57 protein-coding genes, 1 tRNA gene and 1 pseudogene (1 of these 59 running past the window's edge) are annotated in these 57671 nt (G+C 49.9%); 46 read left to right on the top strand and 13 right to left on the bottom strand.

The window, feature by feature from the left end; all coding sequences use genetic code 11:
* The 8 genes in view from OGV69_RS15905 to OGV69_RS15870 are tightly spaced (at most 47 nt apart) and all read left to right on the top strand, a layout consistent with a single transcriptional unit that may run on beyond the window.
* On the top strand, positions 1 to 944 hold the 3' portion of the coding sequence (locus OGV69_RS15905; RefSeq protein WP_038637572.1) for a sigma-54 interaction domain-containing protein. 43 nt of this gene lie to the left of the window's left edge; 944 of the gene's 987 nt are visible here — the last part of the coding sequence; the start codon falls outside the window, past its left edge; the stop codon is at positions 942 to 944.
* Between the two features lie 47 nt (positions 945 to 991).
* Complete coding sequence (gene fliE / locus OGV69_RS15900; protein WP_069323852.1) at positions 992 to 1345, top strand: flagellar hook-basal body complex protein FliE; 354 nt, start codon at positions 992 to 994, stop codon at positions 1343 to 1345.
* 4 nt (positions 1346 to 1349) lie between these two features.
* Positions 1350 to 3029 (top strand): flagellar basal-body MS-ring/collar protein FliF, encoded by a 1680-nt coding sequence (gene fliF / locus OGV69_RS15895; RefSeq protein WP_069323853.1) that lies wholly within the window; start codon positions 1350 to 1352, stop codon positions 3027 to 3029.
* A complete protein-coding gene (locus tag OGV69_RS15890) occupies positions 3007 to 4023 on the top strand; it encodes a flagellar motor switch protein FliG (protein ID WP_038637583.1) in 1017 nt (338 codons plus the stop codon). The genes fliF and OGV69_RS15890 overlap by 23 nt, the downstream gene beginning before the upstream one ends.
* Before the next feature lie 3 nt (positions 4024 to 4026).
* The gene (gene fliH / locus OGV69_RS15885) at positions 4027 to 4737 is read left to right on the top strand and encodes a flagellar assembly protein FliH (protein WP_038637585.1); all 711 of its coding nucleotides are present in this window, start codon (positions 4027 to 4029) and stop codon (positions 4735 to 4737) included.
* Complete coding sequence (gene fliI / locus OGV69_RS15880) at positions 4730 to 6070, top strand: flagellar protein export ATPase FliI (protein WP_069323854.1); 1341 nt, start codon at positions 4730 to 4732, stop codon at positions 6068 to 6070. Before fliH ends, fliI begins: the two co-directional genes overlap by 8 nt.
* A gap of 2 nt (positions 6071 to 6072) precedes the next feature.
* The gene (gene fliJ, locus OGV69_RS15875; RefSeq protein WP_069323855.1) at positions 6073 to 6516 is read left to right on the top strand and encodes a flagellar export protein FliJ; all 444 of its coding nucleotides are present in this window, start codon (positions 6073 to 6075) and stop codon (positions 6514 to 6516) included.
* The gene (locus OGV69_RS15870; RefSeq protein WP_038637597.1) at positions 6513 to 6908 is read left to right on the top strand and encodes an FAD synthase family protein; all 396 of its coding nucleotides are present in this window, start codon (positions 6513 to 6515) and stop codon (positions 6906 to 6908) included. Before fliJ ends, OGV69_RS15870 begins: the two co-directional genes overlap by 4 nt.
* Before the next feature lie 17 nt (positions 6909 to 6925).
* Here the strand turns inward: OGV69_RS15870 and OGV69_RS15865 are convergent, their stop codons facing one another.
* From OGV69_RS15865 to flgA, 9 genes are all read right to left on the bottom strand, one after another.
* Positions 6926 to 8128, bottom strand: coding sequence for a sulfatase-like hydrolase/transferase (locus OGV69_RS15865; RefSeq protein ID WP_038637600.1), 1203 nt, complete (start codon positions 8126 to 8128; stop codon positions 6926 to 6928).
* 1 nt (position 8129) lies between these two features.
* On the bottom strand, positions 8130 to 9398 hold the full coding sequence (locus OGV69_RS15860; protein WP_069323856.1) for an ATP-grasp domain-containing protein: 1269 nt from the start codon (positions 9396 to 9398) through the stop codon (positions 8130 to 8132).
* A complete protein-coding gene (locus OGV69_RS15855) occupies positions 9395 to 10510 on the bottom strand; it encodes a DegT/DnrJ/EryC1/StrS family aminotransferase (protein ID WP_069323857.1) in 1116 nt (371 codons plus the stop codon). Before OGV69_RS15855 ends, OGV69_RS15860 begins: the two co-directional genes overlap by 4 nt.
* A complete protein-coding gene (locus OGV69_RS15850) occupies positions 10507 to 11583 on the bottom strand; it encodes a glycosyltransferase family 2 protein (RefSeq protein ID WP_069323858.1) in 1077 nt (358 codons plus the stop codon). Before OGV69_RS15850 ends, OGV69_RS15855 begins: the two co-directional genes overlap by 4 nt.
* Before the next feature lie 31 nt (positions 11584 to 11614).
* Complete coding sequence (locus tag OGV69_RS15845; RefSeq protein WP_069323859.1) at positions 11615 to 14176, bottom strand: glycosyltransferase; 2562 nt, start codon at positions 14174 to 14176, stop codon at positions 11615 to 11617.
* Between the two features lie 56 nt (positions 14177 to 14232).
* On the bottom strand, positions 14233 to 15177 hold the full coding sequence (locus tag OGV69_RS15840) for a hypothetical protein (RefSeq protein WP_038637614.1): 945 nt from the start codon (positions 15175 to 15177) through the stop codon (positions 14233 to 14235).
* Positions 15178 to 15312: 135 nt separating this feature from the next.
* Positions 15313 to 15741, bottom strand: coding sequence for a flagellar protein FlgN (gene flgN / locus OGV69_RS15835; RefSeq protein ID WP_038637617.1), 429 nt, complete (start codon positions 15739 to 15741; stop codon positions 15313 to 15315).
* A gap of 12 nt (positions 15742 to 15753) precedes the next feature.
* A complete protein-coding gene (gene flgM, locus OGV69_RS15830; RefSeq protein ID WP_038643000.1) occupies positions 15754 to 16041 on the bottom strand; it encodes a flagellar biosynthesis anti-sigma factor FlgM in 288 nt (95 codons plus the stop codon).
* 99 nt (positions 16042 to 16140) lie between these two features.
* A complete protein-coding gene (flgA, locus tag OGV69_RS15825; protein WP_051594502.1) occupies positions 16141 to 16908 on the bottom strand; it encodes a flagellar basal body P-ring formation chaperone FlgA in 768 nt (255 codons plus the stop codon).
* Between the two features lie 82 nt (positions 16909 to 16990).
* Here flgA and flgB point away from each other — a divergent pair, with 82 nt between their 5' ends.
* From flgB to OGV69_RS15765, 12 genes and pseudogenes are all read left to right on the top strand, one after another.
* Positions 16991 to 17338, top strand: coding sequence for a flagellar biosynthesis protein FlgB (flgB, locus tag OGV69_RS15820; protein ID WP_042310529.1), 348 nt, complete (start codon positions 16991 to 16993; stop codon positions 17336 to 17338).
* Positions 17339 to 17340: 2 nt separating this feature from the next.
* Positions 17341 to 17772 carry a flagellar basal body rod protein FlgC gene (flgC, locus tag OGV69_RS15815; protein ID WP_006685942.1) on the top strand — a complete coding sequence of 144 codons (432 nt, stop codon included), beginning with the start codon at positions 17341 to 17343 and terminating at the stop codon, positions 17770 to 17772.
* Positions 17772 to 18659 carry a flagellar hook capping FlgD N-terminal domain-containing protein gene (locus OGV69_RS15810; RefSeq protein WP_038637623.1) on the top strand — a complete coding sequence of 296 codons (888 nt, stop codon included), beginning with the start codon at positions 17772 to 17774 and terminating at the stop codon, positions 18657 to 18659. Before flgC ends, OGV69_RS15810 begins: the two co-directional genes overlap by 1 nt.
* A 26-nt stretch (positions 18660 to 18685) precedes the next feature.
* Positions 18686 to 19888: a flagellar hook protein FlgE gene (flgE, locus tag OGV69_RS15805; protein ID WP_069323860.1), complete on the top strand. Its 1203-nt coding sequence runs from the start codon at positions 18686 to 18688 to the stop codon at positions 19886 to 19888.
* A gap of 9 nt (positions 19889 to 19897) precedes the next feature.
* Positions 19898 to 20635: pseudogene (locus tag OGV69_RS15800) on the top strand (flagellar basal body rod protein FlgF).
* A 30-nt stretch (positions 20636 to 20665) separates the two neighbouring features.
* A complete protein-coding gene (gene flgG / locus OGV69_RS15795; protein WP_038637632.1) occupies positions 20666 to 21451 on the top strand; it encodes a flagellar basal-body rod protein FlgG in 786 nt (261 codons plus the stop codon).
* A gap of 56 nt (positions 21452 to 21507) precedes the next feature.
* Positions 21508 to 22173, top strand: coding sequence for a flagellar basal body L-ring protein FlgH (gene flgH / locus OGV69_RS15790; RefSeq protein ID WP_038643004.1), 666 nt, complete (start codon positions 21508 to 21510; stop codon positions 22171 to 22173).
* A 13-nt stretch (positions 22174 to 22186) separates the two neighbouring features.
* Positions 22187 to 23308 (top strand): flagellar basal body P-ring protein FlgI, encoded by a 1122-nt coding sequence (locus OGV69_RS15785; RefSeq protein ID WP_038637635.1) that lies wholly within the window; start codon positions 22187 to 22189, stop codon positions 23306 to 23308.
* A gap of 8 nt (positions 23309 to 23316) precedes the next feature.
* Complete coding sequence (locus tag OGV69_RS15780; RefSeq protein WP_110498852.1) at positions 23317 to 23619, top strand: rod-binding protein; 303 nt, start codon at positions 23317 to 23319, stop codon at positions 23617 to 23619.
* A gap of 98 nt (positions 23620 to 23717) precedes the next feature.
* Positions 23718 to 25094, top strand: coding sequence for a flagellar hook-associated protein FlgK (gene flgK, locus OGV69_RS15775; RefSeq protein WP_069323861.1), 1377 nt, complete (start codon positions 23718 to 23720; stop codon positions 25092 to 25094).
* Between the two features lie 18 nt (positions 25095 to 25112).
* Positions 25113 to 26042, top strand: coding sequence for a flagellar hook-associated protein FlgL (gene flgL, locus OGV69_RS15770; protein WP_069323862.1), 930 nt, complete (start codon positions 25113 to 25115; stop codon positions 26040 to 26042).
* Between the two features lie 25 nt (positions 26043 to 26067).
* Positions 26068 to 27069: a hypothetical protein gene (locus tag OGV69_RS15765; RefSeq protein WP_038637645.1), complete on the top strand. Its 1002-nt coding sequence runs from the start codon at positions 26068 to 26070 to the stop codon at positions 27067 to 27069.
* Here the strand turns inward: OGV69_RS15765 and OGV69_RS15760 are convergent.
* Together OGV69_RS15760 and OGV69_RS15755 are read right to left on the bottom strand one after the other, a co-directional pair.
* Positions 27066 to 27545, bottom strand: coding sequence for a hypothetical protein (locus OGV69_RS15760; protein ID WP_069323863.1), 480 nt, complete (start codon positions 27543 to 27545; stop codon positions 27066 to 27068). The two genes, OGV69_RS15765 and OGV69_RS15760, sit on opposite strands and share 4 nt — an antisense overlap.
* Positions 27523 to 28473: a transcriptional regulator gene (locus OGV69_RS15755; protein ID WP_038637651.1), complete on the bottom strand. Its 951-nt coding sequence runs from the start codon at positions 28471 to 28473 to the stop codon at positions 27523 to 27525. The genes OGV69_RS15760 and OGV69_RS15755 overlap by 23 nt, the downstream gene beginning before the upstream one ends.
* 552 nt (positions 28474 to 29025) lie before the next feature.
* Here OGV69_RS15755 and lafA point away from each other — a divergent pair.
* The 11 genes from lafA to dinB all read left to right on the top strand — a co-directional run bounded on the left by lafA (position 29026) and on the right by dinB (position 38309).
* Complete coding sequence (gene lafA / locus OGV69_RS15750; protein WP_069323864.1) at positions 29026 to 29940, top strand: lateral flagellin LafA; 915 nt, start codon at positions 29026 to 29028, stop codon at positions 29938 to 29940.
* Positions 29941 to 30136: 196 nt separating this feature from the next.
* Entirely contained in the window at positions 30137 to 31462 is a 1326-nt protein-coding gene (fliD, locus tag OGV69_RS15745; protein ID WP_069323865.1) for a flagellar filament capping protein FliD, read from the top strand.
* 33 nt (positions 31463 to 31495) lie between these two features.
* Positions 31496 to 31888, top strand: coding sequence for a flagellar export chaperone FliS (fliS, locus tag OGV69_RS15740; RefSeq protein WP_003843794.1), 393 nt, complete (start codon positions 31496 to 31498; stop codon positions 31886 to 31888).
* A 4-nt stretch (positions 31889 to 31892) separates the two neighbouring features.
* Positions 31893 to 32210 (top strand): flagellar protein FliT, encoded by a 318-nt coding sequence (locus OGV69_RS15735; RefSeq protein ID WP_069323866.1) that lies wholly within the window; start codon positions 31893 to 31895, stop codon positions 32208 to 32210.
* Positions 32207 to 33379: a flagellar hook-length control protein FliK gene (locus tag OGV69_RS15730; protein WP_038637664.1), complete on the top strand. Its 1173-nt coding sequence runs from the start codon at positions 32207 to 32209 to the stop codon at positions 33377 to 33379. Before OGV69_RS15735 ends, OGV69_RS15730 begins: the two co-directional genes overlap by 4 nt.
* 7 nt (positions 33380 to 33386) lie before the next feature.
* Positions 33387 to 33857, top strand: a complete 471-nt coding sequence (locus OGV69_RS15725) for a flagellar basal body-associated FliL family protein (RefSeq protein ID WP_038637667.1) — start codon at positions 33387 to 33389, stop codon at positions 33855 to 33857.
* 20 nt (positions 33858 to 33877) lie between these two features.
* A complete protein-coding gene (locus OGV69_RS15720) occupies positions 33878 to 34594 on the top strand; it encodes a FliA/WhiG family RNA polymerase sigma factor (RefSeq protein WP_069323867.1) in 717 nt (238 codons plus the stop codon).
* A 29-nt stretch (positions 34595 to 34623) separates the two neighbouring features.
* A complete protein-coding gene (gene motA / locus OGV69_RS15715; RefSeq protein WP_006685923.1) occupies positions 34624 to 35487 on the top strand; it encodes a flagellar motor stator protein MotA in 864 nt (287 codons plus the stop codon).
* Between the two features lie 2 nt (positions 35488 to 35489).
* On the top strand, positions 35490 to 36488 hold the full coding sequence (lafU, locus tag OGV69_RS15710; RefSeq protein ID WP_038637675.1) for a putative lateral flagellar export/assembly protein LafU: 999 nt from the start codon (positions 35490 to 35492) through the stop codon (positions 36486 to 36488).
* Positions 36489 to 36545: 57 nt separating this feature from the next.
* The gene (locus OGV69_RS15705; RefSeq protein WP_038637677.1) at positions 36546 to 37187 is read left to right on the top strand and encodes a hypothetical protein; all 642 of its coding nucleotides are present in this window, start codon (positions 36546 to 36548) and stop codon (positions 37185 to 37187) included.
* 66 nt (positions 37188 to 37253) lie between these two features.
* Complete coding sequence (dinB, locus tag OGV69_RS15700; protein WP_038637679.1) at positions 37254 to 38309, top strand: DNA polymerase IV; 1056 nt, start codon at positions 37254 to 37256, stop codon at positions 38307 to 38309.
* A 57-nt stretch (positions 38310 to 38366) separates the two neighbouring features.
* Here the strand turns inward: dinB and pepD are convergent, their stop codons facing one another.
* Positions 38367 to 39824 (bottom strand): cytosol nonspecific dipeptidase, encoded by a 1458-nt coding sequence (pepD, locus tag OGV69_RS15695; protein WP_069323869.1) that lies wholly within the window; start codon positions 39822 to 39824, stop codon positions 38367 to 38369.
* Positions 39825 to 40084: 260 nt separating this feature from the next.
* On the opposite strand from pepD, the gene gpt reads away from it, so the two are divergent.
* From gpt to crl, 3 genes are all read left to right on the top strand, one after another.
* Positions 40085 to 40543, top strand: coding sequence for a xanthine phosphoribosyltransferase (gpt, locus tag OGV69_RS15690; RefSeq protein WP_038637683.1), 459 nt, complete (start codon positions 40085 to 40087; stop codon positions 40541 to 40543).
* Positions 40544 to 40643: 100 nt separating this feature from the next.
* Positions 40644 to 41888: an esterase FrsA gene (frsA, locus tag OGV69_RS15685; RefSeq protein WP_069323870.1), complete on the top strand. Its 1245-nt coding sequence runs from the start codon at positions 40644 to 40646 to the stop codon at positions 41886 to 41888.
* A gap of 57 nt (positions 41889 to 41945) precedes the next feature.
* The gene (crl, locus tag OGV69_RS15680) at positions 41946 to 42347 is read left to right on the top strand and encodes a sigma factor-binding protein Crl (protein WP_061383058.1); all 402 of its coding nucleotides are present in this window, start codon (positions 41946 to 41948) and stop codon (positions 42345 to 42347) included.
* Positions 42348 to 42403: 56 nt separating this feature from the next.
* Here crl and phoE read toward each other — a convergent pair whose 3' ends face one another.
* A complete protein-coding gene (phoE, locus tag OGV69_RS15675; protein ID WP_042310379.1) occupies positions 42404 to 43459 on the bottom strand; it encodes a phosphoporin PhoE in 1056 nt (351 codons plus the stop codon).
* Between the two features lie 289 nt (positions 43460 to 43748).
* Here phoE and proB point away from each other — a divergent pair, with 289 nt between their 5' ends.
* The 12 genes from proB (at position 43749) to OGV69_RS15615 (ending at position 57310) form a co-directional block, all read left to right on the top strand.
* Entirely contained in the window at positions 43749 to 44852 is a 1104-nt protein-coding gene (gene proB / locus OGV69_RS15670; RefSeq protein ID WP_003031373.1) for a glutamate 5-kinase, read from the top strand.
* A gap of 11 nt (positions 44853 to 44863) precedes the next feature.
* Positions 44864 to 46114 carry a glutamate-5-semialdehyde dehydrogenase gene (proA, locus tag OGV69_RS15665; protein WP_069323871.1) on the top strand — a complete coding sequence of 417 codons (1251 nt, stop codon included), beginning with the start codon at positions 44864 to 44866 and terminating at the stop codon, positions 46112 to 46114.
* 279 nt (positions 46115 to 46393) lie between these two features.
* A complete protein-coding gene (locus OGV69_RS15660; RefSeq protein ID WP_069323872.1) occupies positions 46394 to 47113 on the top strand; it encodes a Crp/Fnr family transcriptional regulator in 720 nt (239 codons plus the stop codon).
* Between the two features lie 596 nt (positions 47114 to 47709).
* The gene (gene ecpA / locus OGV69_RS15655) at positions 47710 to 48297 is read left to right on the top strand and encodes a common pilus major fimbrillin subunit EcpA (protein ID WP_069323873.1); all 588 of its coding nucleotides are present in this window, start codon (positions 47710 to 47712) and stop codon (positions 48295 to 48297) included.
* A 53-nt stretch (positions 48298 to 48350) separates the two neighbouring features.
* Positions 48351 to 49028 (top strand): EcpB family pilus assembly chaperone, encoded by a 678-nt coding sequence (locus OGV69_RS15650; RefSeq protein ID WP_069323874.1) that lies wholly within the window; start codon positions 48351 to 48353, stop codon positions 49026 to 49028.
* 57 nt (positions 49029 to 49085) lie between these two features.
* Entirely contained in the window at positions 49086 to 51578 is a 2493-nt protein-coding gene (locus tag OGV69_RS15645; protein WP_069324011.1) for a CS1-pili formation C-terminal domain-containing protein, read from the top strand.
* Between the two features lie 4 nt (positions 51579 to 51582).
* Positions 51583 to 53199: a fimbrial adhesin EcpD family protein gene (locus OGV69_RS15640; protein WP_069323875.1), complete on the top strand. Its 1617-nt coding sequence runs from the start codon at positions 51583 to 51585 to the stop codon at positions 53197 to 53199.
* Positions 53196 to 53894: an EcpB family pilus assembly chaperone gene (locus tag OGV69_RS15635; protein ID WP_069323876.1), complete on the top strand. Its 699-nt coding sequence runs from the start codon at positions 53196 to 53198 to the stop codon at positions 53892 to 53894. The genes OGV69_RS15640 and OGV69_RS15635 overlap by 4 nt, the downstream gene beginning before the upstream one ends.
* A gap of 701 nt (positions 53895 to 54595) precedes the next feature.
* On the top strand, positions 54596 to 56044 hold the full coding sequence (locus OGV69_RS15630) for an EAL domain-containing protein (RefSeq protein ID WP_069324012.1): 1449 nt from the start codon (positions 54596 to 54598) through the stop codon (positions 56042 to 56044).
* A 114-nt stretch (positions 56045 to 56158) separates the two neighbouring features.
* Positions 56159 to 56623, top strand: a complete 465-nt coding sequence (locus tag OGV69_RS15625) for a methyltransferase family protein (protein ID WP_069323877.1) — start codon at positions 56159 to 56161, stop codon at positions 56621 to 56623.
* A gap of 203 nt (positions 56624 to 56826) precedes the next feature.
* Positions 56827 to 56902 (top strand) — tRNA-Thr (locus OGV69_RS15620).
* 162 nt (positions 56903 to 57064) lie between these two features.
* Positions 57065 to 57310 carry an ogr/Delta-like zinc finger family protein gene (locus tag OGV69_RS15615; RefSeq protein ID WP_069323878.1) on the top strand — a complete coding sequence of 82 codons (246 nt, stop codon included), beginning with the start codon at positions 57065 to 57067 and terminating at the stop codon, positions 57308 to 57310.
* The last annotated feature ends 361 nt before the right edge of the window (positions 57311 to 57671 follow it).

Below are 57671 nucleotides of genomic sequence, written 5' to 3'. Positions count from 1 at the left end.
TTTCAATGGCAAGACGTATTGCTGCTTTTAATGTTCCAGTACTTATCCATGGCGAAACCGGTACGGGTAAAGAATGTATCGCCAAATTTATCCACTCGATTGCATTTGCGCAGGAGGCGTCGGCGCCTTATATCGGTGTGAATTGCGCTGCTATTCCTGAAAATATGCTGGAAGCCACGCTCTTTGGTTATGATAAAGGGGCGTTTACCGGGGCAGTGGCCACCGTACCGGGAAAGATGGAATTAGCTAATAACGGTACATTATTACTGGATGAAATCGGTGATATGCCGTTGGCGCTACAGGCCAAGATACTGCGCGTATTACAGGAACAACAGGTTGAGCGTTTAGGCAGTAACCGTCTCATCAAATTAAATTTTCGTTTAATTGCCTGCACCAATAAAAACCTTGAAGAAGAGGTTGCGGCAGGACGCTTCAGAGAAGATCTCTATTATCGCATGTCAGTGATTCCGTTGACAATGCCGCCCTTGCGCGAGCGTATGGAAGATATTATCCCATTGGCGGAATCCTTTATTAAAAAATACTCCACGGTGCTGGTAAAAAATATCAAGCTTTCTGAATCGTCACGCCGGGCATTACTCAGCTATGCGTGGCCGGGTAACGTACGCCAACTGGAGAACGCGATTCAACGAGGAATGATCCTTAATCGTGATGGCGTTATTTATCCAGATACGTTAGGTCTGCCATCTATTGAGTCCGATTCCTGGAGCGAGCCGCAATGGCAACCTAAACCCAGCGCGCAAATCACCACCAGCGCCAATCTGGGCCAGCATGGTCGTAGCGCGCAGTATCAATATATCGCTGACCTGATGCGCAAATATCAGGGTAATAAAACCAAAATCGCTGATTTATTAGGAATCACCCCACGTGCGCTTCGTTATCGTCTGGCATCAATGCGAAAACAGGGAATAGAGATCTTTTCCTGAATCAGTCTGTGGTACCGAGAACGCTTTTCTAATTTTAAGAGTAGGTCATGAGCATAAATACGATAGCCCCAGCCAGTACGATGCAGACGCAAATGATGCAGGACATGCAGCAGATGAAAGTGGTCGCGCAAGCGCCCGTCCTTTCGCCGATGCAGGTTAACGCCCAGCAGGCATCATCTCCGGTTTCGTTCGACCGCGTTATGCAAGGGGCGCTGAATCATGTTGATCGGTTCCAGCAGGTTGCGGAACAAAAACAAACGGCCATTGAGATGGGGAAAAGCGACGACCTGGCGGGGGCGATGATCGCCAGCCAGCAGGCATCGTTATCGTTTTCCGCGCTGGTGCAGGTACGCAATAAAGTCGCTTCCGGATTCAATGACCTGATGAGCATGTCAGTCTAACGCTATGAATGAACTAATAAAAAAAGTTACTCAGTTTTTACCATCGTTCTCTTTCAGGCTGGATGGTAATAAACGTCTGGCGTTACTGGCAGCAGCGGCTGTTGCGGCTACCGCCATTATTGTCAGCGTGCTATGGAATGGCAACCACGGCTATGTTTCGCTGTACGGTAGCCAGGAAAATATCCCGGTTTCGCAGATCGTCACCGTGCTGGATGGTGAAAAGCTGGAATACCGCATCGATCCGCAAAGCGGACAAATTCTGGTTCCGGAAGAGGACTTGTCCAAAACGCGAATGACGCTGGCGGCGAAAGGCGTTCAGGCCATGCTGCCCAGCGGCTATGAACTGATGGATAAAGATGAAGTGCTGGGCGCCAGTCAGTTTGTGCAAAACGTCCGCTACAAGCGGAGCCTGGAAGGCGAACTGGCGCAGAGCATCATGACGCTGGACGCCGTCGAGAGCGCCCGAGTGCATCTGGCGCTGAATGAAGAGAGTTCCTTTGTCGTCAGCGACGAGCCGCAAAACAGCGCCTCGGTGGTGGTGCGTCTGCATTATGGCAGCAAGCTGGATCTGGACCAGGTGAATGCTATCGTGCACCTGGTGTCCGGCAGCGTGCCTGATTTGAAAGCTTCGCAGGTCAGCGTTGTCGACCAGGCGGGGAATTTATTGTCCGACGGTATTGGCGCGGGTGAAGCGGTTTCTGCGGCGACGCGTAAGCGCGACCAGATCCTTAAAGATATTCAGGATAAGACCCGCGCCAGCCTCGCAAACGTTCTCGACTCGCTGGTCGGCACTGGCAACTACCGGGTGAGCGTGATGCCGGATCTCGATCTGAGCAATATCGACGAAACCCAGGAGCATTACGGCGACACGCCAAAAGTTAACCGTGAAGAGACGGTACTCGATAGCGATACCAGCCAAATCGCCATGGGGATCCCCGGCTCGCTGAGTAACCGTCCTCCAGTGGCGGCAAATCAAGTGACGAATGGCGCCAATGGAAGCGCGCCAGAGGAATCTAACCAGCCCGCTGCGTTGTCAAAGCATAGCGAGAACAAACGCGACTACTCCTGGGACCGTAGCGTTGAACATATCCAGCATCCCGGTTTCGACATCAAACGTTTAAATGTGGCTGTGGTACTTAACCAGAGCGCGCCTGCGTTGAAGAACTGGAAACCGGAGCAAACCACGCAATTGACGGCGCTGTTGAATAACGCCGCCGGGATTGATGCCAGGCGTGGCGACAATCTGTCTTTATCGCTGCTTAATTTTGTGCCGCAGTCGATCCCCGTCGAGCCGGTGGTCCCCTTTTGGAAGGATGACGACATTCTGGCCTGGGTGCGTCTGATTGGCTGCGGTCTGTTGGCTCTGCTGTTGCTGCTGTTTGTTGTTCGCCCGGTCATGAAACGGTTGACCGCCGAACGTCGCCGGACGTCGGCGCCAGAGCTGGCGCTGGACGCCGCACCGATCGCGATTCCTGCGGACAAACCCCATTTTGCGGCCGCTGAAGATGAACGTAAAAATATCGAACTGCCTTCTTTCCCTGGTGACGATAGCCTGCCTTCGCAGAGCTCCGGTCTGGAAGTGAAGCTGGAGTTCCTGCAAAAACTGGCGATGAGCGACACCGATCGCGTAGCTGAAGTTCTCAGACAATGGATTACCAGCAATGAGCGAATTGACAATAAATAACGGCAGCAACAATAGCTATCTGGAACAGGCCGCAATTTTATTGCTGTGTCTGGGCGAGGAGGCGGCAGCCACGGTGATGCAAAAACTCAGCCGCGAAGAGGTGGTTCGTCTGAGTGAAAACATGGCGCGTCTGTCTGGGGTAAAAACCAGCATAGCTAAAAAAGTGATCAATAACTTTTTTGATGAATTCCGCGAACAAAGCGGTATCAACGGCGCATCGCGTTCCATGCTGCAAGGGATCCTCAATAAAGCGCTGGGCACAGAAATCGCCAGCAGCGTGATCAACGGTATTTATGGCGATGAGATCCGTTCGCGGATGGCGCGTTTACAGTGGGTGGAGCCGCGCCAGTTGGCGATACTGATCTCAGAAGAGCATTTGCAGCTACAGGCCGTATTTCTTGCCTTCCTGACGCCAGAGATCTCGGCCACGGTACTGTCTTACATGAATGAGTCAGTGCAAAACGAGATCCTCTATCGCGTAGCTAAACTGAACGATGTGAACAGGGACGTGGTGGATGAGCTGGATCGTTTGATTGAGCGTGGGCTGTCGGTGCTTTCTGAACATGGCTCGAAAGTGAAAGGGATCAAGCAGGCTGCGGATATCGTGAACCGCTTCCAGGGAAATCAACAGGTGATTCTCGATCAACTGCGCGAACGCGATGAAAATGTGCTCGAACAGTTGCAGGATGAAATGTACGACTTCTTTATTCTGAGCCGCCAAACTGACGAAGTGCGTCGTCGTCTGCTGGACGAAGTACCGATGGAAGATTGGGCGGTGGCACTGAAAGGTACTGAAGCGCTGTTACGCCGTTCGATTTATGCCGTGATGCCTAAGCGTCAGGTACAACAACTGGAGGCGATAACCTCACGTCTTGGTCCGGTTCCGGTGAGCCGTATTGAGCAGATACGCCGTGAAATCATGGGAATTGCCCGCGAACTTGAGGAAGCGGGTGAAATACAGCTACAGCTGTTTGCTGAACAGACGGCGGAGTAACCTATGGCGATTGAAACCATTCGTGGTCGTTACCGGCTGCATCGTTTTCCTCCTCGCCAGCGCCATCTACAGGCTGAACAGCTCACGCCGGGGATTACTCCGGCGGATTATCAGCGCCAACTGATGGACGGCTTCCAGGAAGGGCTGCAAAAAGGTTTTGAGCAGGGGATGACCGAAGGCCAGGAGCAGGGTTTTCAGGAAGGTCATCAGAAGGGGCACGATGAAGGTCGTCGTCAGGGATACACTGAAGGCAGCCTGGCCGGACAGCAGGAAGGGCGCAAGCAGTTTGAACGCGCCGCCCAGCCGCTGGAGGCTATCTCCGGCAAAGTGAATGACTATCTGGCGCACGTCCAGCGTAAACAGCGGGAAGACCTGTTGCAGCTGGTTGAAAAGGTGACCCGCCAGGTGATTCGCTGTGAGCTGGCGCTGCAACCGACGCAGCTATTATCGTTGGTCGAAGAGGCAATTTCGGCCTTTCCGGCGATGCCTGAGTCGCTACAGGTGCTGCTGAGTAACGAAGAATTTAACCGCATCAAAGATGTCGCGCCTGAGAAGGTCACTGCCTGGGGACTGACTCCCTCTCCCGATCTACAGGCGGGCGAGTGTCGGGTGATTACCGATAAATCCGAGCTGGATATTGGCTGCGAGCATCGCCTCGAGCAATGTATGTCGGCACTTAAAGAGTCGCTGCTGCCGGAGCCGACGGGTGAGTGATCTTTCCAGCTTCGACAACGCGCTGCGTTCTATTGAGTCGATTCCTTTAGCCCGGGTTGCCGGGCGACTGGTTCGCGTGAACGGCATTTTGCTGGAGAGCGTGGGCTGCCCGTTGGTAACCGGTCAGTTGTGCCGTATTGAAAGCGCAAACCATACGCTGATCGACGCGCAGGCGGTGGGATTTAATCGTGATATCACCTACCTGATGCCCTTCAAACACCCCGTCGGACTGATGGCGGGGGCGCGCGTATTCCCCGAAGAAAAAGCCCAGGAGATCCTGATCAGCGAAAGCTGGCTGGGGCGGGTGGTCAATGGCCTGGGTGAACCGCTGGATGCCAAAGGCCGTCTGACCGGCAATGACGTGCTGCCACCTCAGGCGCCGTCTATCAACCCCCTTACGCGTCGGTCGGTGAACCAACCGCTGGATGTTGGTGTAAAAGCAATCAACGGGTTATTAACTATCGGCAAAGGCCAGCGCGTGGGGTTGATGGCTGGCAGCGGCGTGGGAAAAAGTGTGCTGCTGGGGATGATCACCCGCCAGACCAAGGCCGACATCGTGGTGGTGGGGTTAATTGGCGAGCGTGGCCGCGAGGTGAAAGAGTTTATCGATCACTCGCTGGGCGCGGAAGGGTTGGCAAAATCCATTATCGTGGCGGCTCCGGCGGATGAGTCGCCGTTGATGCGTTTGAAAGCCACCGAGCTGTGCCACTCTATCGCCGCCTGGTTTCGCGATCGTGGGCATCACGTTTTATTGCTGGTGGATTCGTTAACCCGTTATGCCATGGCGCAGCGTGAGATCGCATTGTCATTGGGAGAACCTCCGGCGACGAAAGGCTATCCGCCCTCGGCGTTCGGTATGATCCCTAAGCTTGTGGAAAGCGCCGGCAACAGTGAAAGTGAAGGGTCAATGACCGCCATTTACACGGTGCTGGCGGAAGGGGACGACCAACAGGATCCAATCGTTGACTGCGCGCGCGCGGTGTTGGATGGACATATCGTACTGACCCGTAAGCTGGCGGAAGCCGGGCATTATCCAGCCATTGATATTGGGCAGTCGATCAGTCGATGCATGACCCAGGTTACGCCCTACGAGCATCAGCAATCGGCCCGTCTGTTGAAGCAAAACTATGCCGCCTATATGGAAATTAAGCCGCTGATCCCGTTGGGAGGCTATGTTGCCGGAGCCGATCCCAGCGTTGATAAAGCCGTCAAAGTGTTCCCCGCCATTGAGCGTTTCCTGCGTCAGGAGGTAAGTGAACCCGCGTCACTTGAACTGGTGCAAAGTCGTTTACAGGCCCTTTTCCCCCAGGCAAAGAAAACGGAAGGTAAATAATCATGCGGCAAATTATTGATACCCTGGCGCAGTTGCAGCGTCTGCGGGATAAATCAGTCAAAGATATGACGGTCCAGTTGGCTAAACAGCAGCAGGTCTGTACCGGCTTTGACAATAACATCAAAGCGCTGGGTTACCTTATTCAAAAAACTGGCACCGGCGTTGAGGCGCCTTCGGTTGAATCACTCAAAAACGTGACCGGATACAAAGGCACGCTACGCACGGTTATTGCCTGGCAGGAACAGGAAAAAACGCTGGCTAAAATCAAAGAGCAGCGTATTCAAAAAAATCTGGTCGCCGCGGCTTGTGAAGAGAAAATTGTCGCCATGACGTTGGCAGATAAGCGTTACGCGCTGAGCAATGAGGCGCAGGTAAAAGAGCAAAAAGCCGTAGATGAAATCGCCGCGCAATGTTGGCTAAGACAGAAGACGCTGGGACTGGTATGAAAACGATCATTACTTTCGGCACATTTGATGTTTTTCATATTGGGCACCTGCGTATTCTTGAACGCGCCGGGCAGTTGGGGGAGCGGCTGATTGTCGGCGTCTCCTCAGATGCGCTAAATATGCATAAAAAAGGCCGGATGCCGGTTTATAGCCAAAGCGATCGCATGGGGATTGTTGCCGGACTAAAATGCGTGGACAGCGTGTTTCTCGAAGAGTCGCTGGAGAAAAAAGCAGATTATATTCGCCAGTTTAACGCTGATACGCTGGTGATGGGCGATGACTGGGCAGGACGCTTTGATAGTTTGTCGTACCTGTGCGAAGTGGTCTATTTTCCCAGAACACCATCGATATCCACCACCTCGATTATTGAGGTGGTGAAGGGATACAAATAAAAAATTCGTGGACTGGGTTATTCTTCCGGTTTCATCTTGTTTTTATTTTTTATCCACACATCCAGCTGTAATTTCATATCATCAATATGTTGCACAATCAACGGTACCATGTCGGCTGAGAAAAAATGCTGCATATGCGGATGAATGCCGCCAGTACGTTGCCGATGTGCTTTATCAAGATCAAGGTAAGCTTCTCCTGATTTCTTATATTTAATTAAGGGTAATATATCAAAATGATTTGCCGGGTCAGCCTTCCATAAAAACATCTTTAGCTGATTATCGACCTTCATTAAGTGAAAGTGTTCGGAAGTGATGGCATACCCTTTCTTGAGTGGACTTCCGCCATACTGACTTTTCTGTTGTGCAAATAGATTACGACTGTAACAAAAACGGCGTTGTGGCGTTAATGCGAAAGCTTGTTTTTCAATACCTTCAGCAGGTGTAATATCAAGTAAGGTCAGTACTGTATTATAGATATCGACCATACTGACCATATGGTTTAAATCAACGGCTTTCATGCCTGGACAGAAAATAAATGCTGGGGTATGAACTAATGGCGTGTAGGGTTCAATACCATGCGTATAACCGCCATTAAATCCGTGCCCCCAAAAGTCATCGCCATGATCGCCAAAGGCGATAATCATTGTATTATCAAGCTTTTTGTTTTCCATCAACATCTTAATGGTCTGACCGACCATTAAATCCATACTTTGGTAGCCACGCTGCCAGCGTTCGAGGCTGTTACTGCCCCCTCTTTTGATATCATCGTAATAACACAGATGACTACTGAGGTTCCACAGATAGAGCGCGAAGGGCTCCGGGCGGGAAATGACCTGCTGCATTTCAGCCTGCATTATTTTCGCGCTGTCATACCAATTAAAAGTATCCGTTTCACTCCAGATGGTATCCACATTTGCCCAGTTTTTGGGATACCCCATACCAGCAGCGGTGTATCCGTGCTGCTTTAAAACGTCGAAAAGCGCGGGGCCGTGACGATGGATGGAGATGTTTTCTTCGAGATGGGTGTTATGTTCTAACGTATTGTCATCACCATGCAAGAGATCGCTAAATGCCATCAGTGAGGAGGTGGCAGTAGAAATGAAATTATTGAGTCGTAGCGACTGGTTATAAATTTTATTCGTAAAAGGAAACCACTGGCGATTGTTAAAGATCGTGTGATTGAGACTTTCGAGATGCAAAAATATAATATTTTTCTTCATGTTATTCACATATTAATAGTTCGAGCATGCTGATGTCGAAGACAGGGAGGTCGGTGACCGAATTAACTTCCTGTCGTTCAGAGAAACTGTCGTCGATAAATATGGCGTCGGCCTCGTCAATGTAATCACTTTTCTTATCGTTTTTACCCAAGTGGGTAATGGTGTCAAAGAAATTGTTAATCCGCCGTTTCGCCAGTTCAGCATAAATGTCACCGGCATGACGCGTAATGAGATGAATTTTTATCCCGCGATTCAGACATTGGCAGAGAAAAGTGAAGACAGGCACGCAGAGTTTATCTTTGATGACGACGGTATCATCGTAGTCGATGTAGACATGTCGAAACGTGAAATTATGCGTATAGTGATTCGTTAAGCTACGTGTAATTTGCAGGTTTTTACTGAGCGGGTGCAATTTAACGTTTACCCGCATACTTTCGTACAACGTCAGCATGGCGAAATTAACGCCATTGGCACGATTAAGCGCCATTGTGCCTGCAATACGCGGCGCGACTTCCAGTAATGTCAAAGTACCTGAGGCAGAACGCTTCAACTGAAAAAACCATGCGCCGTGGAGCTGCAATTGCTGCGAAATAGCGCGAGCGTAAGCGTCCACTTCCGGCAGACTCACTAAGGTTGAGGTCATTGCAATACCGGCACGTATACGTGAGCGTATGCGAGGTTGGCAAAACAGTAATCCCTGAGCGCGATCGGAAAAACAATCAACCGTAAACTCTTCCCCACTTAAATATTCACAAACAATCAGATCATCTCTTTCTGCCTGTAATGATGCCAGCATGGCAGGGGTATCAACACGCGCTGTTCCCTGCGCACCCTGACCGCGATCTGGTTTAACAAAAACGGGCCATTGCTCTATCTCAGTAACGTCGTTAAAGATCTGCGGGGTGGGAATTGACTGTGTGAGAGCCTGATATGTTTTACTTTTAAAACGCGTAATCTGGCAGGTTTCTTGCGATGGGCAGAGTACCGTGGCAGACAGCGCATCCCGGTTTTCAGACAAGGCAAGAATGGCTTCATCATGTGCCGGGAAAATGTAATTAATGTTTTCTTGCAGCACTAATGCCTGCAATGTGGGTAACCAATTGCAATGCGTAACGTCAGGTACGATATGGTACTCGCTGGTGTAATGTCGGGCATGGCTATCGTAATCCGCCCCGGCTAAAACCAGATTTACGTTTTTTTCGTATCGTAGGGACAGGTAAATTTCTCTGCCAATTTCGGTCCCTGCAGGGAAGATAAGTACATTGATCATACTGTTATGAGCTCAATAATAGTGCTGAGTTCTTCGGGGGTCATATCAGGATAAATCGGCAGACACAGCACCTGTTCGGCGATTTGGTTCGCCACGGGCAGCGTCTCTTTATTGGCGCCAGACATGTTTTTGTACATGTTAAGATTCGACAGCAGCGGGTAGAAATAACGCCGTGTTAAAATGTTATGTTTTTTGAGATGATCGTATAACGCGTCTCGCGACATTTTATAGTCGGGGCGCACCAGGATCGGAAAATAACTGTAGTTACTCTTAAGATTGGCATTGCTGTCAGGTATAACGATCCCTTGCGTATTGGCGAGTTGCTCTCGATAACAGCGAGCGATTTTTTGGCGCCTGGCTATCGCCTCATCAATATAATTTAATTGCAAGAGACCAAAAGCCGACTGGATTTCATTCATTTTTCCATTGATGCCTGGCGCGACAACGGTTAACTCGTCAGCAATACCAAAGTTTTTCAGGTAATCGATCCGTTGTTTTGTTTTTTTATCGTAACTGACGATGGCGCCACCCTCAAAAGTATTGAACACTTTTGTTGCATGGAAGCTGAGGACCGAAAGATCGCCATGACGTAGAATGCTTCCGCCGCAATCTTCTACTGCAAAAGCATGTGCCGCATCATAAATGACGGGAATACCATAATTATTGGATATTTTTTCTATTTCAGTGGTGTTACAGCTTTGGCCGTAGACATGCACCGGCATAATTAACCCTGTTTTCGGGGTAATGGCCGATTCAATCAGGTGCGGGTTGATATTAAAGCTGTGTGGTTCAATATCAACAAATACTGGCGTTAATTGGTTCCACAGAATGCTATGAGTCGTGGCAACAAAAGAATAAGGGGTGGTAATGACCTCGCCTTTAATTCTCAGCGTTTGCATTGCAGCAATTAACGCGATAGTCGCATTACAAAACAGTGAGATATAAGGAACGTTCAAGTAAGACGCTAACCTTTCCTCTAACAGTTGATGCATGACGCCATTATTGGTTAACTGCTTACTTGACCAAATCTCTTGCAGATACGGCATAAACTCCTCGAGTGGAGGCAAGAAAGGTTTGGTGACCGTAATAAGGTTATGATCTGCTTGTTTCATTGCTGAGGGTCCTGAGGGAATTTTTCACTAATCTGTTGATAGTGTTCTGGCAGTCTGGTTTTCAGACTGGTAAGGAGCGTGCTTCTGATCTTCTTATCAGTAATACTTTTTAACGCGGCAAAATATAATTGAGGTAATATTTCCAGGCGACTATCACAATAGATGATGGCCTGAACAATATGATATTGTGCTTTGCTGACGTCTTTATGGTGAATGGCCACGATAAAACCCTGGAAATGTAGCAAGGGGTCGGTTGGCTGTTTAAGCAGCAGTTCGTCAATATCTTCTTTGATCAGCGTATGGTCGGGATGAGCATACTGCTTCCAGCGGCTGTTCATCGCGTCTACCCAGGCCTCTTCATGTTTCCACTGATTAAGGATCATCATCCGGTTTTGGTACATTAATTTGCTGTTATCTTTTCTGTACCAGGTGTTGTTGTCATGGCGACGGTAGTAAGCCACTAAACGTCGGGATGAAATAAAATGCCCCTGGCGGGAAAGTTTCAGAAACATATCCCAGTCTTCCTGTACCAGTTCAGGATCGGAGCGTTCTAACTTCAGATACGCCTCGCGGCGGATTAACGATCCGATATAAAGACTGAGATTGCCAGATACCAGAAGATGATGAAAAACATCGCCATCAAGGAATATGTCGCTGTAGGGAAAACGCGAGCCATCAGGCATGATGACCTCAATGGCGCTATAGCACATGACGCAATGTGGATTTTTCTCGAGAATATTAACCTGATGGGAGATTTTGGTGCGGACGATAAGATCATCAGAGTCGACGACAGCAATATATTTACCCGAGGCCATATTCATTGCCTCGATGATCGGTTTATCACCAATTTTATTTTTCTGCGAATAATAGTTAGTTTCGCGTAGGATCGTTTTGCAATTATATTTCCGTTGATATTTTTTAATGATATCAACAGACCGATCGGTAGACGCATCATCGACGATGATCACTTCGATATTTTTCCACGTCTGGTTAAAGACGCTATCCAGCGCCTCTTCAAGGAAAGCATCGTGGTTATAACTGGTGACGATAATACTCACTAAAGGCGTTGGCATAGATTCATCTCTGGCGACAATTACTGTGTTATCAACTAAATAACTTCTGTTGCAGGCTTATCAGCAACGTATTGCTGTGTTGTTGGGGCGACGCCTCGATGAGGTTTACGATTTCCTGAGCTGCCCTTTTCCCCGCCTGTCCATCCATAAATGCATCACAATAGTGGCGGCGAATCTCAGCTAACGGCGTTTCCAACGCAGCCCAATCAAACGCGTCGGAGAGCGCGTTGCGTAACGCCTGTATATCCTGAGCCACCGGGAGAATGTCACGGATACGTTGATCGGCACTGTCAGGGGTAGAGAAACTTTGTTGTCCATCCAATAGCGAAGCCATACCTGGCCAGCTCAGTAAAATGACGCGTTTATTCATATGAATAGCGTCAAAAATAAAGCCGCTGCTGTCCGTCAGGATGTAATCTGCTTGTGCAATAAGCGCCAGCAGATGCTGTGGGTCGTCGAGTCTGTTCTTTAAATAGCGCTGCGCCAGCGCCAGAGAGGCGGTTTCCTCCGGTCTGTGAAGGGTGCCATGATGCAATTTAGTGACGATATTATATTCATGGCTTAAGCGACCGAGCTGTTCCGCCCAATGGGGCAGCGAGCTTAGCGCGCCATAGGTAGGGGCATACAGAATGGTCTGTTTTTTCGCATTGAGCTTCAGGCTGCTTGGCAACGTATTATCAAAAGTGTGGTTGTGCCACTCATCGAAGCGGGGATTGCCGACCACTTTTGCACTGCCGCCAATATCAAGCGCGTGCTGGCTATAGTGGCTGTAGCACAGGATGCGATGATAAAAAGCGTTCCACCAGGCATGGTTCCACTCTTCTTTCGCCAGGCCATACATGGCACGCACATGGGTATCCGCCAGCCCGTTTAGCAACGGCGTGTAGTAAGGGCTTACCAGGCATTTGAAACGCTGGCGTTGCTCAATGACCGTAGAAAGGCGTGTTCCGCCCAGCGCGGAGTCGTTAATGGTTTTAATCGTCGCTGTCATTTCATCCAGAAACGACTTGTGTATTTTGTCACTCACCAACAACGAGCAAGAATGGCCCATCGCCTGAAGCGCGCTAATAATGGGGCGGTACACCGTGTAATGCAGCGATGTTTCCATATAGAAGCCAATGGCATCGATATGAGTGGAAGTTGACGGTTGCGAGTTGCTTACCAGCGCGTTGACGGTCTCGGGTTTTTTATTAATTTTATTGAAGTAGTAGCCGATGTTATCGGTTTCTTTCTTTTCGATATCGCTATATCCCGCACGCTGATAACAAATGCTCGGATAACACGAGAGCCATTTTCCTTCACGTAGCAGCGGTTGCCATTGCCCTTCGAGGGTGTCGGAGAGGTCATGCTCCATTTGCTGAGCCAGCGTCGGGTAATAGCGGCTGTTTACCAGATAGGCGCAAACTTTATTGCAGTCGCGGGCATGGATCATGCCCTGCAGGCTTTTCAGTTCGCTGCCTTGCTTAATTTCTCCGCCGAGGATGACCACTTCCCACGGAAAACTAGGTAACGCGCTCAGGAGCGAATTGAGTACCCGAATATGCTTTTCCTGCTTGAGGATCACGCTGTCATCTTCAAGTAACAGGTAATTTTTCCAGCCCTGACGCTGCGCCAGTTGCAGCGCCTGCATATGGGACTGACGGCGACCAATCTGGCCATTGGTTGCTACTAATGCGGCCAGTCGGGTAACTTTTTCCGCGGGGAAATTAAGAAACGACAGCTCTTGCTGGATGTGCGCTAAACGATCCGGGCGCGAATCCAGATTCACGATCACCACCTGATCAATGTAATCCCAGCGGATCGGTTGATGATGCGTGGCGTTATGCAGGCTTTGATACCAGTTTTTTAGCATTGGGTCGGTAACCGCCTGTGCCAGCGTGGTTTCCTGCGGCTCGCTGCTTCCCAATACAAAGTCTTTATCGAACGTATTTTGGCTATGCGAGATACAAATGATGGTGCGCTCGCCCGGCAATTGCAGTGGATTCACGGTGAATTGATTGGTGAATCCTTCTTCTTCGCCTAAGTTACATTCATCATCGTAACGGTGCTTTTTCAAATAATTGCGATGGTAGCAAAAGGTGCCGTTGAGAATGTTTTGCGGGCCAAAGCTGCGGCTTTTAAACAAGCGGTTGATATGGCTATACCAGATGGGGATTTGATCGGAACCCGAAATCAACGCCCGATGACGTTGCATCATGTCGATGGTGTAAGAGATCTTATCCGCCGGATAATAGTCATCGTCATCCATACACAGAATATATTCACCTAACGCCAGCGCATTGAGCATATTCCGCTTTCTGCCCAGCGTCAGTTTTTCCGGATGATAGATATAACGAATATTAAATTTCTCCGGGTGATTCTGCGTCAGCCTGTCAATGACCGACTGATGGCTTTGCGGGGAATCATCGAGGATCACCAGCTCCCGGCGGTCGGCAGGGTAATCCTGGTAGCGGAACATATACAGTAAATAGGGTAAGAAAGCGGCGCGGTTCCACGTTGGGGTAATGACGCTGACAAACGGTTTTTCACGGCCAGTTTCCAGCGTTTTGACAATGCCGGTCAGGGCGGAACGAGCTTTAGAGGTTTCAGGCATGGTGATGTGTATTCGCGGTTCGAAAAAGGACCGGGCATTCACCCGGTCAACAGGTGCTAACGTGTAATCAGGGAAAACGCCGAGAGCAGAGGGTCTCCCGGCAATATGTTCACAATATGCTGGCGCAGCGAGATGGCATGCTCGCTATTGCGCCACGCTTCAAACAGCGCGAAAAGGGCATAAATTTCGTCGTGGCTTAATGCGGAACCGTCCAGTGTCCACAGGCAAAACAGTGTACGAATCATAAAGACGTCAGCGACCAGCCAGAAGAAACGCAGGAGCGCGCTTTCATCGTCATGTTGCGGGAAGGTATCGTGATAAAGGCGATAAATCAGATAGTTACTGAAAATCCAGGCATCCTGCGCGAAATAGCGCTCCCAGGTCATTAACCACTGATCATGCAATTGCTGTTGGAGCAAGGCTTCACTGTTAGCATCTTGCAGCATCAGCAGGCTTACCTGCAGGGGCAAGGTCAGCTTACGCGCGCTTTCCGGCAACAGTTCCCAATTGAAATCGCAGTTGCCCATTTGGGTGATCATTTCCCGCTGCAACTGGGGCAGACTGGGCAGTTGTGCGAATTGCTCCTGCAGTTTTCCACTTTGCGCATGATCAGCCAGCACCTGCGGTAGCGAAGCCAGCTTTTCCAGCGTCGCATCGCTACTGTCTGGGCATTTCTCACAAAAAGAGAGCATGATGCCCAGCGCATAGAGGCGCAGCTCCGGTGACAAGCCTGGCAGGGTAATGGTATTCAGAGCAGATTGATTCAATACCTGATCGCGTGGGGATAACGTCGGGCTGTCAGGGGCGGCCGCACATTTTGAATGATGCAAGACAAAGGCATTGGGATCGCCTAATGCAGCCTGGCAGCTGGCCGGATCGGTTAAGACCAGACTCTGACGAACTTCCGTTTTCCAGCGCACGTTGACCAGTAAAGCGGAATCCGGATGGTGGGATAAAAACAACCGGACAAAGTCAGGCTCGTAACAATCAATCATACTCATAATGTGTTCTCAGTAATCCCAATGTTCAAAATCTGGCTATGACAGTGCAATATCCATGCCTGAATTTTAATTGTAATTATATCAATTGGTTAGATGAGGCGCGGAAAGTCGGTTTCCGCGTCAGGGAAGGAAGTTTTAGCGCTGGTAAATAAAATCGGGCTCAGTGCCTAAAAAAGCCTGAATAAATTCATACTGGCGGATCAGCAGATCGCCGTTTTTTTCGTTGTACATCTTGCAGCGTTTCGCTTTTTGCTCAAGGCTTTGCCACCAGCCCTCTGCGGCAGTTTTCTGCACGCCCGGCAGCCAGCTAAAGACCTGTTCTATCCCTGCACGATTGACGCTTACGCCCAGCAGTTGCAGGAGCGACCGGCGCTGTTGGCTGCTGTTTTGCAACTGCTCATAATGCTGTTGAATAAGTTCATTGACGGCCAGTAGTTCGTCGCTGTCGCGACGGATCATACACAGACGTTGTTGTTCCAACTGGTGTCTGAGCGCGTCATACCGCGTCCCGTCCTCGCGGATGCCCTGAAGCAGAGTTTTCACCTGCTGTAGCCTGGTACTCACTGTTGTAGCCTCTTATTTCTGGAAAAAGCTGAGCATGTCCCCAGCCAGTTGATCGGTATCAACCTGCAAATCGCCTGAGGCCAGCATGGCCTGCATTTGCGCCACTTTGTCGTAATCAACGTCACTTTGCGTATCACTGTTCAGCGTTTGCTGCGCCGTTTGTAATCCCGCCTGAGTAATATCGTCGGCGGAAAGCGATGCGGAACTGGACGCGCTCGTCTGCACGCTGCTCTTGTCTGCACGCGCCTGTTCGGTTGTCGATGCAGGGCGATTGCCTGGCAGAGTTGGGGTAATTTTCATAGCAACCTCGTACATATTCCGTTGGGTTGGTTATCTGTTATTGGCTAAAAGCGACGGCAATAGAGGAAAACTTTAATCCCATCACAAAAAATCCCCGCACTATTCCGCCGTCAGCGTGGTGACCACGCCGGTATCGTCCACCATCCCGCTAATGATCCGCTGGCTGCTGCTGTTGCGAATTTTTATCACATCCCCTTTACGACCATTCTTCAACGCCACGCCCGGCATTGAGGCGGTGATCCCGGCCATGTGGGAGACGATCATCACCGGCTGGTCGCGTTTGACCAGTACGGGCAGTACCAGCTCGCTACGGGTAATCGGTTTGCCCGGTTGCAGGGCGCGCTTGCTGGTGAGACCAATCGCCTCATCGATATTCGTCATCAACCCTTCGCGCTGGTTGCTGATATTGAATTTTTTAAGCTGCAGGTCGTCGGCGGTGATTACCGTATCTCGCGCAATCAACGACTTTGGCATGACCACCGGAATCGACACATCGGGGCGTACCGCCACGTTAAATTGCCAGCCATTGCTGCCCGGACAACTGACCACAAAGTTCATTCGTGACAGGACCATCTCCGGTGATGTGCTTGAGGTAACCTGCGGCGCCGACGCGCATAGCGCGCTGGTACTCACGGCGGAGGGAATATAAATATTGAACGTGTAGCGATAGTCCCGCCACTGCTGTTTGCGCGCCAGCGCGTCAATTTCATGACTGGCGGCATCGAGAACCCGCGCGTTGATCTGTTCCCGGGCGCTGTGCTGAATGGGATGGACGGCGGCATGTGCGGGTAAGCCACAGCATATAGCCAGCATCATTTCCACGGCAAAGAGGAAAGAGGGCTTCCTTCTGTGAGGGTGTCTTTTCATAAAGTCATTTCTCATCAATCACTTAAAAGTTGGCATGCATATTGCTAATAACAGCGATATCTACGCAGGAGTGATGCAAGAAATGGGAATCAGTTTTCAGCAGGCATTGGGTGTACATCCGCTGGCAGTGAAGTTACGTCTTGAGAGGACCGAGCTACTGACTGCGAATCTGGCAAACGTCGATACACCAAATTTCAAAGCCAAAGATATTGATTTTGCCGCCGAGATGCAACGGGCAAGTCGTACAAATGTTCCGCCCGAGGTTGACGTGAAATACCGTGTGCCGATGCAGCCTTCAGAGGATGGCAATACCGTAGAGCTGAATACCGAGCAGGCCCGGTTTTCACAAAATAGTATGGATTATCAAAGCAGTCTGACTTTTTTGAATCTGCAACTTAGCGGCATCAAAGAGGCCATTGAAGGGAAATAACCATGTCGTTTACTGATATTTACCAGATTTCCGGTTCGGCGATGACGGCGCAAACCATCCGTCTGAATACCGTCGCCAGCAACATGGCGAATGCGGAATCTCCTGCCAGCAGCGAGGCGCAGGCCTATAAGGCGCGCAGCCCGGTTTTTGCTGCGGTTTACAACAATAGCCTGATAGGGGGACATAACCGTCACGCCATTGATGGCGCCAGCGTACAAGTGCAGGACGTCATGCAAAGCGGCGGGGCGGTAAAGCGTTATGAGCCGCATCATCCAATGGCGGATCAGAACGGTTTTGTCTGGTACCCGGACGTCAACGTGGTCGAGCAAATGGCTGACATGATGTCCGCATCACGTGATTTTGAAACCGACGTTGATGTGCTGAATAACGTCAAAAGTATGCAGCAAAGCTTACTCAAACTGGGAGAAGTGTAATGAATACCCTGGCTCTGTATGCCCAATCTCAGGCGCTGGCTTCTTCTCAGGAGAAGATGACGGCGGTTGCTGAAAATAACGTCGGCGCCACGGCGCAAAGCACTAATGTGGGAGACAGCAGTTCTTCGACAACGTCGTCAACGACGGATACCAGCGACACCAGCAGCACCACAACAACCACCACGTCCACCGAAACCTCGGCGGTCGACACGTTTCTGACGCTGTTTGTGGCTGAAATTGAAAACCAGGACCCGACCGATCCCACCGATCCTACGGCCTATATCGATCAGCTCTCCTCAATGGCGCAGGTGGCGATGATGGAAGAGATGAGCGTCCAGGCCAACACCAATGCCGTGCTGATGAGCAACATCCAGGTGATGGCGCTGGGAAATATGGTCGGCGACGACATTATGGTGCAAACCACCTCGCTGGATATCGAAGACAACAGCAAGGCGATCCAGGGGCGCGTCACGTTGGATGACAGTTGTACCGATGTGGATCTGCACTTTACCGATGAAGCGGGTGATGACTACACCGTGTCGCTGATTCCGGAAGGTGAAACCTCCGTCGGACCCGGCCAGGTGGACTTCGACATCAATCCTGCGGATTACGGCATCCCGCCGGGCGATTACAGCGTTTCCGTGGTGACCAATACCGGGGAAGAGGAAGTGCCGATCGAGGTGACGGGCCAGGTGGAAGATGTGCGTATTCCGCTTGATGGCAGCACGCCGGTGCTCAACGTTGACGGCGTTGGCGAAGTGCCATTCACCATGATCACCCAGTTTGGCGTACCGGACAGCACCGACGGAACCAGCGGTTCCGATGACACCACGCCGCCAGATACTGACGACGGAAGCGATAACGCCAACAGCAATATGGTGCTCTGATTTAGTTAATATTACAGGAAGAAACAATGAGTTATGAAATTGCAGCGACGGGGCTAAACGCCGTCAACGAACAACTGGACGGCATCAGTAACAACATCGCTAACTCCGGTACGGTGGGTTATAAATCAATGACCACCCAGTTCTCCGCCATGTACGCCGGGACGCAGGCGATGGGCGTGAGCGTGGCCGGTTCCGCACAAAGTATCTCCACCGGTGGCTCGATGGTTTCAACCGGCAACGCGCTGGATTTAGCCATTAACGATGATGGTTTTTTCGTCATGTGCGATAGCGCAGGGAATATTTCCTATACGCGTGCCGGCTCTTTTGTGACCGATAAAAACGGCTATATCGTCAATGCGTCCGGTGATTACCTGCAAGGTTATCCGGTTGATGACAGCGGCACGCTGCAAACCGGTACCGTCACTGACATCCAGATTAAAACCGGCAACATCCCGGCGCAGGCCACCGATAGCATGACCTTCACGGCAAACTTTGACGCCAGTGATGAAACGATCGATCGCACCAGCGTACCGTTTGACGCGAACAACAGCGATACCTATACCGACAGCTACACCACCACTGTGTATGACTCGCTGGGTAACGAACACTCGGTTAGCCAGTATTTTACCAAAACCGCCGATAACACCTGGGAAGTACAGTACACCTTTGATGGTGAGGTGCAGAGCGGCGTCCCACCGACCACGCTGACCTTCGACCCAAATACCGGCAAGCTGACATCGCCAACAACACCGCAAACCATCACGTTCACTACTGATGACGCTGCGCCGATTTCGATGACCATTGATTACTCAGACTGTACTCAGTACGGCTCTGATTTCTCGGTGACAACCAACTCCGCAACCGGTTATGCCTCGGCAACGCAGAACGGCGTGCAGGTGGATGATGACGGTAAAGTTTACGCCACCTACAGCAACGGCGAACGCATGCTGCAGGGGCAGGTCGTGCTCGCTACCTTCCCGAATGAGAACGGACTGGAAGCGGTAAGCGGCACCGCCTGGGTACAGACGGGCGAATCCGGCACGCCGCTAATTGGTACGCCTGGCTCCGGCTCTTGCGGCACGCTCTCCTCCGGCATGCTCGAAAGCTCCAATGTGGATATTACCAACGAACTGGTCAATCTCATGACCGCCCAGCGTAATTACCAGGCGAACACTAAGGTGATTTCGACCAGTACGCAGTTGGATCAGGCTCTCTTCCAGGCGATGTAAGGCTAAGAAATGGATCGGTTGATTTATACCGCACTCAGCGGAGCCACCCAGACGCTGCTCGAGCAGCAAATTAGCGCCAATAACCTCGCCAACGTTAACACCAATGGTTTTCGCGCGGATATGGCGATGGCGAGCAACGACAAAGTAAAAGGCGGTGGTTTTGATACGCGTTTTATGGCGAAGGAGAGTCCCAGCGGCGTCAATGACAGCACTGGCGTGGCGGAAAAAACCGAACGTCCGCTTGATGTTGCTATTCAGGGACCCGGCTATATCGCCGTGCAGGATAAAGCGGGAAACGAGGTGTACACCCGTAACGGCAATATTCAGCAGGACGATCAGGGGCAACTGACCATCGACGGTAACGTGGTGCTCGGGGATAACGGCCCGATTATTTTACCGCCAAACGCGATTGCCTCTTTCGGCAGCGACGGCACGCTCTCCGTCACGCCTGACGATGGCGATGTTACTGCAACGATGGATATCGATCGCCTGAAGCTGGTGGATATTCCGGTCGCCAATCTGGCGAAAAATAGCTAGGGGATGCTGGTGACGGCGGACGGCGTACCGGCGCAGCGCGATGAGAACATCAAAGTGAGCGGCGGCTTTCTGGAAGGCAGTAACGTGTCTGCGGTGAGCGAAATGATGTCATCTATCGCGATGAACCGTCAGTTTGAAGCGCAAATCAAGATGATGAAAACGGCTGAAGATCTCAGCGACTCAGGCAACAGGCTGCTACGCGGCTCCTGAGTCGTAGCCTTTAATCAGGGATAAAGTTTTATGAATGCAGCGTTATGGATCAGTAAAACCGGCCTGTCGGCGCAGGATGCTGAGATGAGTGCGATTGCCAACAACATCGCCAACGTCAATACCACGGGCTTTAAGCGCGACCGCGTGATGTTCCAGGATCTGTTTTATCAGACTCAGGAAGCGCCGGGCGCCATGCTCGATCAAAACAACATCATGCCGACCGGAATGCAGTTCGGTAGCGGTGTTCGTATTGTGGGAACGCAAAAAACCTTCACCGAAGGGAATGTAGAAACCACCGACAATACGATGAACGTGGCCATCATGGGGCAGGGGTTCTGGCAGGTGCAAAAAGCCAATGGGGATATCGCTTATACCCGTGACGGCAATATGCAGGTTAACGCTGATGGCGTGCTGACCAACTCCCAGGGTTTGCCGTTACAGCCGGAAATTGATGTGCCAGCGGGTTCAACCAGCGTGTCATTTGCTTCCGATGGTACGGTGAGCGCGATTTTACCCGGCGACAGCGATCCCACCGAACTGGGACAGCTAACGCTGGTGAATTTCGCCAACCCGGCCGGGCTTTCAGCCGAAGGCGACAACCTGTATCTGGAAACGGCGGCCAGCGGTCAACCGACGGAAGGTATTCCGGGGGAAGATGGTCTGGGAACGTTACAGGATAAAGCACTGGAAGGCTCGAACGTGGACATCGTCAACGAAATGGTGGCGATGATCACCGTACAGCGCGCCTATGAGATGAACGCCAAAATGGTCTCTGCGGCAGACGATATGCTGCAGTTTATTAGTCAGACACTGTAACTCAAGAATGTGAAATGCCGGATGGTACAGCGCCATCCGGCAGAAATAGGCAGAACGTGAAAAATTATCTCTGGCTGATGGTACTGCTTCCCCTGTTAAGCGGGTGCGAATCGCAGGCCCTCCTGGTCAAAAAAAATGACGAATTCTTTGCTCCTCCCAAAACGGAAGCGCCGCCAACGGCGGATGGTCGCGCGGGGGGCGTGTTTGAAACGGGGTATAACTGGTCGCTGACGGCGGACCGCCGCGCCTATCGCGTGGGCGATATCCTGACCGTGATGCTGGAAGAATCCACCCAGTCGAGCAAACAGGCGAAAACCAATTTCGGTAAGAACAATACCGTCGACATCGGCGCGCCGACGCTGTTCGGACATACCAAAGATAACCTTTCCGCTTCCGTGGACGCCAATCGTGACTTCAACGGGACGGCGACCTCGCAGCAGCAAAACAGTTTGCGCGGTGAAATTACGGTATCGGTACACTCGGTACAGTCGAACGGTATCCTGGAAATTCGCGGTGAAAAATGGCTCACCCTTAACCAGGGCGATGAGTACATTCGCCTGAGTGGCCTGGTGCGCGCCGATGACATTCAGAACGACAACTCCGTCTCATCGCAGCGTATTGCGGATGCACGCATCTCCTACGCGGGCCGTGGCGCATTGAGCGATGCCAATGCGGCGGGCTGGCTGACGCGTCTGTTTAACCATCCTCTCTTCCCGATCTAAGCAGGATTTTGATATGCAACACTTAAGCGGGCGCTGGATGAACGCGTTAAACGGCATCGTTATCGCCCTGAGCCTGGCGCTGCCAGGTACCACGCAGGCGCAATCTCTGGAATCGCTGGTTAACGTCCAGGGGGTCAGGGAAAACCAACTCGTCGGCTACAGTCTGGTGGTCGGTCTGGACGGAACCGGGGATAAAAACCAGGTCAAATTCACCAACCAGACAATTACCAACATGCTGCGCCAGTTTGGCGTACAACTGCCGAGCAAAATCGATCCGAAGGTGAAGAACGTTGCGGCGGTGGCGGTCAGCGCGACGCTACCGCCCATGTACTCGCGTGGGCAGACCATTGACGTCACGGTCTCGTCGATCGGCGATGCCAAAAGCCTGCGCGGCGGCACACTCTTGCTCACCCAATTACACGGCGCGGATGGCGAGGTTTATGCCCTTGCGCAAGGGAGCGTGGTGGTCGGCGGGATGAACGCGACCGGAGCCAGCGGCTCCAGCGTCACCGTGAATACCCCCACCGCCGGGCTGATACCGAACGGCGCGTCGGTAGAACGGGAAATTCCCAGCGACTTCCAGATGGGGGACACCATTACGCTCAATCTGAAACGCCCCTCCTTTAAAGATGCCAATAACATTGCCGCGGCGATCAACGCGTCGTTTGGCGGCATTGCGACGGCGCAAAGCTCGACCAACGTTATCGTCCGCGCGCCAACCAGCCCCGGCGCGCGCGTGGCCTTCATGTCTCAGTTAGATGACGTCCAGGTGCAGGCGGAAAAAGTCCGCGCCCGCGTGGTGTTTAACTCGCGTACCGGTACGGTCGTTATGGGCGATGGTATCGCCCTGCATGCGGCGGCGGTATCGCACGGCAGTCTGACGGTTTCCATCAATGAAAGCAGCAACGTCAGCCAGCCGAACGCTTTTGCCGGTGGCCGTACGGCGGTGACGCCGCAAAGCAATATTTCGGTGAATCATGCCCGTCCGGGGATGATCAGTCTGCCAGAGTCCAGCAGCCTGAAAACGTTGGTCAACGCGCTCAATAGCCTGGGGGCAACGCCGGACGACATTATGTCTATTTTGCAGGCCCTGCATGAAGCCGGCGCGCTGGATGCCGATCTGGAGGTGATTTAATGGCCGACATCAAGGTGAATCATAGCGGGGGCATTGACGGTAGCGATGCGTTAATGGGCCCCAAAATCAAAGATAACGATTTGCAGAAAGCTGCCCAGCAATTCGAAGCCATCTTCTTACGCAACATGCTGAAAGAGATGCGTAAAACCAATGAGATCTTCGACTCAAAAGATAACCCGTTTAACAGCGACTCGGTACGCATGATGCAGGGATTTTATGACGATCAGCTGTGCAACAGTCTTGCCCAACAGCACGGCATTGGCATTGCGGAGATGATCGTCAAACAGCTCTCCCCTCATCACCAAGGATAAAGGTTGCGCGGCGGCTTAAGAACTGCGGTTTTTTCGCCGCTCTTAATCGGCAAGGTTGTTAATGACAGACCGGGTAACTGACCGGCGAGGACGCTTTGATGGATATGATTAACATTGGCTACAGCGGCGCATCGACTGCGCAGGTGGAGCTTAACGTAACGGCGCAGAACACCGCCAACGCGATGACTGACGGTTATACCCGGCAGGTTGCCATCACCAGTACCATTGGCGCGAGTTCCGGTTCAGCGAACAGTGCGGGTAACGGTGTGCAGGTTGACAGTATTCGCCGGGTCTCAAACCAGTATCAGGTTAACCAGGTCTGGTATGCCGCCAGCGATTATGGCTATTACAACACCCAGCAAGAGTATTTAACGCAGTTGGAAACCGTCCTCAGCGATGATAACAGCAGCCTGAGCGGGGGATTTGATAACTTTTTTGCCGCGCTAAACGAAGCCACCACCAGCCCGGATGATTCCGCCCTGCGTGAGCAGGTGATCAGCGAGTCCGGCGCGCTGGCGCTGCGCGTGGATAACACCCTCGATTACATCGACTCGCAAAGCAGTGAGATCGTCAGCCAGGAGCAGGCGATGGTGGCGCAGGTGAACACCCTGACTACCGGTATTGCCAGTTATAACCAGCAAATTGCGGAAGCTGAAGCCAACGGCGATAACGCTTCGGCGCTGTATGACGCCCGCGATCAGATGGTGGAAGAGTTGAGCGGCATTATGGACGTTCAGGTCAATATCGATGATGAAGGCAACTATAACGTCACGCTGCAAAACGGTCAGCCATTGGTCAGCGGGCAGGAGAGTTCCACCATCGAACTGGATACCAACGCCGATGGCACGCAGAGTATGTCGTTAACGTTTGCCGGAACTACCTCATCCATGAACACCGATACCGGCGGCTCGCTGGGCGCGCTGTTTGATTATCAGAATGAGGTGCTGACGCCGCTGACGGGAACGATTAACAGCATAGCGGAGCAATTTGCCGATGCGGTTAACACCCAACTGGCGCAGGGCTACGATTTGAACGGAAATCCCGGTGAACCGCTGTTTATTTATGATGAAAACTCATCGGATGGCCCGCTGGAGGTAAACCCTGATATCACCGCCGATGAACTGGCGTTTTCCAGCTCGCCGGACGAAAGCGGCAACAGCGATAACCTGCAGGCGCTGATCAACATCTCAACCGAACCGCTGGAAATTGAAGGACTCGGTAGCGTAACCGTGGGCGAAGCCTGTTCATCGATCATCAGCAATATTGGTATCTACAGCCAGCAAAACCAGACGGAAGCCGAAGCCGCAGCGAACGTGTACTCCGAGGCACAGAACCAGCAGAGCAGCGTGAGCGGCGTCAGCATGGATGAAGAAGCGGTCAACCTTATTACCTACCAACAGATTTACGAGGCTAACCTGAAAGTCATCTCAACAGGTGCTGATATTTTCGATTCTGTGCTGGAAATGTGTAGCTAACCGGAAGGGGAATGAAAAATGCGAGTCACTGCCCAGCAGTCTTATGTGTCTATGACGCAGAGTTTTAACGACCTTTCCAGCGATCTTTCTCATGTCGTCACGCAGATGGCGACGGGGAAAAGCATTCTGTTGCCGTCTGACGATCCGATTGCGGCGACCCGTATCACCCAGCTTAACCGCCAGCAATCGGCCCTCGACCAATATCAAACGAATATTAATTCCGCGTCGGCAGGGATGAGCCAGCAGGAATCTATTCTCGACGGCGTCAATAACGATCTGTTGGCGATTCGCGACGATCTGCTGGAAGCCGCGAACGGCACCAATACCGCTGAGTCATTATCCAGTCTGGGGCAGGATATCCAGTCGATGACTGAAGCGATGGTGTCGGCGTTAAATTACCAGGATGAAGACGGTCACTATGTGTTTGGCGGGACGGTGAACGATCGGCCGCCGATTGTCGCGGTGGATGAGGACGGCGACGGCGTGACCGACAGCTATACCTACCAGGGGAATGGCGATCATCGCCAAACTACTGTCTCCAATGGCGTAGAGGTTGACACCAATGTGGCCGTCAGCGACTTCTTCGGCGATAGCCTGGATGTGCTGAACACCTTAACGTCATTATCGAAAGAGCTGCAGGACCCATCGGTTGATCCTGCCGATCCGCAGGTACAAAGCGACATTCAGAATGCCATCGATACGGTAGACGTGGCCTCTGATGAGCTCAACGCCTCCATCGCCACCATTGGTGAAACGCAGAATACAATGACCATGCTCAGCGATGCTCAGACGGATATCTCAACGTCCAACGATCAGCTGATCAGTCAGTTGAGCGATCTGGATTACGGCCCAGCTTCCATTACCTTTACCGGACTGGAAATGGCGATGGAAGCCACATTAAAAACCTACTCTAAAGTGAGTGAGTTGAACCTTTTCAGTGTGATTTAACAGCGAGCAGTAGCTCAGGAATAGTATGCAGGTCGGTTTAAATACAACGTCACTCTCCGGTAGCGGAGCGCTTAATCCTTCTGTGCAGCAGCACACCGTTGCGCAGAATGCCCCTGTCCGTCAAAAGTTACCCGCAACGGCGAGTGATTACCCGGCCTCACCGCTTATTACCACCCGGCCTCAGCGTTATAGCGTGCAGCTTAACGATCAGCTCACCACGCTACAGCAGGCCGATCACTATCTGGGACAACTGGAACAGCATTTGCTGGATTATCGCCATGCCTCGCGCCGTGGCGGGCAGACGCAGCAGCAAAAGGGTGCTGAACTTACCCAGTGGCTGGATAAAAGAACGGCGTTATCCGGCGGTGCGGTGGACAGGCAACTGCGTCCGGTTTTGCAGGGCGAGGCGCGAGTGACTTTTCACGCGCCTGAACTGGCGCAGATGCTGCAAAAAGATGCCATAAGCTCGCGCATGTTTAGTGTTTCCGATGGGCGGCAAACGCAGCACTCGGCGGTGGTGGTGGGTGAAGATATGGATCCAGGCCAGTACAAGATAATGATGAGCAACGCGCTGCGTCGCGTCGGCGTACAGGTGCACGATCGGCAGGGCACGTTAACGTTCTCCACTACGGAAAAGCAGTGGTCGCAGATCCAGCAAACCCTGAGCGTACGCGATGTCGGTGCGAAGTCATCAGCGTTTACCCCGCTGAAAACATTTGCCGATCCCTCACGTTCAGAGGAGCTTCAACAGTATGTAGCACAGGGCGGAGCCCGAACTCAGGACGGATTACAGCAGGCGTTGGATATTATTGGCGATCAACGTGCGCAAATGGCTGCCCAGCAGGAGAAGGCCCGGCAGCTCATTGACGGTATGGCGCGTTTTCCACAGGCAGAAAGTGCGGTGCAAGCCTCTGAATCATTGGGTGGGGTATTGGATCATGCTAATCACAATTATCAGGTATTAGCGCAGGCGGTGAATGGACAAGCCCGACTTTCCAGCCAGACTGTCCGTAGTTTATTAAGTTAATTCTGCTTGCATGCTTTTGTTGAAAAGTTAAATACAGAGGGGTCTGTGATTAACAGACCTCCGACATCCCGAGTAAAAATCAAATTTTGCTGCGGAGTTATATGGAGCCACCATGTATGCAGGTTGTGCTCAGTGACAAATGCCCCGAAATTAGCCATACGAGAATCGTTTTGATCGGTTTTGGTGGTACTAAAGTGAAACTCACCCTGTTTATATGAGCCGGTATAATGATTAATACACGATGCTACTTTAAACGTAGAGGGCATTTTATTATTTTGCTCCAAAGGGACGAGAGTGATTGTGGTGCTTTTATCCAGAGAATTTGCGATAAGTTCATAATGTACGTTTTTGCCAGTAGTAAGGTCGTAATTGGCAATGACCGTATTTTCAATGCGGGCATGAGCCGTCAATGTGAAAAATAGTGTGAAAGCAGACAGGGCAGGGAAAAAGAAATTATTTGCATTTTGGCATTTCATTTAACATTTTCTCCACTTCTTTAATTAAAATACCATTCATTTCATTATCTTTATTTAGCCAGTTGTCAAAGCTTAGCGCTAACTGCCACTTATCATTGCATTGATTGCTAAGCACAATATCAAGGGCGAGTTTGTTCAGTGAGACCCGATAATACAAGGTCATCGAGGCGTTATGGCTTACCAATAGTGGGTTGAGCTGCTCGATACCGGGAAGAATATGCGTTGAAACAAGCGATGATGATTTCTTATTCTCACCTGGGTCGTAAAGTTGATATACCGTAACATGGTTGGCATTTTCAAGCGTCTCTTTAACCAATTGCGGAGCTTCTTCCATTTTAGTGACAGACGGTGCTTTAAAATAAGAGATTAAAATAAACAACGACAGCGCGATAACGATAACGGGTAAGGTAATCAGAACGGCTCGATAAGGATGCCGCCTGATAGCCGTTTTTCTCTGGTTTCTTGACGATAGTTGACTGTTAAGTAAGGGTATTTCCCCATGATTTGTTGATGAACGCATTTCATCAAGCGCAGGGGACTCAATAATCTCGGTACGTTTCTCGACCTCATCAATGGTGCTGTCATCAGCCACAGCTTCATTAAGGTCAATAGTTTCAGTGAGGTAGTTCTTATTAAATAAATACCCTTTTTTAGGTATGGTTTTTATAATTTCTTGCTGTTTACCGTCATCATCGATCGCAACGCGCAGCGCATGAACGGCTGTCGGTAGGCTATTTCCACCGACGATGCGATTCTTCCAAACTGCGCTCATTAAATATGACCGAGATAAAACGACATCGGCATTTTTAGCTAATGTCTCTAACAGAATAAAATGGTATTCGCCCAGGCGACGTATCTCGCCTGTTTCACAATGGATTAACGCATTAAGCGAGGAATCCATCCGCCAGTTGTTGACTACGATACTCATCGATTTGTATACCCGTGCAAGATTTTATATCCCTGGTGTCACACCGTTAAAAATCAGTGCATTAAAATTCTGGAGAAATTGAAATTTCTTTGTGCTATGAAGCTGCAGCTGAATCGCTATTGAGTGTTTTTTATGCTATCCAAAAAAGGATTTGAAATGTAGCGAAAGTGCCCGAGACTCACAATATAAAAGTACAGGGTATTTGCAACTAAATGTAAAACATGGCTATAACCAGGCTTTTTAAAGTGATTTTATCTAGGGATAATCTTATTCTTATCAAAAAGTTAACCCGTATGGCGCGTAAGCAACCAAGCCGTTATTAGATATTTCTAATAATCTTTTAATTAAATCTTGATTGAGATCTTCCTTAGAAGGTGGTTTTTTGGGGAGGTAGCACGCAAAGCTAAAATAGAGGTGGAAGCGTTTTTTCTCTCGCTAATGATGTTGTGTAACGCGTCAAAAAAATTTTCTGCAGCGCTTTAAGTTTTCCAAACGGGTGGTCGTTTTTACAGAGTATCGAAACGAAAACGATTATTCCCAAGGAGCAGTACCATGTTATCGATTAATACTAATACCGCATCAATGTCTGCTGTAAATGCTATCAACAAAAGCAGCGCATCACTGTCTACTTCTATGGAACGTCTGGCGACAGGTAACCGTATTAACTCCTCTGCAGATGACGCCGCGGGCAAACAGATTGCCAGCCGTCTGACCGCGCAGTCCAGCGGCATGGGCGTTGCATTGAGCAACATCAACGATGCCACTGCCATGCTGCAGACTGCCGACAGCATGTTTGATGAAATGACCGACGTACTGGGCCGTATGAAAGACCTGTCTACTCAGGCGGCGAACGGAACGTACAGCGATGAAGATTTGCAGGCAATGCAGGACGAATACGATGAACTGGGCCAGCAGATGTCCGATATGCTGCAGAACACCACTTACGGCGGCACTAACCTGTTCGGTGTTTCCGGTACCAGCAACACCGGTAAAGACGGTCTGTTCCAGAGCGGCGTAACCTTCCAGGTTGGCGCTGAATCTTCTGACACCATGACCGTTGATATCTCCAGCCAACTGGACGCTCTGGTTGGAGCACTGGGTCAAGTTAGCGCCTCTTTCAGAGGCGATCAGGCTGATGCTACCGGTAATGCCGGTGTTTCCGGTGGTTCTGAGCTGACCACTTCTGGCTCTGCAAACGCGATGATCACCACTATCCAGACTGCAATGGACGACGTGTCTAAGATCCAGTCCAAACTGGGTGCATCCATCAACCGCCTGAACGACACCGCGGCTAACCTGACCAGCATGCAGGACAACACTGAAGTGGCGATCGGTAACATTATGGATACCGACTATGCGACGGAAGCGTCCAACATGACCCAGCAACAGGTACTGATGCAAACGGGTATCACCATGCTGAAGCAGTCCAACAGCATGTCCAGCATGGTTTCCAGCCTGCTGCAGTAATTCCTGACGTAATGTCATTCACAACACCGCCACCCGGCGGTGTTGTGCTTTCCGCAACCGGGCCTTTGCCTGGAAACCTTCCTGAGGAAGGGAAAATTCATTTCCGCTACTAATTTAACTTACTGAATATCAATAATAAAAAATATTGGCATGCGTTTTGCTATTACATAACTAACGTTGCACGGAGTCACTGATTATGAGTTTTACGAGTCCGATCCAAAAATTAGCACAAGAATTTGCCTACGCAGACATCGCCACCCAGGCAGCAAATCTGCAGAACCAGCAGAACGAATTGAATGCAGAGAGCAACGGCCTGGACTCGTTAAGTTCGGCGCTCACCGACTTTCAGTCAGCAATTGATGCGCTTAACAGTGACACCGACGGCCCGCTGACGTTTTCTGCCACCTCGAGTAATGAGGCGAATACGGTGTCAGCAAACTCGCAGGCGCAGGCGGGAACCTATTCATTCTATGTCACTAAACTGGCGCAGGCGCAGCAGACAACCTTCAATATGAGCGACGACACGTTTAGCGCTTCCGGCACGTTTGAGCTAACGATGGATGACGGCACGACCATGGATATCGATCTCGCGGCTGCTGATGAGGATGGCGACAGCTTTATTGATGCCAGCGAACTGGTTAATGCAATTAATGACTCGGATGACAACCCTGGCGTGTCAGCGGCGCTGGTCAAAACCGATGGGACAACCACCATCATGCTGACTTCCGATACTACGGGAGCGCAAAGCGCATTCTCAGTAAACGTAACGGGAAACACCTCTTTCTCCGATCAGATTACAGCCAGCAAAAATAACGTCACGGATGCGCAGGACGCAGAAATTCATCTGGGAAGTCAAACCGGTCCTGCAATCACCAGCAGTAGCAACACTTTTGACGATGTGATCCCCGGCGTAACCATGACCTTCACAGAGGCCAGCGATCCTGATGATCCTAATGATGTGACTACCTTTACCGTCGCAGAAGACTCCAGCGGTTCGCAGGAAAAGGTGCAGACTTTTGTTGATGCTTATAACACGCTAATCGACACCATAGATTCTCTCACCAGCTATGGCGATGACGACACGGCAGCCGGGGTTTTTGCCGGTGATGCCGGGATGAATTCGCTGGCAAATCAGATGGATGATATCGCTCACGCTTCATACGGCGGCGTATCGATTGTCGACTATGGCATCACGCTGGATTCCGACGGTCACTTACAAATCGACTCCACCCAGTTCAGCGAAGAAATGGAAGAAAATCCGGACGGTTTGACCTCTATTTTTGTTGGGGAAGACAGCATGGTCGCGCAAATGGACGACCTGATGGACAGCTATCTGGATTCCAGTAACGGCATCATTGCCATGCGCCAGGAAAACATTGACGACCAGCAGAGCAAAATCCAAGACGAAAGCGATCAACTGACCGAAACCTATAACACCAACTACGAGCGCTATGTGGAAGAGTACACCAATACGCTGGTTGAGGTGTACACCATGAAAGTGAGTATGGCCGCGTTTATGTAACCGGCCGATTTAAGAGAAGGATTAAGAACCAATATGTACGACACGCAGGATGGTTATTCGCAATACAAAGAGATGGATCTTGCTGCGCGTACGGCAGCAGCATCGCCGTTAGAGCTGGTGCTGGTGCTGTTTTCGGGACTGATGGACGAACTGGAACGCGCGAAAAGCCACATTGAGAACAAACGCTACGAGCGTAAAGCGCAAAGCATCAATAAATGCATCGATATTCTCAACGCCTTAACCAGCTCGCTGGAGTTTGAAACCGGCGGTGAGCTGGTGGTGAATCTCTCCCGGCTGTATGACCACTGCGTCTACCGCCTGTATGAAGCCAGCGGCGAATTGTCGTTAGAAAAAATTGATGAAGTGATCCTCATCCTGACGAATCTGCGCACAGGCTGGGAAGGTCTGTCGGCAAAACTTGGATAAGGCGATGGAAAAAGAACGTCAGCAACAGCAGCTTTATGCCCTGGTGACGGCGATGAACGATGCCCTGGATCAAAAACGGTGGCGTCGATTACCAGGTCTGCATCAGCAGGTGATGCGTGACTTTCATGCCTATGCTGCCTGGGAAACTGACGCCGAGGCGCTACGGGAAGTGAAAAGCAGACTGCTGGTCGCGTTTGAGACATTAATTGCGCGGCGAACGCAGCGTGCGGAAGAACTCAAAACGCGGATGGAGAAACATCAGCAAAACCAGGAAGGAATGTTGGCGTATTCAATGGTTAATTTAATTTCGGAGAAGGCATGAATCCTGTATTACTGGCCTCGGTCAGTGCGTCGGCAGAGGCCACACCGGAAAAGGCGACGATTTCGGCGCCGTCAACCCCTGAGGGCGGCAGCGCATTTTCTTTATCCCAGTCGGGACTGAACGCCGCGGCTGAGCGGTTGATTGGCGCAAAACTGAGTCATCAGCAGACATCGGCGGCTGCGCATAAACAAGACGACGCGAATCCGGCAGCCATGCAGGCATTGCTGGCTATGCTATTGGCGCAACCGACTCAGGCAGCCCCGGCCGATGTACAAAAGCAGCCTGATGGCGACATGTTGAGAATGCTGGCGCAGGTGCAAACCACCCATTCGGGGTCATCATTGCTGCGCCAACTGGCGAGCGCCATGGCCCAGCCGGAAAAAACATCCGCGCCATCGGCTGATCAGCACACAACCGACTTATCGTCACTGCCGCCTAAGCTGCAAACGTTACTGGCGTCACTCAGCGAGGATTTGCCGCCAGCAACCCCGGATCAACAGGCTAAGCTGGCGACGTTTTCCGCCCAGGATCTGCGAGCGATTGCGCCGGAGCCTGCGTCACTCTCGACCTCCCAACAAATTTCTGCTCGGGTGAAATCAACCCAGAACCCCAGTCCTCGCCCGGTGGTGGAGAGAAAAACCGCTGGCGTGACGGTCAACCCTGCGCTCTCTACGCAGAATTTGCTCAATACCGCGGCGCAGGGAAATCAGCCAGTGAATCCACTGACCGAGCATAACATCGTGTCGACGCCAGTTTCCGCACCAGTGACGATGTCAACGGAGGAACTCGGGGAGAAACTCACTGCGTTGCTTAAAGACAGAATTCAGTTCCAGATAGGTCAGCAACAGCAAATTTCGACCATTCGTCTTGATCCTCCGTCGCTGGGCAAACTTGAAATTGCTGTGCAACTGGATGCTGGGAAGCTGATGGTACACATCGGCGCAAATCAGAGCGATGTCTGCCGCTCATTGCAGCAGTTTAGCGAAAACCTACGTCAGCACCTGACGGCGCAGAACTTCATGGAAGTCAATGTTCAGGTCTCTTCCGAGGGGCAATCGCAGCAGCAAAAACAGCAGTCAGGTCATCAACAGGATGAGGTGGCGTCAGCATTAGTGCTCAATGATGAACCTCAATTTCAACGGAATGAATCCGTTCTGATCAAAGTGTAAAAGCAAAATGAAGAAAATCGTTATCGCGTGTGTGATCAGTTCCGTCGTCGCTTTGGGTATTGCGGGGGGGGCCGGATGGGGCATTTATCATGCTATGAATAAGGGAACCACGGCTGCGGCAGCGACTCCCGCTCACGAAGCGGAAGATAGCCAGGATGAGTCCAACAATATTTTTGTCTCCCTGCCAGAAACGGTGGTTACGCTGCATGATGATGAAGGCGGCGATCGCTATATGGTCGCTGAGCTGGTGATGGTTGTTGATTCAGAGAAAGACGCTGAAAAAATTAAGCAGGACGAACCGCTCTATCAAAGTATTACCGTAGATGAGCTTTCGAATATGAAATATGAAGATATTCGGGCGCTGAAGATCTCCGAAATCAGAAAGAAAATATTTGAAAATCTGAAAGTTGAATTAGCGAAACGCAAAATGGCGACACCTTATAAGGAGATATTGGTGAAAAAAGTCGTTTTCCAATAAGCGACAAGCCAGGAAATAACATGATACAGGATGCTTACGAGTCAGAAGACTTTAATGCGACGCCCATGCTTACGCCAAAGCAAGAGAGCCATTATTTACAGGCTTATCTGCCGTTGGTGCGCAAAGTGGTGCGTCAACTTGCGCCGCAATGTACCTGCGTTATGGATAGGCAGGATATGGAACAAACGGCGTTGATGGGATTGCTGAATGCGATTCGACGCTACGGTCAACCAGACGAAGGTTTTGCCGGTTATGCCGTTCACCGCATACGCGGCGCAATTCTGGATGAGCTGCGCAGCCTCGACTGGCGGCCTCGCCAGCTACGCCAAAAATACCATCAGATTAAAGATTTGATTCGTGATTCGCGTACACAGCTTGGGCATGAACCCTCATGGGAGGAGTTGTCCCGACGAGGATTATCGTCTGAGGATTATCAGGAATACCAACAGCTGGAAGGTGCGGAAACGCTGGCCAGCCTGGATGAATTACTGAATGGCGATATGCCGATAGCACCGCTCGAAGGGCGTGGGCTGGAAGAGCAATTCGTCACGCAGGAAATGTTGAGTTACGCTCTGAGCCAACTCAGCGAAAAAGAGGGCCTCGTGCTCTCAATGTATTACCAACACGATATGAATTTAAAAGAGATCGCGCTGGTATTAGGGCTGACCGAAGCCCGAATCTGTCAAATGAATAAAAAAATCACGCACAAGATTCGTGATTGTTTATATCCAGACTAACAATTCCGAATCAACATGCGGAGGACGTAATGCAAAAGATTTTTGGCTTATTAGTGGTTTTGGGCTGCGTATTTGGCGGCTACTTTGAGGCTGGTGGGCAGTTAATTGCTATTTGGCAGCCCGCAGAAATTATTATTATCGTTGGTGCCGGCCTGGGGGCGATGATTATTGGGAACCCGGTACATGTGCTGAAAGAGATCGCCCATCAGATCAAAGGGGTGATCAGTAAAAAGAAAATGGGACCGGAATTTCAGCGTCAGCTACTGATGTGCCTGTATGAGCTGCTGGAAATGGTGCAGAACGGTGGTCTGCGTATGTTGGATCAGCATATCGAACAGCCGGAAGAAAGTACCATTTTCCAAAAATACCCGCTGGTGCTGACTCAGAAGCGACTGGTGACATTTATCGCCGATAACTTCCGTCTGATGGCGATGGGTAAAATCGATGCCCATGAACTGGAAGGGATCCTCGATCAGGAACTGGATACCGCTGAAGAATCTTTGTTAACCCCTTCGCGCTCCTTGCAGCGTACCGCCGAGGCGATGCCTGGATTCGGTATTTGTGCTGCGGTACTGGGCATTATCATCACCATGCAGTCTATCGATGGTTCCATTGCGCTTATCGGTTTGAAAGTGGCGGCGGCGTTGGTGGGGACATTCTTAGGGGTATTCATCTGTTATTGCCTGATGGACCCGCTGGCAAACGCCATGGAACAGCAGGCGCGGGCAGAGCATTCGCTGCTCGAATGCGTTCGTACCGTACTGGTGGCGCAAGCGGGCGGTAAACCGACGCTACTGGCGGTCGATGCTGGCCGTAAACTTCTCCATCTGGCCTCTAAACCCACTTTCGCCAATCTGGATGCGTGGGTTAATGCGATGCTGGAGCAGGAATAAGCATGAGGAAGGGGCCAAATCGTCGCGATCGCGGCGCGAAAACCACCATTATCCGCCGACAAATTAAAAAGAACCATGCAGGCCATCATGGCGGGGCGTGGAAGGTCGCCTTTGCTGACTTTACGCTGGCGATGATGGCGCTGTTTATGACGCTGTGGATTGTGAACAGCGTCAGCAAGGCTGACCGCGAAAATATCGTGGCGGCGCTGCATGGCCAGTCAATCTTTAACGGTGGCGGTATGGCGCCGTTAAACAAGCTGGGCAAACTGCCGATAGCGCCAGGCGCGCAGAAGAAAAACGTCACACGCAACAAGCTTGATAAAACCGTGAATCCACAGGAGACGGCGAGGATCACGGAAGAGAACGCTAAAAAGGCGCTGGATGTGAATGAGAAAACGGCGTTACTGAAACAAAAATCAGCCCAGGAGTTAGGCGAGCTGGCGACCGACATTAACGTCATTGCCCGCAAGGCGCATATGGAGACCAACCTTGAGATGGAGATTGTTCCTCAGGGGTTGCGCGTACTGATTAAAGATGATCAGAACCGTAATATGTTCGAACGCGGTAGCGCCAAAATTATGCCGTTCTTTAAATCGCTGCTGGTTGAGCTGGCCCCCGTGTTTGACTCGCTGGACAATAAGATCATCATCACCGGGCATACGGACGCGATGAGCTATAAGAGTAACATTTACAACAACTGGAACCTGTCAGGCGACCGCGCATTGTCTGCTCGACGCGTACTGGAAGATGCCGGAATGCCGCAGAATAAAGTTATGCAGGTCAGCGCAATGGCCGACCAAATGCTGCTGGATGCGAAAAATCCGGAAAGCGCCGGCAACCGTCGCATTGAGATCATGGTATTAACGCAAAGCGCTTCTGATACGCTGTATCAATATTTTGGCCAACACGGCGAGAAGGTCGTACAACCGCTGATTGATAAGCTGGACAAACAAAAGCAGGTGACTTCTTTACGTCAACATTCTGCTCCCGTCACGCATTAATTTGATTCCCGGTCCTCCACGCAACGTGGGGGGCAAATTATCCCGCAGGAAGGCAATGTGATAGATGTAACCCATATTATTCCATTGGATATTCATACTGATAACGTCACGGATGTGGCCTGTCAGGGCGCGCATTTCGACCAGATTTCAGGGATCTGGTACACCGAACCTCATGAGCTAAACGAGGCGCTTCGTGACTATGTCTACAACACCGACAGTTTTAACATCGTCGCGCCGTACTATCTGGTAATTACCTCGAAGATGCGCTGCTGGAACTGCCACCAGCTTACCCATATTCACGGAGTGATGTTTACCCGGTTTATTAGAAAGGATCATGATGGCCAAGGCTGGCAATCTATTCGACGGAATACCTTTCTGTTTCATATTAATTCTCTGCCTGAAGAGATAAAAAAGAACATTAAGGCCAGCAATTACTATCTGGATAAAAGTAAAACCACCGGGCTACGTTACTGGATGAATCATTGTGAAATTTGTGGAGAGCGTCTGGGTGATTATGAGCTTTTCTGCGTTGAAAATGATGCATTTCGCCTGATGACGATCGAAAAATTGCTGCGGGCAAAGATTCGCAAAGTGAAAAAGCTTTTTGTCAGTACGGCGGGTAATCCCGCAGAACATAAAACCACGGACATCGTACGTTACCTGTGCGATGCGCGCTTTGTCATGAATGGTCCAGCGTAAGGCATAATCAGACTTCTCACACCATAAAAATACTGTATACTTAAACAGTGTTGTGGGAGGCGAGTCATGCGCAAAATCATACATGTTGATATGGACTGTTTTTTCGCGGCGGTGGAAATGCGTGATAATCCAGCCCTGCGCGACATTCCCATTGCTATCGGCGGCAGTCGTGAACGCCGGGGCGTTATCAGCACTGCTAATTACCCGGCGCGTAAATTTGGCGTACGTAGCGCAATGCCGACCGGAATGGCGTTAAAACTGTGCCCACATCTCACGTTATTGCCTGGTCGATACGAGGCTTATAAAGAAGCCTCCCGCCAGATTCAGGCGATCTTCTCCCGTTATACCTCGCTGATCGAACCTCTTTCGCTGGACGAAGCCTATCTGGATGTGACCGACAGTGCTCACTGTCACGGTTCCGCCACGCTGATAGCGCAGGAGATCCGCCAGACGATTTTCAACGAGTTACAGTTAACCGCCTCCGCCGGGATTGCGCCGGTTAAGTTTCTGGCAAAAATAGCCTCCGATCTCAATAAGCCCAACGGGCAATATGTCATTACCCCCGCTGATGTTCCCGAATTTCTCAGAACGTTGCCGCTAGGGAAAATACCCGGCGTAGGCAAAGTTTCTGCCGCTAAGCTGGAAGCGATGGGATTGCGTACTTGCGAGGATGTTCAAAAATACGACCTGGCCATGTTGCTCAAACGTTTTGGTAAGTTTGGTCGCGTGTTGTGGGAACGCAGCCAGGGCATTGATGAGCGGGATGTCAACAACGACAGACTGCGCAAATCTGTCGGCGTTGAGCGTACGCTGGCAGAAGATATTCATGAATGGGCTGAATGTGAGGAGATTATTGAGCGGCTATATCCCGAACTGGAACGACGTCTGGCAAAGGTAAAACCGGATCTGTTGATCGCCCGGCAGGGAATTAAACTCAAGTTTAATGATTTTCAGCAAACCACGCAGGAGCACGTCTGGCCGCGCTTAAGCAAAGATGACTTAATTGCGACAGCGCGCAAAACCTGGGATGAACGTCGGGGCGGGCGGGGCGTAAGGCTGGTGGGATTACACGTCACGCTGCTTGATCCACAGCTGGAAAGGCAACTGTTGCTGGGAATTTGACTCTGATGTATTGCCGGATGGCGGCGTAACCGCCTTATCCGGCTTTATTACAGAGACTTATTTCGCTGGAATCGACTTCAGCAGCTCGGTTAGCAGCGTCCAGTAGTGGCCGACGCTTTCAATATGAACCTGCTCATCCGGGGAGTGCGGACCGGTGATAGTTGGCCCGATGGAAACCATGTCCATATCCGGATACGGTTTCTTGAACAGTCCACATTCCAGACCGGCGTGGATAATCTGGATGTTCGGCGTTTTGTTGAACAGACGCTGATAGGTTTCGCGAACCAGGTGCATAACCGGAGAGTTAGCATCCGGCTGCCAGCCAGGATATGCGCCTTTGGCTTCGGTTTTGGCACCGGCGAGCTTGCCCAGTGAATCCAGCATGCTTACCACGTAGTCTTTACCGCTGTCGATCAGCGAGCGAACCAGGCAGTGGATCTGTACATTATCGTCAGTCATGGTCACGACACCGACGTTCAGGGAGGTTTCCACCACGCCTTTCGCCACGTCGGAATTGCGGATCACGCCGTTCGGGGTGGCGTTCAGCAGACGAACAAAGCTATCGCGAGACTGCGTGGTCAGGGCGGCTTTATCGTTGGTGACAGCATCCAGAAGCAGAGCAAGATTCTTCTCTTTGGCTTCCAGTTCGTTTTTCAGGATGTCCTGGTAAGTGTTAACCAGTGCTTTTAACGCATCAACTTTATCTGCGGCCACGGCGAGGGTCGCAAAGGCTTCACGCGGGATCGCGTTACGCAGCGTGCCGCCGTTGAAATCAACCAGACGCAGATCCAGCTCTTCAGCGTGGCCCGCCAGGAAGCGTACCAACAGCTTATTCGCGTTACCGAGGCCGACGTGGATTTCGCCGCCGGAGTGACCACCTTTCAGACCTTTTAAGGTCAGCTTAAAGCTCTGGAAACCAGCCGGAACCGCCTCACGGGACAGCGGCAGGTTTGAGGTAAAGTCGATACCCCCTGCGCAACCCATGTAGATCTCACCTTCTTCTTCAGAGTCGGTGTTGATCAGGATATCTGCCTGCAGCCAGTTTGCCTGCAAACCGAACGCGCCATCCATACCCGCTTCTTCGGTCATGGTCAGCAACACTTCCAGCGGACCGTGTACCACATTGTCATCCGCCAGTACGGCCAGCGCGGACGCCATACCGATACCGTTATCCGCGCCCAGCGTGGTGCCACGGGCTTTCACCCATTCGCCATCAATATAAGGCTGGATAGGATCTTTGGTGAAGTCGTGCACGGTGTCGTTGTTTTTCTGCGGAACCATATCCAGGTGCGCCTGCAGAACGACCGGTTTGCGGTTTTCCATGCCTGCAGTGGCAGGTTTGCGAATCAGGATATTACCGACCTGGTCGCGCTCGACGTGAAAACCTTTCTCCTGGGCCCAGCTCAGAATGTGTTCAGCGAGCTGCTCTTCATGGTAGGACGGGTGAGGAATAGAACAGATTTTGGCAAAAATATCCCACAGCGGTTGCGGGGATAACTGAGACAGTTCAGACACGTTGAGTCTCCTTGGCGGTGTCCTACAAAACTTGCTTGCAGTCCACGGGGTTAGCTGAATTAAAAACACCACAAGTCAGGCTTGCGCGATGCGATTGAGAATACCACTTTCTCCGCCGACGGCTAGCATAAAGCATGCAAAAAGAGGCGCGGATTCCGCGAAACACTGGTTTTTAGTGCGTCAGATCTCTATAATCTCGCGCAACCTGATTCACCCTCAATTATTAATTAGCCGTAGATACACAGGCTGGGACACTTCACATGAGCGAAAAATACGTCGTCACCTGGGACATGTTGCAGATCCATGCACGTAAACTGGCAAGCCGCTTGATGCCTTCTGAACAATGGAAAGGCATTATTGCCGTTAGCCGTGGTGGTCTGGTGCCGGGCGCATTGCTGGCGCGTGAATTGGGTATTCGTCATGTCGATACCGTATGCATCTCCAGCTACGATCACGACAACCAGCGCGAGCTGAAAGTGCTTAAGCGTGCTGAAGGCGACGGTGAAGGTTTTATCGTCATCGACGACCTGGTTGACACCGGCGGCACCGCGGTTGCGATCCGCGAAATGTATCCTAAAGCGCATTTCGTCACTATTTTCGCTAAGCCGGCAGGTCGTCCGCTGGTAAATGATTATATTGTTGATATCCCTCAGGATACCTGGATTGAACAGCCGTGGGATATGGGCGTAGTGTTTGTCCCGCCGATCTCTGGTCGCTAATCAACAGCGCTTTCAACGCCTGGCTATGCCGGGCGTTGTTCTTTATTAATCCCCATCAGGTTACACTATGCCTTAATGAGTATTCATGGAGGCTGCAAGAATGTCACAAGCTAACCTCAGCGAAGTCCTGTTCAAACCCCGCTTCAAACACCCTGAAACGTCTACGCTGGTTCGTCGTTTTAATCACGGCGCGCAGCCGTCCGTACAATCTGCCCTGGATGGCAAAACAATCCCGCACTGGTATCGCATGGTGAATCGTCTGATGTGGATCTGGCGCGGCATCGATCCGCGTGAAATCCTCGAAGTACAGGCGCGTATCGTGATGAGCGAAGCCGAACGTACGGATAAAGAGCTCTACGATACGGTCATTGGCTATCGTGGCGGGAACTGGATCTATGAGTGGGCAAAGCAGGCGATGGAATGGCAACAGAAAGCGTCTATGGAGGAGGATCCGCAGTTGAGCGGTCGCCACTGGCTGCATGCCTCTACGCTGTACAACATTGCCGCTTATCCGCATCTGAAAGGCGATGAGCTGGCAGAGCAGGCGCAGGCTCTGGCCAATCGCGCCTATGAAGAAGCCGCTCAACGGCTGCCGGGCACGCTGCGTGAGATGGAATTTGCGGTCGCTGGCGGCGCGCCGGTAACCGGCTTCCTGCATATGCCAAAAGGCGATGGTCCGTTCCCGACGGTACTGATGTGCGGCGGTCTCGATTCCATGCAAACGGACTACTACACGCTGTATGAGCGCTACTTTGCTCCGCACGGTATTGCCATGTTGACGCTGGATATGCCGTCGGTCGGATTCTCATCAAAATGGAAACTGACTCAGGATTCCAGCCTGCTGCATCAGCATGTATTAAAGGCGCTGCCTAATGTCCCGTGGGTGGATCACACCCGCGTGGCGGCCTTCGGTTTCCGTTTTGGCGCTAACGTAGCGGTACGCCTGGCGTATCTGGAGTCGTCACGGCTGAAGGCGGTGGCCTGCCTGGGACCGGTTGTGCATGCGCTGCTGAGTGACCCGCAGCGTCAGGCAAGCGTCCCGGAAATGTATCTTGACGTTCTGGCCAGCCGCCTGGGGATGCACGACGCTTCCGATGAAGCGCTGCGCGTAGAGCTTAATCGCTATTCATTAAAAGTGCAGGGACTGCTCGGTCGACGCTGCCCGACGCCAATGCTGTCGGGCTTCTGGAAAAACGACCCATTTAGCCCCGAAGAGGAGTCGCGTTTAATCACCTCGTCATCTTCTGACGGTAAGCTGCTGGAGATTCCATTCAACCCGGTGTATCGCAATTTTGACAAAGGACTGCAAGAAATAACCAAGTGGATCAATCAGAGATTGTGTTAAAAGTTTGCTAAATTTTATCGATTTGGTAAAACAGGGGCTTCACCTAAGGAGATCGTAATGACGTTACCGAGTGGGCATCCGAAAAGTAGATTGATCAAGAAATTCACCGCGCTTGGCCCGTACATCCGGGAAGGACAGTGCGAAGATAATCGCTTTTTTTTCGATTGTTTGGCTGTTTGCGTCAACGTGAAACCCGCCCCTGAGAAACGCGAGTTCTGGGGCTGGTGGATGGAGCTTGAGGCGCAGGAAAAACGCTTTACCTACAGCTATCAGTTTGGTTTGTTTGATAAAGATGGCAACTGGACGGCGGTGCCGGTGAAAGAGACTGAAGTGGTAGAGCGACTGGAATACACCTTACGTGAGTTTCATGAAAAATTACGTGGGTTGTTAACGTCGCTGGATTTGGCGCTGGAGCCTGCTGACGATTTTAAAGATGAGCCGGTTAAATTAACCGCATAATGAACAGTAAAATGCCGGATGGCGGCGCAACCCCATCCGGCATTTTTTATCCTAAATCAGAACTGATAAACCATACCGACAGCAACGATATCATCGTCGTTGATGCCCAGTTTATTGTCGCTATCCAGCTGGTTGATTTTATAATCGACAAACGCGGACATATTTTTGTTGAAATAATACGTGGCGCCAACGTCGATATAATTCACCAGATCCTCATTGCCGACGCCTTCAATATCTTTACCTTTTGACAGCACATAACCCAGTGACGGACGCAGACCAAAGTCAAATTGGTATTGAACAACCGCTTCGAAGTTCTGCGTTTTATTGGCGAAGCCGCCGGAAATCGGCGTCATATTGCGCGTTTCAGAATAGAACGTCGCAATATAGATATCGTTAGCATCATATTTTAAACCCGTTGCCCAGGCTTCTGCTTTATCGCCTGTACCGCGAGTTTGCAGATTCTGCTGATTGGTACGATCGGAGTTGGTATAAGCGCCGCTTACGGCGAAATCGCTACCGCCAAAGTCATAGGTAACGGATGTACCAAAACCATCGCCGTTCTGTTTTTTCACATCACGGTCCTGGTTTTTACCCTGATATTGCAGGGTGAGATCCAGGCCATCCACGACGCCGAAGAAATCGGTGTTACGGTAAGTTGCCAGGCCGCTGGCGCGTTTGGTCATAAAGTTATCGGTCTGTGCAGAAGAATCGCCGCCAAACTCCGGGAACATATCAGTCCACGCTTCTACATCGTACAGCGCGCCCAGGTTACGACCATAATCAAACGAGCCAAGATTTTTTAATTTCAGACCGGCAAAGGCCAGACGTGTTTTTTGCTGGTTGGAATCACTTTCAGCTTTATTGCCTGCGAACTCTGCTTCCCAGCGACCATAACCCGTCAGTTCATCATTAATTTGCGTTTCGCCCTTAAAGCCTAAACGGATATAGCTTTGGTCGCCGTCCTTGCTGTCATAATCCGTCATGTAATGCATGGCTTTAACTTTGCCATACAGATCCAGTTTATTACCGTTCTTGTTATACACTTCAGCTGCCTGTACGGATGCCGACGCCACAATCCCCATCACCACTAATGCCAGAGTGCTCTTTTTCATTTTCATTCCTGATTAAAAGTACGCGCTAATATTCACTGGGTGTGATCCCCGTTAAAAGACAGGAAGGTTTTTAACGTCTGGCAATGAACGTTTTATGACAAAGTAAGAATATTTTTAAAAAAGCGTGTTTTTATGTTTCTGTAATAAATGCGTCAAAATCTGCCGCTACGCTTGCTGATCCTGCGCAATAAAATTTCATGCTTTGTGCGCTGGCTGTTGGCAACCGGGGCCAGTCCTGCTAAAACGTTCGTTTGATATCATTTTCCCCAATTTTGAATGGCAGAGAATCATGAGTGACAGCCAGACGCTGGTGGTAAAACTTGGCACCAGTGTGTTAACGGGCGGATCGCGCCGCCTGAACCGCGCCCATATCGTAGAACTGGTTCGCCAGTGCGCGCAGCTCCATGCCGCAGGGCATCGTATTGTTATCGTTACCTCAGGCGCGATCGCCGCCGGGCGTGAGCATCTTGGTTACCCTGAGCTTCCGGCGACGATAGCCTCGAAACAGCTGTTGGCGGCGGTAGGGCAGAGCCGATTGATTCAACTGTGGGAACAGCTGTTCTCTATTTACGGTATCCATATCGGGCAGATGCTGCTGACGCGTGCGGATATGGAAGACCGTGAGCGCTTCCTTAATGCCCGCGATACGTTACGCGCGCTGCTGGACAACAACATCGTTCCTGTCATCAATGAGAATGACGCGGTGGCGACCGCCGAAATTAAAGTCGGCGATAATGACAATCTCTCGGCGCTGGCGGCAATTCTGGCCGGAGCCGATAAGCTACTGTTGCTGACCGATCAGCAGGGACTTTTCACCGCCGATCCGCGCACCAATCCGCAGGCGGAGCTGATCAAAGACGTTCACGGTATTGACGATGCGTTGCGCGCCATTGCCGGCGACAGCGTTTCTGGCCTGGGAACGGGAGGTATGGGCACGAAATTGCAGGCCGCTGATGTCGCGTGCCGCGCTGGGATTGACACCATCATTGCCGCAGGCAGCAAACCGGGCGTGATTGGCGATGTGATGGAAGGCGTTTCCGTTGGAACGCGTTTTCATGCTCAGGCCTCTCCACTGGAAAACCGTAAACGCTGGATTTTCGGCGCGCCGCCTGCCGGGGAAATTACCGTCGATGAGGGCGCGACCGCAGCGATTCTGGAACGTGGCAGTTCATTACTGCCAAAAGGCATTAAAAGCGTGACAGGCAACTTTTCTCGTGGTGAAGTGATTCGTATCTGCAATCTCGAAGGGCGCGATATCGCCCACGGCGTGACCCGCTATAACAGCGACGCGCTCCGCCGTATTGCCGGACACCACTCACAGCAGATTGACACCATCCTCGGCTATGAATACGGCCCGGTTGCTGTCCATCGCGACGACATGATTACCCGTTAAGGAACAGGCATATGCTGGAACAAATGGGCATTGCTGCCAAAGCTGCGTCATACAAGCTGGCGCTGCTCTCCAGCCGTGAAAAAAATCGCGTGCTGGAAAAAATAGCCGATGAGCTGGAAGCGCAAATGGAAAGTATCCTTAGCGCTAACAAGCAGGATGTAGAACAGGCGCGTGAAAATGGTCTGAGCGAAGCAATGCTCGACCGCCTGGCATTGACCCCTGCGCGCCTGAAAGCGATTGCTGACGACGTGCGTCAGGTGTGTAATCTTGCTGACCCTGTCGGGCAGGTGATTGACGGGGGCCTGCTGGATAGCGGACTGCGTCTTGAGCGTCGTCGCGTCCCGTTGGGCGTGATTGGCGTGATTTATGAAGCGCGTCCTAACGTTACCGTTGATGTTGCCTCCCTGTGCCTGAAAACCGGTAATGCGGCGATCCTGCGCGGCGGGAAAGAGACTTACCGGACTAACGCTGCGACCGTGGCGGTGATCCAAAAGGCGCTGGAAGCCTGCGGTTTACCCGCAGCAGCGGTGCAGTCAATCGACAATCCGGATCGCGCGCTGGTCGCTGAAATGCTGCGTATGGATAAGTACATCGATATGCTGATCCCGCGCGGTGGCGCGGGCCTGCACAAGCTGTGTCGTGAGCAGTCGACTATCCCGGTCATCACCGGCGGCATTGGCGTGTGTCATATTTATGTGGATGATTCTGCTGAAATCGCTCCAGCGCTGAAGATTATCGTCAATGCCAAAACCCAGCGTCCGAGCACCTGCAATACCGTGGAGACCTTGCTGGTGCATCAGGATATCGCTGAGCGTTTCCTGCCTGCGTTAAGCGACAAGATGGCGGAAAGCGGTGTTACGCTGCACGGCGACGAAATCGTGATGCAGGTACTGCATGGCCCGGCCAAACTGGTGCCGCTGAAACCGGAAGAGCTCGATAACGAGTTTCTGTCTTTGGATCTGAATGTTGTGGTGGTCGAAAATATGGATGGCGCTATCGCGCACATTCGCGAACATGGCACCCAGCACTCCGACGCTATCCTGACGCGCACGCTCAGCAACGCCAACCGTTTCGTGAATGAAGTTGATTCTTCTGCCGTATACGTGAATGCTTCCACCCGTTTTACCGATGGCGCCCAGTTTGGACTGGGGGCTGAAGTGGCGGTGAGTACGCAAAAACTGCACGCGCGTGGCCCAATGGGACTGGAAGCACTGACCACATACAAGTGGATTGGCTTCGGAGATGATACCATTCGCGCGTAATTGAAACCGGGTGATGCAAAACAGGCGTTTGATTCGCAAGGCCAGTAATGCATCGCCCGGTTTGTTTTAACCTTCTTCGCCATACCCGCGTTCGTTTGAGCTCTGCGTTTTTAATCATCCGCAGCAGACTATATTTATTCATATTCTCGTTTGTGCCAGAAAAGTAAGCCAGCACAGAATTTTCCCTGTCTGGAATGAATTTTCCTGGTCTGCGGTTCACGTATTGTTCCCAACGCTTGTTCTATTAGAATCAGTCTCATTTTTATGAGGAGTTGTTGCGTGAAATCGGATATTCACAAACTTAGTATTCCTGTTGTGCCGCTCGGCAATCCGTTCCCACCCCGCCATTGTTCGCTGTGTCCAAAGGGAACGGCTATTGATCGTGATAATGAGTACAAGTTAATAGACAAAAGAAGGAAGTTTAAAGCAGGTGAGATTCTCGCTCGGCAGGATGAAGCCGCAGAGATGCTTTTTGTGATTCATGAGGGGTATTGCAAGTCCAGCGTGGAATGTGGCGATAACGTTTTTATCAGCCGCTTTTATGTTCCAGGGGATATCATGGCGCTGGATGCTGTCGAAGGGAGAACGTATCTGACCACCATCAGGGCTGCAACGACTGCGGAAGTTTGCCATATCGACATCGCGCGGTTGTTCAAGGTCGCAGAGAAGGATCCTTCAGTTGCCGCAGCAGTCATCAAGTTTCTGTGCAGAGATAATGGGTTCATTGTTGAGAAATTGCGGCGTTATGCGAATAAACACGCGGAGGCCAGAATCGCCGCTTTCCTGGTGGAGTTTTACGAGATGCATTTGCGTATTGGCAGACCGGAAACGACGCTTCGATTGCCTTTTTCCCGGGAAGAAATTGCCAGTTATCTCGATCTTAAAATTGAAACCGTCAGCCGTTCATTAAAATCACTCGAACAACAAGATTTGATTACCTTACATCGTGTACGTACGGTAACACTTAATAGTTATCTCGGTTTGAAAAGCTTCATCTAATTCTCGCTTTTATTAATATGATTTTTTTCTTGCAATACCAGGAATATTCTTTTTATATGGAAAATTCCTGGTTTTATTTGTGTGAAATAATTATCAATTCGAGTATTAATCCTCCAGATTTTTGCTTTGTTTATAAGAATATTCCCCTTCAAACGAAAGTTTCATGAGAATTTTCTTGTGAAGATGAAAATTTATCAAAGTTGTAACAAATAGTCAGCATTTTAGAAAAGATATAAATATTTTAATTATCTTTATGTTTTGTAAGGATTTTATTAGGGTTTTATTTGTATGATCTTTTTGATATTTATCAAAAACATAAAAAAGATGAATTGTTTGGTTCGACTTATTTGTGTGGTTAATAATTCTGAAATGCGGCTTATTTTGAGTAAATATATCTTGGGAAAGTTCCTGGAAGACTATTTGTGTAAGAAAATTCTTAGTCTTTTGTAATTTCTGCGTTTCAGGGTTTGTTGAGAAGTTACTTAATTCAAATGATAATTTTTTTGCGCGGCAATTCTGGCTCGCAATTAATGGAACCGCTGGAGTGACTTAATAATAAGACTCGGTGGTGAGTTTGTTCTTAGGAGAAGATAAAAATGAAAAAACTATTATTAGTAACCTCTCTGGCTTCTGTATTTGTTGCGGCAAATGCAATGGCAGATGTTACTGCTTCTGCAACTGCCTCGTGGGATGCGACGGCAACAAAAGATACCACCAGCATGTTGGTTGTCACCCCGCTAAACTCTTTGACTTTCCAGTATGCTGAAGGACTGAATGCCTTCAACTCTCAGGACGGTGCTTTTGATGTGACTATTCAGGGCCAGGAGACGGCAACTGATTTTGAGCTGACTGCGCAGATCATTAGCAACACTCTGACCAACGCCAGTGGTGATGCATCTACCCTGAACGTAGGAGTGGCATGGAATGGCACCGCGCTGACTAATTCTTCAGATACTGTCCTGGTCAACTCCAGCTCAACTTCTGGTCTTGAAAGCCTGATGGCTGATGGCGCTTATAACGGTGCTGCTCGTGTCAGCGATCAATCCAACTTCAAATTCACCATCGCGTCAGCGACTTCTGATGGTACCCAGGCAGTAACGGATTACTCTGCCCTGCCAGACGGCTATTGGACTGGTGATGTAAAAGTACAGTTCAATGCAACCTGGACGACTCCGTCTACCTAAGTAATAAAAAATTCGGGAGAATTTTATCTCCCGAATTTATCAGGAATGGTGTCATGAAAAAATATTTACCGACAGCGATGTTGGTAGGGTTAGTAGTATCTTTTCCCGGATGGGCAATTAATGTTGGTGAAATTACATCGATAATGACTTCTGCTGAGAGTTCATTATCGAAAGAAATTACCAATACGACTGATGCGGCGCGTTATGTCAGTGTTTCGGTAAAACAATTGTCATCACCTTTAGCTGGCGGAGTCGAAATAAAGCCTGTTAATTCCGGAGAGTTACTTTCTACACCTGCCAACCTTATTCTTCCTGGTCAGGCGAAGGATGTATTTCGCTTTTTCTATAAAGGACCAGCAGATGATGTTGAGCGTTATTATCGTCTGCAATGGATTGATGAACCGGTTACCGAGAGCGCGGAAACCCGGGCCAATAAAATGGCGGTTGCAACAGCGTCGGCTGAAATTGGAACTATTTTGGTGGTTGCGCCGCGAAAGGAGCGTTTTGAATATAGCCGGAATGGCGATGTTATTACCAATACTGGCAATGTTTCGTTTCGAGTGATCGCCTATGGCACGTGTAAAGAGAAGGCCCGCGATCGAGGACGAGGCTGTCGCGAACGTTATTACATTATGCCAGGTACGAAAATAAAATTACAGTTTACCGATATTAATAATAGCCGTTCACGGATCGGTATCTGGCACGGTAAGCAGTTTATTACAGTGAAGTGATGGTCGATTGCAGCCATCTGTACGGGATAAATAAAATACCGGAATGTAAGGATGCATATGACAACAAAAAACATTGTCGGCGGTAGCTTTTGCCTTTTTCTTGCGCTGACACCAGGATTTTCACATGCAGCCCCAGTAAAAGTGGGTAATTACGTTATTCCCAGCGCTTTCGCCCGTTCACTGGAGCAGGGAATGACGGTACCGGTATATATTCGCTACAACGAGACTGACGAGAAAAGTCAGCAAAAAATTGCCGATGCGGTAATTTCGCTTGTTGATGGCAATATTACCGTTAAATCCCTGACGCTTACTGAATTGCCTAATAATGCCGTGTTATCTGGAAAAACCCGCGCATTGGTGGAAAAAATTCGTGATGTGAAGTTTCACGATAATACCAATATCGAGCTATCGGCTAATGCACGCCTGCAGCTTAACGTCTCTTCATTTCATCTGGAGATGATTGTTAGTAAAGATGCGCTAACTGAAGCGATTGTCGCACGCAGCAGTCTGCTTGGGCCTTCCAGTGTGGAGACGCTCTCCAATGTCCTGAATTATAACTTTGGTACCTACTACAACGATTATCACAACGGCAGCAGTACTCGCAGCTATCTGACGGTAGACAATACAACATCGCTGCGTGAGCACCATATCAACATTAACGGTTCGTTTTACGGTATAGGCGACAGCAATGGCACCAGCAAACTCTATCGGGCGATGTATGAGCGCGATTATAACGGGTATCGACTGGCGCTCGGGATGCTTGACACCTGGAATGTCCAGTCTATTGCCAGCCTGAATGCGCTGAACGGCGGTAAAATTTACGGTGTGAGCTATGGAAATAAAGGAAGTACGGTTGTTGAAAACACCGCGCTTTCGCTCACGCCGATTACCGTATTTTTGCCAGCCGCTGGCGAGGTTCATGTCTTTCGTGACGGGCGATTGCTCAGCGTACAGAACTTTAATATGGGCAGCTATGAAATTGATACCAGTCGTTTCCCATATGGAGTTTATGACGTCACGGTAGATATCGTGGTCAATGGCCGGACAATTAATAGTCGTATCAGCAGGGTAAATAAAATCTTTGCCCGCCAACAAGCAGCCGGAATTGATCAGCTCTCGTGGCAATTTTTTGGCGGCTCACTGGATTATGATCGTGTGAGCTATAAGCGAAATCATTATCAGGATTTGGGCAGCGAGCAGACATGGATTGCTGGCGGGGCCGCATCGGTAACGCTGGCGGTATTGTCGGGACTGGGCCTGAAATCCACGCTCTACGGTTTTGACAACAATGCGGTTAATGAAACGGATGTCACACTCAATGTGAATGAATACGTAAGCATTGGCACTCAGACGCTGGTGGCGAACGATTCGTCATGGCGAAACATCAGTAACATTAATCTCAATATGCCTGAGGGGTATGGCTCTCTCTGGGCATCTCGTGAAGACAGTAAAATTGGCGATCGTTTGCCCGTGCAGGAACGTGACAATTATTCCATTGGCGGCACGCTGAATATCGGAAAGTTTATTCCTCATGGCGGTTCGCTCACCGTTAGCCAGACGGAGAATCGCTATTCAGGCAATAAATACCGTAACCTGGACTACAGCACGACCCTTTATTCAGGCAGATATGCCTCGGTTGGACTGCGTGCCGGGATCCAGCGTTATTACTACAACAACCGAAATGACGATGGGCGACAGGAACGTTATATCAGCCTGGATTTATCGTTGCCGTTGGCTTCCTGGTTGAGCATGGGGGTCTCCCGGGATCGCTATGGCAGCACCCAGGGGAATCTCAGCGCGCGTAAGCAGTATACTGAAGGCCCCATTAAATCAGTCGGCCTGGCGGCGTCAACCCGTCTGAGTGGTGAACAATATTACGACAACAACTATTCGATAAACGGCAATTTGAGTTATGACACGAAATATAACGCCGGTACCGTATCGGTAACGCGTTCCGCGGATAACTCCACCAATATGAACTTCTCTTCTCAAGGCTCTCTGGCGTGGGCTGGCAAAGACTTCGGTCTGAGTAAAGAGAGGCAACGGTCAGGTGTCATCGTGAAAACAGATTTGACCGGTGAGGGGAAACTGGCGGCGAAGATTAACAATCGTAATTATCTTCTCAGCGGTAAATCAAATTTCATTGCACTGCCGCCCTATGCCCAGTACAAGCTGGAAATCCTCAATGATAAAAACTCTGAGGACAGCTTCGATATTGTTTCAGGACGCAAGCAGGAACTGACGCTATATCCGGGTAACGTTGGTGTTATTAACCCTGAAGTGAAAAGCATGGTCACCGTGTTTGGGCGTATTCGTTACCCTGATGGGCAGTTAGCTGCAAATACCGATATTCATAACCACATCGGGAAAACACGTACCGATGAAAAGGGTGAGTTTGCTATCGATATTGATAAAAAATATCCGGTCATCACGCTAATTTCAGCCAATGGCAGCGTTTGTGAAGCCGATCTCGATCTGGAAAAAGCACGCGGCGCAGCGTGGGTGGGTGAGGTGAAATGCGCAACGCAAACCACTATGGCACAGAGGTAATAAAATGAAAGTATTAAATAAGTTGGCTATTTTAATCTGTGCTGTCGGAAGCTTTACGCCTTTGCCTGTTTTAGCTTTGAAGGCCTCCTCGTCCGGCTCAGTCAGCAATAATTATTTGTTTATTGAAAATGCTATAGATGGTGAATATTTTATTACCCCATCGGCACTTGATCCGCGCTTCAGCGGGTCAAATACGTGGATAAAATACGGCACCTCGCAGGTCAGTCTCGGATATTTAGGTTTTGTGGGCTGGACTGCACCCGGAAATTATTATCAGGATATGTGGATTGATAATTCCCCGATTAATGGGCCTTTCCGGGGAATACGTTGTTATAGTGGAACCCAGTGTCCATCGACCGGGTTTATTGCCGGGCAAGGAACTGACAATAACGGGTTTTATCATGCACAGGTGGGATCTGTCGCAGGCGTTGTTGGCGGAGCCTACGGATTCGCCTCTCTGACGGATACTGCCTATGAGTATTTTCGCAATGTGTCTACCGGTAGCAGCGAAACCTACGTATTCAACCGCTGTTATACGTCTGTAAATTATGATTATTCTTCCGGACAGCGTTGCAAAGACCAGTCGACCGGATCATGGAATTACGTTAATTATACGTTGACCAAACGCGGGCATCTGTCGCTTGAATCGACTAATGCGTTTCAGGAACTTTGGGTTGCCAGCGACGGAACGCCGAGCATCACCAAAGACTCTGGTTATTGTGAGCTTGGCGTGGTGGGCGGCACAGACGGTGTGATTTGCAAGATGGTGAGTTATAACCTGCAACAAACGGCTAATCTGACCGCCTCTCTGACGTTTCGCGCTTATGTTGACACAGCGATGCTTGGTTTTACGCCCGGAGCGGCCACCGTGAGATACTCCGGAAATGGCTCAAACTGGTATAACTATGGTTCTTCAACAGCGTATTACAACGTTTTCACCACGTCCGGGGAGTATATTTATATTTTTCTGTCGAAAGTATTTCTGAAAAATCTCGTCGATTCAGGGATCAGTATTACTAACAGTCAGCCGTTTACTTTCGGTTTTTATAATGGCTTAACACCAGAGTCAGGGCACTACCAGTTTACCCCTTCGTTACAGCTCAATATTGTGCCGAAGGAGTATGGAATCAGTATTGTCTCTTCGGACAACACAGCTTCTGCGAGCGGCAGTGGTACGATTGGCGATGCCGCTCCTATAGAAATGGATTACACCGTAACCGTCTCAGGCCCTCGTCAGGCCGATAGCATTACCGCCCAGGTTATCGGGGATAGTACAACGATCAATAGTGTGCCTTATTGCCTGTTTACCTCTACGCAAGGCGGGCTATCCGTCCCAATCCCCGCCTTTCTGCAGTACAACAGCCAGTCGGGGGGCGTAATGCAGAAACGAAATAGCTGCAGTGAAGCACCAATCAGCATGAGCGATGCGCAGTGGCAACAGACGCCCTGGGATGCAAATAACAATGACGATGGAAGCTATTATACGACTGATTTGAAGTTGCTTTTCCCCATGAATGATTCACGTTCGCTGTTAACCGTTTCCGGAGCAGACTGGGAAGGTGTCGTCAGCGCCAGCGGAGAGATAAAAGTGACGGCGAATTGGGTGGGCGTCACGCCATGAATCGCTACCATTTCGCACTTAGATGGGCATTTGTCATTTTTTGTGGGCTGACTGCATGCTCTGCACAGGCTGTCTACCTGGAGTCGACCATCTATGAGATGCCATCGGATAAATCATTTATCAGTAAGCGAATCTATAACGATAGCCACAAACAGAATTTGTACAGTATTAGCGCCGTAAAAATTGATAAGCCGGGGCCGGGAGGTGAAAACAGAAGCGCCATTGCTGAAGGCGAACTTCTGTTTACACCGCTGAATTTCTCACTGTCACCGCAGGCGAGTGAGTTTTTTAAGATTTTCTACCGTGGACCGCAGGATGATAAGGAGCGTTATTATAGAATTCTGTTTCGCGAAATGCCGATCACGCTGTTTACCGAGCGTAATCAAGGAAAAGGCGGACTGGCTCTCCCGGTGATCGCTATGGACACTATACTGGTTGTTCGCCCGAGAAAAATAAATCTGACCTACACCATTGATGAGGCTAACGGAACGCTGAAAAACACCGGGAATACTTTTTTTAAAATCATCGTACACCAGGGGTGCAACTCAACCGATGATGAAGCCACCATGCGTTATGTGTTGCCGGGGGAAACCTGGCGTAGTAGCCAACTAAAAACACAAAACAGAAAATTTATAGTTGCCTTGCAGAAATACCTACCCGTGGGGCAGGGGTGCTTCAAACTCAATCGTGAGTAAGTATTGAATCTGATCGGATATGTCATGATGAGATATTGAATCTATACTGTATGTATCTTTATAAAATACAGTCATAAGCTCAGAGTAGATGAAATTTTGGCCATCCGAACTCAATATTACGGTATTTAAGAGTCAGGTTGTATGAAAAGTATAATTAATGATCAGGTTGAGTACGATTCCACCAGGAAAAGCCTGAAACAGCGTGATATCAAAGATTCGTCGTGCGGCTATCGTCAAAAAAAGAAATGATAATGTTCCTGATGATATTACTGAGTAGCTCATGTTAGGCCAGTTTTTTTTCTAATGAAATGTGATCCATATCGCTGGAAATGGTTATGGGATAAGAAAATTATAACATGTGCTCATGGTTTTTCTGGCAGAATGTTTTTTTTAGTTACATATGTTGTCGTTTTTAGATTTTATGCTTTTATATTTTAACTCGCTGCGACGGTGAGTGGGTTTGTTTGTACTGCTTAGGAATTTGGAATATTCCTTTTTTAATATTTAAAATGACCTTGCTATTTGACGGGGATACTCATATGGACAGTTATGATTATAAATTCCTAACCTGCATGAGATGACTTATGGAAAAAGTTAACTCACGCACCGCCTTATAATTATTGGAGGTCGAAGGTGTTGTATATGCTCTCGTGCATAAAACGAGGGACCTGCTATGCCATAAATTAAAGTTGGTGATAACTATGAATGTGAAAAAGGCTTTTCTTCTCAGTTATGATATTTTCCTTTTCTCAGGGTTAAAAGCGTCTTTGCCAAATTTAGTACTGGTTGATGCGCGCACATATATTTCTGGAGCGCAACCCGTCATACCACAATATCCATCCTGTGTGTTGGTTATTGATAATCGACTGCCATTATTCCTGGTCAGAAAGTGGCTCCAGAGAAATAGTGCACAGTTCATCAATATGAGCTGTATTGTTCTTCGGATGAGTGAAAACCAGTCGGTTAATCGGGGGTATGAAGAGTTTGTTTTTATTAATGGATGGGAATTATCAGAGAAGGTGATCTCTCAGTTAAAAGATTATTTATTGGCACCTGGTGAGATAGCCGAAATTAACAGAGGTTCACCACTATTTACTTTTTATTTAACCGAGTTTGAGGAAGAAATGTTGTATGCTTCTTTCACTAAAGAAAGATTGCGCGATTTTTGTATTGCTAACTCGCTGACAATTAAGTCAGTATATCGATATCGGGAAAAAATTACCACTCGGCTCGGATTTTCTCATTTCAATGAAACAATCATTTTTTTAACCAGGAATAATTTCTTGCGTGAAGACAGTTCACCGCTAAGAAATACAGCGGAGAATATGATTTACGATGAGGTGTATGATGTTTCAGATACTAGCCGACTGAGCATGGCAATAAGGAATGAAGAAATCATTCCTTATTTTCAACCCATAGTAAATACCAGTGGTGATGTTTGCGGCGTTGAGGTTTTGGCTCGTTGGCCACAGGGGCATAACTACGCTATTTCTCAGCGTGAGTTTATTCCATTGGCAGAAAAAAGTGGGTTGATTAATGAGTTGACCAGCTATTTAATGACCATCGTTGCGCGTGATTTCGTCGGCGGAGGTTTAGGGATCAACAACACTTTATTTGTCTCATTTAATGTCAGCCCATCAGGTTTAAGTAACCCTGTCTTTTATTGGGAATGCCTTAACTTTATGGAAATGACGCAAAAATTACCCATAAAACTGATGATAGAAATAACTGAAAATCAGACGCTTACAATCACTCCAGCAATCAAAGAGCTTATTCGTTCATTACGAAACAGAGGCGTTCTGTTTGCTTTAGATGATTTTGGGACCGGTTACGCTAACCTCTGTTATCTCAATGAGTTAGACCTGGATGTAATCAAGATTGATAAAACATTCATTAAGGCTATTAAAGAGGTTGAGCAACATATTCCTATGCTTGAGTCAATTATTCATCTTTCCGGGCTTTTAGGGCTACGCGTAGTGGCGGAGGGCGTTGAACATGACTTTCAACAGCAATGGCTGGAAAAACAGAGAGTTGATTACCTGCAAGGCTATCAATTTCTACCGCCAGTGACATTTAGTGATTTTATCCGGTATTACGAGCACTCTGTTAGTTTGTATGAACCTGTATCTGGTTCAACTTTCTCAACCTAGATCTCAAGACGGTTTGCTGTTCTGAGCGATGCATCGTTTGTTTGTTTATCCTAAAAGGGTTATTCATAACTGTATTAATGTTCAATACAAAAGTTTTGAGGTTAGCCCTTCGCCATGCGTACATTTCTGACAAAAGTAAGAGTATGGTTTCCGCCACCGCTCATCTTAGTATTATTTCTTGTCATGGATGCGTTGACGGCGACCCCGCGTTTTACGTTCGGCGCTGTGAATATCGTCGTAAGCCTATTGCTGGCCTGTGTTAGTCTGGCGGTAGCACTGCATACTGTGTGGCAGATGAGGATGAAACGCACGACGCTGAACCCGCTTCATACGGAAAGAACGACCACGCTTGTTACCGAAGGTTGTTACGCCTGGAGCCGCAACCCTATTTACCTTGGAATGAGCGGAATCCAGTTGGCCTTCGCTTTCTACGTCGGCAGCCTCGCCGGGATACTGGCTGTACCATTATTTATGCTGGTGATAGCCAGATTGCATATCGATTTTGAAGAAGAACAGCTGCGAAAACATTTTGGGCAGGAATGGGAACGCTATGAGCAACGGGTTCGTCGTTGGTTATAGAAATGTCTGATGCAATAACGCGCTATCGCGAACACGGAAAGCGCTGAGCGCGTTCCGCCGTAGCTGGTGATGACACGATTCGTGCGTAATTGAATCTTGGTGATGCAAAAATAGGCGTTTGATTCACAAGGCCATTGACGCATCGCCCGGTTAGTTTTAACCTTCTACCCCGTGTTCACATTCGTGGGCATGTCCTTTTCAGGGCCGATATAGCTCAGTTGGTAGAGCAGCGCATTCGTAATGCGAAGGTCGGAGGTTCGACTCCTCTTATCGGCACCATCCCTTAGTATTTTCAAGTCATCTCAAATCAACAAAACCCTTTAAAAACATAGATATTACGCGATTCTTCGTCATTTGACGTCAACCCCTATCTCTTGAAATCAACATACAATTGGGGGCATGTTCTGTTCGGTCTAGGAAATGTGCCCCCAATGATGCTGAATGCCCGCAAGGTTGAAGCCGCTAGGTAAAACAAACAGGAAACACCCACAGCTGTACGATGTGTATTGCTATTGCTCTAATGTGGAGTGCGGTCACTCGTTTGTGATGAATGTTGCTTTCTCCCATTCCGTTAGTCCAAGCGCGCTGAATGGGCAGGGGAGGGTTAAAGAGCTAATTGATGCCATTCCACCCGAGGAGCGGGAAAAGGCTTTAAAGTTGCTGCTGGCTGCGCAAAAGAATGGGTAAAGTATGCGTCGGGAATGGCCGATCCGTTCCCGGAACCTGAACACAGGATTTCAGTTTATGCGGACATAAAATTATTATTTTTCATATTGTTATATTTTTCGTGTTTCACGAACCTCCATAAAATTACACACCTAAAATAAATTATCCATTTAATATCATAGTGTTATGTATTCAGGCCACAAATGCGACGGACAGTAAAACTGAAAAAAGCTGAATTTCTTTTCATTCTTTTCAGTTCCTGTCTCGCAGAGCATCCCCAGAACGGGCGCGGGCTGGTGGTATCGTTTGTAAAAAATCACAACTGAAAAATTTTAGTGATATGAAAACCGCAGGCGGGTGCGGTGTAGTGCGATTTTGGTCA

Source organism: Citrobacter sp. Cc139, assembly GCF_030334645.1.
Lineage (GTDB): Bacteria > Pseudomonadota > Gammaproteobacteria > Enterobacterales > Enterobacteriaceae > Citrobacter > Citrobacter werkmanii.
Note: the sequence above shows the minus strand (reverse complement) of the source record. Positions and strands in the feature narration are given on the sequence as shown.

Coding starts and splice junctions, on each gene's coding strand:
- flgK (WP_069323861.1), top strand. CDS start 23,718: ATGGATATGATTAACATTGGCTACAGCGGCGCATCGACTGCGCAGGTG.
- OGV69_RS15755 (WP_038637651.1), bottom strand. CDS start 28,473: ATGAGTATCGTAGTCAACAACTGGCGGATGGATTCCTCGCTTAATGCG.
- lafA (WP_069323864.1), top strand. CDS start 29,026: ATGTTATCGATTAATACTAATACCGCATCAATGTCTGCTGTAAATGCT.
- OGV69_RS15630 (WP_069324012.1), top strand. CDS start 54,596: ATGAATGTGAAAAAGGCTTTTCTTCTCAGTTATGATATTTTCCTTTTC.
- OGV69_RS15845 (WP_069323859.1), bottom strand. CDS start 14,176: ATGCCTGAAACCTCTAAAGCTCGTTCCGCCCTGACCGGCATTGTCAAA.
- OGV69_RS15810 (WP_038637623.1), top strand. CDS start 17,772: ATGAATACCCTGGCTCTGTATGCCCAATCTCAGGCGCTGGCTTCTTCT.
- OGV69_RS15765 (WP_038637645.1), top strand. CDS start 26,068: ATGCAGGTCGGTTTAAATACAACGTCACTCTCCGGTAGCGGAGCGCTT.
- fliD (WP_069323865.1), top strand. CDS start 30,137: ATGAGTTTTACGAGTCCGATCCAAAAATTAGCACAAGAATTTGCCTAC.
- OGV69_RS15785 (WP_038637635.1), top strand. CDS start 22,187: ATGCAACACTTAAGCGGGCGCTGGATGAACGCGTTAAACGGCATCGTT.
- frsA (WP_069323870.1), top strand. CDS start 40,644: ATGTCACAAGCTAACCTCAGCGAAGTCCTGTTCAAACCCCGCTTCAAA.
- OGV69_RS15840 (WP_038637614.1), bottom strand. CDS start 15,177: ATGAGTATGATTGATTGTTACGAGCCTGACTTTGTCCGGTTGTTTTTA.
- OGV69_RS15870 (WP_038637597.1), top strand. CDS start 6,513: ATGAAAACGATCATTACTTTCGGCACATTTGATGTTTTTCATATTGGG.
- lafU (WP_038637675.1), top strand. CDS start 35,490: ATGAGGAAGGGGCCAAATCGTCGCGATCGCGGCGCGAAAACCACCATT.
- flgC (WP_006685942.1), top strand. CDS start 17,341: ATGTCGTTTACTGATATTTACCAGATTTCCGGTTCGGCGATGACGGCG.
- fliS (WP_003843794.1), top strand. CDS start 31,496: ATGTACGACACGCAGGATGGTTATTCGCAATACAAAGAGATGGATCTT.
- motA (WP_006685923.1), top strand. CDS start 34,624: ATGCAAAAGATTTTTGGCTTATTAGTGGTTTTGGGCTGCGTATTTGGC.
- flgA (WP_051594502.1), bottom strand. CDS start 16,908: ATGAAAAGACACCCTCACAGAAGGAAGCCCTCTTTCCTCTTTGCCGTG.
- OGV69_RS15855 (WP_069323857.1), bottom strand. CDS start 10,510: ATGAAACAAGCAGATCATAACCTTATTACGGTCACCAAACCTTTCTTG.
- OGV69_RS15860 (WP_069323856.1), bottom strand. CDS start 9,398: ATGATCAATGTACTTATCTTCCCTGCAGGGACCGAAATTGGCAGAGAA.
- phoE (WP_042310379.1), bottom strand. CDS start 43,459: ATGAAAAAGAGCACTCTGGCATTAGTGGTGATGGGGATTGTGGCGTCG.
- flgL (WP_069323862.1), top strand. CDS start 25,113: ATGCGAGTCACTGCCCAGCAGTCTTATGTGTCTATGACGCAGAGTTTT.
- flgE (WP_069323860.1), top strand. CDS start 18,686: ATGAGTTATGAAATTGCAGCGACGGGGCTAAACGCCGTCAACGAACAA.
- OGV69_RS15760 (WP_069323863.1), bottom strand. CDS start 27,545: ATGAAATGCCAAAATGCAAATAATTTCTTTTTCCCTGCCCTGTCTGCT.
- OGV69_RS15850 (WP_069323858.1), bottom strand. CDS start 11,583: ATGCCAACGCCTTTAGTGAGTATTATCGTCACCAGTTATAACCACGAT.
- flgG (WP_038637632.1), top strand. CDS start 20,666: ATGAATGCAGCGTTATGGATCAGTAAAACCGGCCTGTCGGCGCAGGAT.
- OGV69_RS15615 (WP_069323878.1), top strand. CDS start 57,065: ATGCCCGCAAGGTTGAAGCCGCTAGGTAAAACAAACAGGAAACACCCA.
- flgB (WP_042310529.1), top strand. CDS start 16,991: ATGGGAATCAGTTTTCAGCAGGCATTGGGTGTACATCCGCTGGCAGTG.
- OGV69_RS15725 (WP_038637667.1), top strand. CDS start 33,387: ATGAAGAAAATCGTTATCGCGTGTGTGATCAGTTCCGTCGTCGCTTTG.
- fliH (WP_038637585.1), top strand. CDS start 4,027: ATGGCGATTGAAACCATTCGTGGTCGTTACCGGCTGCATCGTTTTCCT.
- OGV69_RS15625 (WP_069323877.1), top strand. CDS start 56,159: ATGCGTACATTTCTGACAAAAGTAAGAGTATGGTTTCCGCCACCGCTC.
- OGV69_RS15635 (WP_069323876.1), top strand. CDS start 53,196: ATGAATCGCTACCATTTCGCACTTAGATGGGCATTTGTCATTTTTTGT.
- fliF (WP_069323853.1), top strand. CDS start 1,350: ATGAATGAACTAATAAAAAAAGTTACTCAGTTTTTACCATCGTTCTCT.
- fliJ (WP_069323855.1), top strand. CDS start 6,073: ATGCGGCAAATTATTGATACCCTGGCGCAGTTGCAGCGTCTGCGGGAT.
- fliE (WP_069323852.1), top strand. CDS start 992: ATGAGCATAAATACGATAGCCCCAGCCAGTACGATGCAGACGCAAATG.
- OGV69_RS15865 (WP_038637600.1), bottom strand. CDS start 8,128: ATGAAGAAAAATATTATATTTTTGCATCTCGAAAGTCTCAATCACACG.
- crl (WP_061383058.1), top strand. CDS start 41,946: ATGACGTTACCGAGTGGGCATCCGAAAAGTAGATTGATCAAGAAATTC.
- OGV69_RS15645 (WP_069324011.1), top strand. CDS start 49,086: ATGACAACAAAAAACATTGTCGGCGGTAGCTTTTGCCTTTTTCTTGCG.
- OGV69_RS15890 (WP_038637583.1), top strand. CDS start 3,007: ATGAGCGAATTGACAATAAATAACGGCAGCAACAATAGCTATCTGGAA.
- gpt (WP_038637683.1), top strand. CDS start 40,085: ATGAGCGAAAAATACGTCGTCACCTGGGACATGTTGCAGATCCATGCA.
- dinB (WP_038637679.1), top strand. CDS start 37,254: ATGCGCAAAATCATACATGTTGATATGGACTGTTTTTTCGCGGCGGTG.
- OGV69_RS15640 (WP_069323875.1), top strand. CDS start 51,583: ATGAAAGTATTAAATAAGTTGGCTATTTTAATCTGTGCTGTCGGAAGC.
- OGV69_RS15730 (WP_038637664.1), top strand. CDS start 32,207: ATGAATCCTGTATTACTGGCCTCGGTCAGTGCGTCGGCAGAGGCCACA.
- proB (WP_003031373.1), top strand. CDS start 43,749: ATGAGTGACAGCCAGACGCTGGTGGTAAAACTTGGCACCAGTGTGTTA.
- OGV69_RS15735 (WP_069323866.1), top strand. CDS start 31,893: ATGGAAAAAGAACGTCAGCAACAGCAGCTTTATGCCCTGGTGACGGCG.
- ecpA (WP_069323873.1), top strand. CDS start 47,710: ATGAAAAAACTATTATTAGTAACCTCTCTGGCTTCTGTATTTGTTGCG.
- flgM (WP_038643000.1), bottom strand. CDS start 16,041: ATGAAAATTACCCCAACTCTGCCAGGCAATCGCCCTGCATCGACAACC.
- proA (WP_069323871.1), top strand. CDS start 44,864: ATGCTGGAACAAATGGGCATTGCTGCCAAAGCTGCGTCATACAAGCTG.
- OGV69_RS15650 (WP_069323874.1), top strand. CDS start 48,351: ATGAAAAAATATTTACCGACAGCGATGTTGGTAGGGTTAGTAGTATCT.
- OGV69_RS15720 (WP_069323867.1), top strand. CDS start 33,878: ATGATACAGGATGCTTACGAGTCAGAAGACTTTAATGCGACGCCCATG.